The 55,765-nt window shown below is 67.0% G+C and carries 53 protein-coding genes and 1 tRNA gene (1 of these 54 only partly in view); 19 read left to right on the forward strand and 35 right to left on the reverse strand.

Going from position 1 to position 55,765, the window contains the following annotated elements; genetic code table 11:
• Window positions 1–571, reverse strand: partial view of a LysR family transcriptional regulator gene (locus NVS83_RS20865; protein ID WP_258741080.1) — the 5' portion only. Its footprint begins 350 nt before the window's first position; the window shows 571 of its 921 coding nt (coding positions 1–571); it begins with the start codon at window positions 569–571; its stop codon lies off the left edge, out of view.
• Between the two features lie 102 nt (window positions 572–673).
• On the opposite strand from NVS83_RS20865, the gene NVS83_RS20870 reads away from it, so the two are divergent.
• Complete coding sequence (locus NVS83_RS20870; protein ID WP_258741081.1) at window positions 674–1,501, forward strand: SDR family oxidoreductase; 828 nt, start codon at window positions 674–676, stop codon at window positions 1,499–1,501.
• Between the two features lie 72 nt (window positions 1,502–1,573).
• The gene (locus NVS83_RS20875) at window positions 1,574–1,840 is read left to right on the forward strand and encodes a hypothetical protein (RefSeq protein ID WP_258733960.1); all 267 of its coding nucleotides are present in this window, start codon (window positions 1,574–1,576) and stop codon (window positions 1,838–1,840) included.
• 91 nt (window positions 1,841–1,931) lie between these two features.
• Here NVS83_RS20875 and NVS83_RS20880 read toward each other — a convergent pair whose 3' ends face one another.
• From NVS83_RS20880 to NVS83_RS20890, 3 genes are all read right to left on the reverse strand, one after another.
• A complete protein-coding gene (locus NVS83_RS20880; protein ID WP_258741082.1) occupies window positions 1,932–2,714 on the reverse strand; it encodes a Bax inhibitor-1/YccA family protein in 783 nt (260 codons plus the stop codon).
• Window positions 2,715–2,878: 164 nt separating this feature from the next.
• Complete coding sequence (locus tag NVS83_RS20885) at window positions 2,879–5,479, reverse strand: ABC transporter permease (RefSeq protein ID WP_258741083.1); 2,601 nt, start codon at window positions 5,477–5,479, stop codon at window positions 2,879–2,881.
• Window positions 5,476–6,207, reverse strand: a complete 732-nt coding sequence (locus tag NVS83_RS20890; RefSeq protein WP_258741084.1) for an ABC transporter ATP-binding protein — start codon at window positions 6,205–6,207, stop codon at window positions 5,476–5,478. The genes NVS83_RS20885 and NVS83_RS20890 overlap by 4 nt, the downstream gene beginning before the upstream one ends.
• 55 nt (window positions 6,208–6,262) lie before the next feature.
• Here NVS83_RS20890 and NVS83_RS20895 point away from each other — a divergent pair, with 55 nt between their 5' ends.
• Both NVS83_RS20895 and NVS83_RS20900 read left to right on the forward strand, forming a co-directional pair.
• Window positions 6,263–6,958 carry an arylesterase gene (locus NVS83_RS20895; RefSeq protein WP_258741085.1) on the forward strand — a complete coding sequence of 232 codons (696 nt, stop codon included), beginning with the start codon at window positions 6,263–6,265 and terminating at the stop codon, window positions 6,956–6,958.
• Between the two features lie 104 nt (window positions 6,959–7,062).
• Window positions 7,063–8,109: an aldo/keto reductase gene (locus NVS83_RS20900; RefSeq protein ID WP_258741086.1), complete on the forward strand. Its 1,047-nt coding sequence runs from the start codon at window positions 7,063–7,065 to the stop codon at window positions 8,107–8,109.
• A gap of 36 nt (window positions 8,110–8,145) precedes the next feature.
• On the opposite strand, the gene NVS83_RS20905 is transcribed toward NVS83_RS20900, so the two are convergent.
• Genes NVS83_RS20905 through dapF form a run of 4 tightly spaced genes read right to left on the reverse strand, consistent with a single transcriptional unit; the run spans window position 8,146 to window position 11,891 of the window.
• The gene (locus tag NVS83_RS20905; protein ID WP_258741087.1) at window positions 8,146–8,745 is read right to left on the reverse strand and encodes a septation protein A; all 600 of its coding nucleotides are present in this window, start codon (window positions 8,743–8,745) and stop codon (window positions 8,146–8,148) included.
• A gap of 34 nt (window positions 8,746–8,779) precedes the next feature.
• A complete protein-coding gene (gene ftsY / locus NVS83_RS20910) occupies window positions 8,780–9,721 on the reverse strand; it encodes a signal recognition particle-docking protein FtsY (protein ID WP_258741088.1) in 942 nt (313 codons plus the stop codon).
• A 6-nt stretch (window positions 9,722–9,727) separates the two neighbouring features.
• Window positions 9,728–11,002, reverse strand: coding sequence for a tRNA (N(6)-L-threonylcarbamoyladenosine(37)-C(2))-methylthiotransferase MtaB (gene mtaB / locus NVS83_RS20915; RefSeq protein WP_258741089.1), 1,275 nt, complete (start codon window positions 11,000–11,002; stop codon window positions 9,728–9,730).
• A gap of 4 nt (window positions 11,003–11,006) precedes the next feature.
• Window positions 11,007–11,891 (reverse strand): diaminopimelate epimerase, encoded by an 885-nt coding sequence (gene dapF / locus NVS83_RS20920; RefSeq protein WP_258741090.1) that lies wholly within the window; start codon window positions 11,889–11,891, stop codon window positions 11,007–11,009.
• Window positions 11,892–12,297: 406 nt separating this feature from the next.
• Here dapF and NVS83_RS20925 point away from each other — a divergent pair, with 406 nt between their 5' ends.
• From NVS83_RS20925 to NVS83_RS20940, 4 genes are all read left to right on the forward strand, one after another.
• The gene (locus NVS83_RS20925; protein ID WP_258741091.1) at window positions 12,298–13,098 is read left to right on the forward strand and encodes a hypothetical protein; all 801 of its coding nucleotides are present in this window, start codon (window positions 12,298–12,300) and stop codon (window positions 13,096–13,098) included.
• A gap of 114 nt (window positions 13,099–13,212) precedes the next feature.
• Window positions 13,213–14,532 carry an O-antigen polymerase gene (locus NVS83_RS20930; RefSeq protein ID WP_258741092.1) on the forward strand — a complete coding sequence of 440 codons (1,320 nt, stop codon included), beginning with the start codon at window positions 13,213–13,215 and terminating at the stop codon, window positions 14,530–14,532.
• 15 nt (window positions 14,533–14,547) lie between these two features.
• Window positions 14,548–15,762: a hypothetical protein gene (locus NVS83_RS20935; protein WP_258741093.1), complete on the forward strand. Its 1,215-nt coding sequence runs from the start codon at window positions 14,548–14,550 to the stop codon at window positions 15,760–15,762.
• A 125-nt stretch (window positions 15,763–15,887) separates the two neighbouring features.
• A complete protein-coding gene (locus NVS83_RS20940; protein ID WP_258741094.1) occupies window positions 15,888–17,318 on the forward strand; it encodes a glycoside hydrolase family protein in 1,431 nt (476 codons plus the stop codon).
• A gap of 18 nt (window positions 17,319–17,336) precedes the next feature.
• Here NVS83_RS20940 and NVS83_RS20945 read toward each other — a convergent pair whose 3' ends face one another.
• The 4 genes from NVS83_RS20945 to NVS83_RS20960 form a co-directional block, all read right to left on the reverse strand.
• Entirely contained in the window at window positions 17,337–18,371 is a 1,035-nt protein-coding gene (locus NVS83_RS20945) for a glycosyltransferase family 4 protein (RefSeq protein WP_258741095.1), read from the reverse strand.
• Window positions 18,372–18,438: 67 nt separating this feature from the next.
• Window positions 18,439–19,035 (reverse strand): acyltransferase, encoded by a 597-nt coding sequence (locus NVS83_RS20950; protein WP_258741096.1) that lies wholly within the window; start codon window positions 19,033–19,035, stop codon window positions 18,439–18,441.
• Complete coding sequence (locus NVS83_RS20955) at window positions 19,022–20,026, reverse strand: glycosyltransferase (protein WP_258741098.1); 1,005 nt, start codon at window positions 20,024–20,026, stop codon at window positions 19,022–19,024. The genes NVS83_RS20950 and NVS83_RS20955 overlap by 14 nt, the downstream gene beginning before the upstream one ends.
• Window positions 20,027–20,203: 177 nt before the next feature.
• The gene (locus NVS83_RS20960) at window positions 20,204–21,157 is read right to left on the reverse strand and encodes a UDP-glucuronic acid decarboxylase family protein (RefSeq protein ID WP_258741099.1); all 954 of its coding nucleotides are present in this window, start codon (window positions 21,155–21,157) and stop codon (window positions 20,204–20,206) included.
• A 395-nt stretch (window positions 21,158–21,552) separates the two neighbouring features.
• Between NVS83_RS20960 and NVS83_RS20965 the strand changes: the two genes are divergently transcribed.
• On the forward strand, window positions 21,553–22,287 hold the full coding sequence (locus NVS83_RS20965) for an FkbM family methyltransferase (protein WP_258741100.1): 735 nt from the start codon (window positions 21,553–21,555) through the stop codon (window positions 22,285–22,287).
• Window positions 22,288–22,305: 18 nt separating this feature from the next.
• On the opposite strand, the gene NVS83_RS20970 is transcribed toward NVS83_RS20965, so the two are convergent.
• From NVS83_RS20970 to NVS83_RS21015, 10 genes are all read right to left on the reverse strand, one after another.
• Window positions 22,306–23,580, reverse strand: a complete 1,275-nt coding sequence (locus tag NVS83_RS20970) for a WcaI family glycosyltransferase (RefSeq protein ID WP_258741101.1) — start codon at window positions 23,578–23,580, stop codon at window positions 22,306–22,308.
• Window positions 23,580–24,545 carry a GDP-L-fucose synthase gene (gene fcl / locus NVS83_RS20975; protein ID WP_258741102.1) on the reverse strand — a complete coding sequence of 322 codons (966 nt, stop codon included), beginning with the start codon at window positions 24,543–24,545 and terminating at the stop codon, window positions 23,580–23,582. The genes NVS83_RS20970 and fcl overlap by 1 nt, the downstream gene beginning before the upstream one ends.
• Window position 24,546: 1 nt before the next feature.
• Entirely contained in the window at window positions 24,547–25,617 is a 1,071-nt protein-coding gene (gene gmd, locus NVS83_RS20980; protein ID WP_258741103.1) for a GDP-mannose 4,6-dehydratase, read from the reverse strand.
• 459 nt (window positions 25,618–26,076) lie between these two features.
• Window positions 26,077–28,065, reverse strand: coding sequence for an autotransporter family protein (locus tag NVS83_RS20985; RefSeq protein ID WP_258741104.1), 1,989 nt, complete (start codon window positions 28,063–28,065; stop codon window positions 26,077–26,079).
• Between the two features lie 433 nt (window positions 28,066–28,498).
• Window positions 28,499–28,708 (reverse strand): cold-shock protein, encoded by a 210-nt coding sequence (locus tag NVS83_RS20990; protein ID WP_258741106.1) that lies wholly within the window; start codon window positions 28,706–28,708, stop codon window positions 28,499–28,501.
• A gap of 287 nt (window positions 28,709–28,995) precedes the next feature.
• Window positions 28,996–29,640, reverse strand: coding sequence for an outer membrane protein (locus tag NVS83_RS20995; RefSeq protein WP_258741108.1), 645 nt, complete (start codon window positions 29,638–29,640; stop codon window positions 28,996–28,998).
• A gap of 431 nt (window positions 29,641–30,071) precedes the next feature.
• The gene (locus tag NVS83_RS21000; protein WP_258741109.1) at window positions 30,072–30,842 is read right to left on the reverse strand and encodes an ABC transporter permease; all 771 of its coding nucleotides are present in this window, start codon (window positions 30,840–30,842) and stop codon (window positions 30,072–30,074) included.
• 5 nt (window positions 30,843–30,847) lie between these two features.
• On the reverse strand, window positions 30,848–31,555 hold the full coding sequence (locus NVS83_RS21005; protein WP_258741110.1) for an ABC transporter permease: 708 nt from the start codon (window positions 31,553–31,555) through the stop codon (window positions 30,848–30,850).
• 103 nt (window positions 31,556–31,658) lie between these two features.
• On the reverse strand, window positions 31,659–32,474 hold the full coding sequence (locus NVS83_RS21010; RefSeq protein ID WP_258741111.1) for a transporter substrate-binding domain-containing protein: 816 nt from the start codon (window positions 32,472–32,474) through the stop codon (window positions 31,659–31,661).
• A gap of 69 nt (window positions 32,475–32,543) precedes the next feature.
• A complete protein-coding gene (locus tag NVS83_RS21015; protein ID WP_258741112.1) occupies window positions 32,544–32,840 on the reverse strand; it encodes a hypothetical protein in 297 nt (98 codons plus the stop codon).
• 578 nt (window positions 32,841–33,418) lie between these two features.
• Here NVS83_RS21015 and NVS83_RS21020 point away from each other — a divergent pair.
• Window positions 33,419–34,057 (forward strand): hypothetical protein, encoded by a 639-nt coding sequence (locus tag NVS83_RS21020; RefSeq protein ID WP_258741113.1) that lies wholly within the window; start codon window positions 33,419–33,421, stop codon window positions 34,055–34,057.
• A 195-nt stretch (window positions 34,058–34,252) separates the two neighbouring features.
• On the opposite strand, the gene NVS83_RS21025 is transcribed toward NVS83_RS21020, so the two are convergent.
• Window positions 34,253–35,497 (reverse strand): oxidoreductase, encoded by a 1,245-nt coding sequence (locus NVS83_RS21025; protein WP_258741114.1) that lies wholly within the window; start codon window positions 35,495–35,497, stop codon window positions 34,253–34,255.
• A gap of 297 nt (window positions 35,498–35,794) precedes the next feature.
• Between NVS83_RS21025 and NVS83_RS21030 the strand changes: the two genes are divergently transcribed.
• The 4 genes from NVS83_RS21030 to NVS83_RS21045 are packed head-to-tail and all read left to right on the forward strand — an operon-like array spanning window position 35,795 to window position 39,642.
• Window positions 35,795–36,820 carry an ABC transporter substrate-binding protein gene (locus NVS83_RS21030; RefSeq protein ID WP_258741115.1) on the forward strand — a complete coding sequence of 342 codons (1,026 nt, stop codon included), beginning with the start codon at window positions 35,795–35,797 and terminating at the stop codon, window positions 36,818–36,820.
• Entirely contained in the window at window positions 36,784–37,710 is a 927-nt protein-coding gene (locus tag NVS83_RS21035) for an ABC transporter permease (protein WP_258741116.1), read from the forward strand. The genes NVS83_RS21030 and NVS83_RS21035 overlap by 37 nt, the downstream gene beginning before the upstream one ends.
• The gene (locus NVS83_RS21040) at window positions 37,707–38,525 is read left to right on the forward strand and encodes an ABC transporter permease (protein WP_258741117.1); all 819 of its coding nucleotides are present in this window, start codon (window positions 37,707–37,709) and stop codon (window positions 38,523–38,525) included. Before NVS83_RS21035 ends, NVS83_RS21040 begins: the two co-directional genes overlap by 4 nt.
• A complete protein-coding gene (locus NVS83_RS21045) occupies window positions 38,515–39,642 on the forward strand; it encodes an ABC transporter ATP-binding protein (RefSeq protein ID WP_258741118.1) in 1,128 nt (375 codons plus the stop codon). The genes NVS83_RS21040 and NVS83_RS21045 overlap by 11 nt, the downstream gene beginning before the upstream one ends.
• A gap of 2 nt (window positions 39,643–39,644) precedes the next feature.
• On the opposite strand, the gene NVS83_RS21050 is transcribed toward NVS83_RS21045, so the two are convergent.
• The gene (locus NVS83_RS21050) at window positions 39,645–40,916 is read right to left on the reverse strand and encodes an NADH:flavin oxidoreductase/NADH oxidase (protein ID WP_258741119.1); all 1,272 of its coding nucleotides are present in this window, start codon (window positions 40,914–40,916) and stop codon (window positions 39,645–39,647) included.
• A gap of 664 nt (window positions 40,917–41,580) precedes the next feature.
• Here NVS83_RS21050 and NVS83_RS21055 point away from each other — a divergent pair.
• Window positions 41,581–43,110, forward strand: a complete 1,530-nt coding sequence (locus NVS83_RS21055) for a B12-binding domain-containing radical SAM protein (RefSeq protein WP_309486232.1) — start codon at window positions 41,581–41,583, stop codon at window positions 43,108–43,110.
• Window positions 43,111–43,421: 311 nt separating this feature from the next.
• Here NVS83_RS21055 and NVS83_RS21060 read toward each other — a convergent pair.
• A tRNA-Ala gene (locus NVS83_RS21060) sits at window positions 43,422–43,497 on the reverse strand.
• A gap of 171 nt (window positions 43,498–43,668) precedes the next feature.
• On the opposite strand from NVS83_RS21060, the gene NVS83_RS21065 reads away from it, so the two are divergent.
• Window positions 43,669–43,947, forward strand: a complete 279-nt coding sequence (locus NVS83_RS21065) for a YggT family protein (RefSeq protein ID WP_258733945.1) — start codon at window positions 43,669–43,671, stop codon at window positions 43,945–43,947.
• The gene (locus tag NVS83_RS21070) at window positions 43,944–44,306 is read left to right on the forward strand and encodes a DUF167 family protein (RefSeq protein ID WP_258741187.1); all 363 of its coding nucleotides are present in this window, start codon (window positions 43,944–43,946) and stop codon (window positions 44,304–44,306) included. The genes NVS83_RS21065 and NVS83_RS21070 overlap by 4 nt, the downstream gene beginning before the upstream one ends.
• 26 nt (window positions 44,307–44,332) lie before the next feature.
• On the opposite strand, the gene NVS83_RS21075 is transcribed toward NVS83_RS21070, so the two are convergent.
• From NVS83_RS21075 to NVS83_RS21085, 3 genes are all read right to left on the reverse strand, one after another.
• Window positions 44,333–44,842 carry a GNAT family N-acetyltransferase gene (locus NVS83_RS21075; RefSeq protein WP_258733944.1) on the reverse strand — a complete coding sequence of 170 codons (510 nt, stop codon included), beginning with the start codon at window positions 44,840–44,842 and terminating at the stop codon, window positions 44,333–44,335.
• 148 nt (window positions 44,843–44,990) lie between these two features.
• The gene (gene typA / locus NVS83_RS21080; RefSeq protein WP_258733943.1) at window positions 44,991–46,820 is read right to left on the reverse strand and encodes a translational GTPase TypA; all 1,830 of its coding nucleotides are present in this window, start codon (window positions 46,818–46,820) and stop codon (window positions 44,991–44,993) included.
• Between the two features lie 162 nt (window positions 46,821–46,982).
• Window positions 46,983–47,216: a hypothetical protein gene (locus tag NVS83_RS21085; protein ID WP_258733942.1), complete on the reverse strand. Its 234-nt coding sequence runs from the start codon at window positions 47,214–47,216 to the stop codon at window positions 46,983–46,985.
• Window positions 47,217–47,412: 196 nt separating this feature from the next.
• Here NVS83_RS21085 and NVS83_RS21090 point away from each other — a divergent pair, with 196 nt between their 5' ends.
• Complete coding sequence (locus tag NVS83_RS21090; protein ID WP_258741121.1) at window positions 47,413–47,667, forward strand: hypothetical protein; 255 nt, start codon at window positions 47,413–47,415, stop codon at window positions 47,665–47,667.
• A gap of 3 nt (window positions 47,668–47,670) precedes the next feature.
• Here the strand turns inward: NVS83_RS21090 and NVS83_RS21095 are convergent, their stop codons facing one another.
• On the reverse strand, window positions 47,671–48,813 hold the full coding sequence (locus NVS83_RS21095; protein WP_258741123.1) for a site-2 protease family protein: 1,143 nt from the start codon (window positions 48,811–48,813) through the stop codon (window positions 47,671–47,673).
• A 140-nt stretch (window positions 48,814–48,953) separates the two neighbouring features.
• Between NVS83_RS21095 and NVS83_RS21100 the strand changes: the two genes are divergently transcribed.
• Complete coding sequence (locus tag NVS83_RS21100; protein WP_258741124.1) at window positions 48,954–49,454, forward strand: pyridoxamine 5'-phosphate oxidase family protein; 501 nt, start codon at window positions 48,954–48,956, stop codon at window positions 49,452–49,454.
• A 96-nt stretch (window positions 49,455–49,550) separates the two neighbouring features.
• Here NVS83_RS21100 and NVS83_RS21105 read toward each other — a convergent pair whose 3' ends face one another.
• From NVS83_RS21105 to NVS83_RS21130, 6 genes are all read right to left on the reverse strand, one after another.
• Window positions 49,551–50,780, reverse strand: a complete 1,230-nt coding sequence (locus NVS83_RS21105; RefSeq protein WP_258741125.1) for an argininosuccinate synthase — start codon at window positions 50,778–50,780, stop codon at window positions 49,551–49,553.
• 130 nt (window positions 50,781–50,910) lie between these two features.
• The gene (locus NVS83_RS21110) at window positions 50,911–51,537 is read right to left on the reverse strand and encodes a hypothetical protein (RefSeq protein ID WP_258741126.1); all 627 of its coding nucleotides are present in this window, start codon (window positions 51,535–51,537) and stop codon (window positions 50,911–50,913) included.
• 5 nt (window positions 51,538–51,542) lie between these two features.
• Entirely contained in the window at window positions 51,543–51,932 is a 390-nt protein-coding gene (locus tag NVS83_RS21115; protein ID WP_258741128.1) for a VOC family protein, read from the reverse strand.
• 46 nt (window positions 51,933–51,978) lie between these two features.
• Complete coding sequence (gene rlmN / locus NVS83_RS21120) at window positions 51,979–53,220, reverse strand: dual-specificity RNA methyltransferase RlmN (protein WP_258741129.1); 1,242 nt, start codon at window positions 53,218–53,220, stop codon at window positions 51,979–51,981.
• 65 nt (window positions 53,221–53,285) lie between these two features.
• Window positions 53,286–54,029 carry a GyrI-like domain-containing protein gene (locus NVS83_RS21125; protein ID WP_258741130.1) on the reverse strand — a complete coding sequence of 248 codons (744 nt, stop codon included), beginning with the start codon at window positions 54,027–54,029 and terminating at the stop codon, window positions 53,286–53,288.
• A gap of 153 nt (window positions 54,030–54,182) precedes the next feature.
• Window positions 54,183–55,505, reverse strand: coding sequence for a UDP-glucose dehydrogenase family protein (locus NVS83_RS21130; protein WP_258741131.1), 1,323 nt, complete (start codon window positions 55,503–55,505; stop codon window positions 54,183–54,185).
• Between the last annotated feature and the right edge of the window lie 260 nt (window positions 55,506–55,765).

Raw genomic sequence — 55,765 nt, forward strand, 5'->3', positions numbered from 1 at the left:
CGTGGCCGGAGAGATCGGTCGGGACGCGCGGCGTGCCGTGGGCGGCGAGATAGGCCGGCGTCGCCACGGCGGCCATGCTCTGCACCGGGCCGACCGGCACGGCGATCATGTCCTGCGGCACCGAGTCGATCAGCCGGATGCCGGCGTCGAAGCCGTCCGCCACGATGTCGACGAGGCGCTCCTCGCTGAGGAGGTCGAGCCGCATCTGCGGGTAGCGCCCGAGAAAGGCCAACATGACCGGCGTGAAGATCTGCTGCGCCGCGCCTTCCGAGACGTTGATGCGTAGGGTGCCCGAGGGGCTCTCATGCGAGGAGCGCGCATCCTCGAACGCCTGCCCGATCTCGCCCAGCGCCGGGCCGAGGCGGGTGAGGAAGCGTATTCCCGCTTCCGAGAGCGCGACGCTGCGCGTGGTGCGGTGGAACAGGCGCACGCCCATCCGCGCCTCGAGCGCGCTTACCGCATGGCTCAGCGCCGAGGGCGAGGTGTCGAGCTCGATGGCGGCGGCGCGAAAGCTGCGATGCGCCGCCACGGCGGCGACGGCCTTCAACTCGAACAGGCCGGTCTTGCGCATTGTTCAGGTTCCCGCATCAAAGAATGCCGGAATATGCCGCTTATTCCCACAACGGCAAAACCCATCTCTCCCTCTCTTCACACACCTCACGAGGCGAGACAGATGACGAAGACCGTTCTGATCACCGGCTGCTCCACCGGCTTCGGCCGCGCGGCGAGCCTTCATCTCGCACAGCAGGGCTGGAACGTGGTGGCCACCATGCGCCGTCCCGAGGTGGGCGCCGACCTCGCCGCCGATAACGTGCTGGTCACCCGGCTCGACGTGCAGGACCCCGACAGCATCGCGGCGGCGCTCGATGCCGGCATCGCGCGCTTCGGGCGTATCGACGTGGTCGTCAACAATGCCGGCTACGGCCTGTTCGGCCTGTTCGAGGCCACGCCGCGCGAAAAGGTGATCGAGCAGTTCGAGGTGAACCTGTTCGGCGTGATGGACGTCATCAGGGCGGTACTGCCGCATATGCGCGCCAATGGCGGGGGCGTGATCGTGAACGTCTCCTCCGGCGCGGGGGTGTTCACCCTGCCGATGATCTCGCTCTACTGCGCCAGCAAGTTCGCGCTGGAGGGCTTCTCGGAATCGCTCTCCTTCGAGCTCGCCTCGCAGAACATCAGGGTGAAGCTCGTCGAGCCGGGCGGGGTGCTGAGCACCGATTTCGGCCGTCGCAGCACGCAGGAGGCGGCGGGCGCCGCATCGATTCCCGACTATGACCGCTTCGTCGGGCGCACCGCGGCACTGTTCGCGGGCCTGCGCGGCGAGCGGCTCGCGAGCGAGGCCGACGTCGTGGAGGTGATCTACCGGGCCGCGAGCGACGACAGCGACCGGCTCCGCTATGTCGCTACCGAGGATATCCGTCCGCTGGTCGCCGCCCGGCGCGAGGGCTCGGAGGAGGCCTATATGGCGCTGCTGCGAGAGCGCTTTTCCGGCGCGGCCTAGGCAGCGAGGTGGCGGCGGCGGCTGGCACGCGGCATGCTTCCCGCTGGGGCAGCATGCCGTGCGGGAGTTCTCATGTCCGTCTTCATGGTCACCTTCGACCTCAGGAATCCAGCCAATGTCGACGCCATGGTCGATGCCATCAAGCTCACATCGTGGACGCAGCTCGGGCCCACCACCTATGCGGTGAGCACCGCCGAGACCGACGAGGAGCTGTTCTTCCGCCTGCGCGCCTTCACGCAGGACCGGGACGGCCTCTATGTGGCGCTGCTGCGCAAGCCCTATCGCGGCATGGGCTTTCGCGAGGTGAACCACTGGCTGGAGGAGAATCTGCGCTGGTAGGGCGGCTGGTCCGTGCCCGAGCAGAAACCTGACCCACATGAAAAAGCCCCGGCTCGCGCCGGGGCTTCGTCCGTCGGGATGTGCCGCCCGCTCAGTTGTTGCGGTTGCCGAACAGCTGCAGCAGCATCAGGAACAGGTTGATGAAGTCGAGATAGAGCGTCAGCGCGCCCATGATCGCCTTGCGGCCGGCGACCACGTCGTCGTCGCCCGCGAAGTACATCTCCTTGATGCGCTGCGTGTCGTAGGCGGTGAGGCCCGAGAAGATCAGCACGCCCGCCACCGAGATGACGAACTGCAGCATCGAGGAGGCGAGGAAGATGTTCACCACCATCGCGATGATGATGCCGAACAGGCCCATCATCAGGAACGAGCCCATCGCAGACAGGCTGCGCGTCGTGGTGTAGCCGTAGAGGCTCAGCGCACCGAAGGCGGCGGCGGTGATGAAGAACACCCGCACCACGCTCTCATGCGTGTAGACCAGCAGGATCGACGACAGCGAGATGCCGACCAGCGCCGCGTAGAGCCAGAACACTACCTGCGCCGCGCCGACGCTCATCCGGTCGACCCGGAAGCTGAGGAAGAACACCGCCGCCAGAGGGGCGAGGATCACCACCCAGCGCAGCGGGCTGAGGAACAGCGCGGCGCCGAACTGCGTGAGATAGACGTTCGGGGCGAGCGCGACCGTGGTCGGCACGTCCGAGACGGCGAGCATGTAGATGCCGAGCGCCGCGGCGCCGGTGATGGCGAGGCCGAGCGTCATGTAGTTGTAGACGCGCAGCATATAGGCGCGCAGGCCCTGGTCGATCTCGGCCTGCGTCCGCGTCGCCGTCGCTCCGAAGCGCGGCACGGAGACGTTGCGGTTGAAGTCGGACATGGACGATCCTCTCCCAATAACCTCTGTGCGGGCAGCCCCCGGCACGATGCCGGATGGCCTCCGTTGGAAACCCGACAGGAATATGAGGTCCCCATCGCCCCGCCGCAAGTGAAGTTTGCGACAGGATTGACCTAGGGTCAGGCGCCGGAGGCGCCGCTACCCCGCTACAGATTGCGCAGGATGCGGGCCGGTTTCTGCCCGAGCGCGCGCCAGGTGCCGATGAGCCCGAAGCCGACGGTGAGCACCAGCGCGACCCCCGCCGCGCCCAGCGCCGCCCCGCTCGACCACGAGAAGGCGAGGTTCATCACCTGCGTCACCACCACATAGGCCGCGACCGTGCCGGCGCCGACCGCCACCACGGCGGTGACGAGGCCGAGCGCGGCATATTCCAGCGCATAGGCGCCCACCAGCCGCGCCCTCGTGGCGCCGAGGGTCTTGAGGATCACCGCGTCATAGACCCGGTGGTGCTGGCCGGCGGCGAGCGCGCCCGCGAGCACCAGCACGCTGGCGACGAGGGTGACGAGGCTGGCGCCGCGGATCGCCATTAGCAGGTTGCCGACGATCTCGCCGATCTGGGTCAGCGCCTCCTTCACCCGCACGGCGGTGACGGCGGGAAAGTCGGTGGCGACGGCGCGGGCGACGGCGCGCTCGGTGGCGTCCGAGCCCCCGTCCGGCAGGCTCAGCGTGGCGAGCAGCGTGTGCGGCGCGCCCGCGAAGGTGCTGGGCGAGAACACCATCACGAAATTGATCGAGAGCCGCTCCCATTCCACCTCGCGCAGATTGGCGATCTTCGCGGTGATGGTGCGCCCGAGCACGTTGACCGTGACGGTGTCGCCGATCTTGAGCCCGAACGCGTCGGCGATCTCCTTCTCGAACGAGACCAGCGGCGGGCCGGTATAGTCGGGCGCCCACCACTGCCCTTCGGTGACGGTCGAGCCCTCCGGCACCTTGCGGGCATAGGTGACGCCGCGGTCGGAGGAAAGCACCCAGGCGAATTCCGGCGGCGGGGTGATGTCCTCCACCGGCCGTCCGCCGAGCGAGATCAGTCGCCCCCGCAGCATGGGCACGATCTCGACGTCGCTGGAGGGCGCCTTGTCCTGCACATAGCGGGTGAATTCGCTCTCCTGCGTGCTCGGAATGTCGAGGAAGAAGAAGCTCGGCGCCTGCGCCGGCAGGCTGGCGGTGAGTTCGCGCGTCAGGCTGCGGTCGATCAGCGCCAGCGTCACCAGCAGCGTCAGCCCGAGGCCGAGCGAGAGCACGATGGTCGGCGTCAGCGCCGCCGGGCGGTGGATGTTGGCGAGCGCCAGCCGCGCGCTGGTGTTGCGCGGCCGGGGTAGGCGGCGCGCCAGCGCCATGATGGCGAGCCCGACCAGGCGCAGCGTCACCAGTACGCTCGCCGCCGCGACGAGGTAGTAGATCGCGATCCGCCGGTCCTCGGAGGCGAGCACCGCCAGCACCGCCAGCGCGCCGACGGCCAGCGCCGTCATCACCACATAGGCGCGGCGCGGGCGGCGGGGGCCGGCCTCCACGTCGTCGCGGAACAGCGCCGAGACCGGCACGTCGTGCGAGAGGCCGAGCGGCCACAGCGCGAAGGCGAGCGCGATCAGCGCGCCGTAGAGGGTCGCGAGCACCAGCGCCATCGGCTGCACGCCCGGCTCGATCGGCACCGGGAGCAGATAGCCGAAGGCGGCGTTCAACGCGAAGGGCAGCGCCGCGCCGACCACGAGGCCGAGAGCTATGCCGATCGCCGCGATCAGCCCGACCTCGACCAGATAGACCGAGAACACCGTGCCGCCCGGCGCGCCGAGGCTCTTCAGCGTGGCGATGACCGACCGCTTGGTGTCGAGGTGGCTCTTCACCGCATTGGCGACGCCGACGCCCCCGACCAGCAGCGCGGTGAGCCCGACCAGGGTGAGATATTCGGTGAAGCGCTTCACGTTCGTTTCGAGGCGCGGCGTTGCGGCCTCGCGGGTGCGAACCTCGAAGCCGGACTGCGGCGCACCCTTCTGCACGCTGTCGAGGAAATCGGTGAGCGTCGCGGGGCGGTCGAGCTTCACCCGGTAGTGCCAGTGCACCAGGCTGCCCGGTTGCAGCAGCGCCGAGGCGTGGAGCGCGTCGAGCGAGATCATCAGCCGCGGGCCGAAGCCGATGCCGGTCGCCAGCACGTCCGGCTCGCGGGTGATCAACCCCTTCAGCACCAGCGTCGCCGAGCCGAGCTGGAAACGGTCGCCGGTCTTCAAGTTCAGCCGCTCCGCCAGCAGCGGGTCCGCCACCGCGCCGAAGGCGTCGCCCTCGCGGGCGAGCGCGCCCTGCAGCGGCTGGGGCGGCTCGAGTTCGACCGCGCCGACCATCGGGTAGTGGCCGTCCACCGCCTTGGCCTCGACCAGGGTCGAGGTCAGGGCGTCGCCCGCGCCGGCGCGGGCCATGGCGCGCAGCGTCGCCACGCTGGAGACGGTGCCGCCGGCGCGCAGCAGCCCCATTTCGTCCGCGCTCGCCTCGCGCTGCACCAGCGTGAAGGCGGCGTCGCCCCCGAGCAGCGAGGTGCCCTCGCGCGCCAGCCCGTCGGTGAGCGAGCGTGAGAAGGAGCCGACGCCGGCGATAGCCGCGACACCCAGCGCGAGGCAGGCGAGGAACACGCCGAAGCCGCGCAGGCCCCCGCGCAGCTCGCGCAGGGCGAAGCGCAGCGCCAGCGAGGAACGTGCCGTCGGGCCGAGGGCCGGCGGCCGGCCGGTGCCCGCCGTGGAGCGCAGGCTGGTGAGGCTCATGCCGGCGCCCCCGCCAACGCGCCCGCCTCGGGCACGATCTCGCCCGAACGCAGGCGGACCGTGCGGTCGCAGCGATTGGCGAGCGCCGGGTCGTGGGTGACGATCACCAGCGTCGCCCCGCGCCGCGCCTGCGCCGCGAACAGCAGGTCCATGATCTGCCGGCCGGTCGCCTCGTCGAGATTGCCGGTCGGCTCGTCGGCGACGAGGATGCGCGGCTCCGGCGCCAGCGCGCGCGCCACCGCGACCCGCTGCTGCTCGCCGCCGGAAAGCTGGGCGGGATAGTGGTCGAGCCGGTGGCCGAGGCCGACCGCGGTCAGCTCCGCCGCCGCGCGCTCGAAGGCATCGGCGCGGCCGGCGAGCTCCAGCGGCACGGCGACGTTCTCCATCGCCGTCATGGTCGGGATGAGGTGGAACGCCTGGAACACGATGCCGACATGGCGGCCGCGGAAGCGCGCCAGCGCGTCCTCGTCGAGCCGCGTCAGCTCCTCGCCGGCCACGGTGACGCTGCCGCTGTCGGCCTGCTCCAGCCCCGCGAGCACCATCAGCAGGCTCGACTTGCCCGATCCCGACGGTCCGATGAGGCCAACCGCCTCACCCTGACCTATATTGAGCGACACACCCTTGAGAATGTGGACCCGGGCCGCACCGGAGCCGAGCGACAGCTCGACCTGATCGAGGCGGATGGCGGGACCGGAACTGTCGGGATTGGACTGGGAGCTGGACGGCATGGTGGCCTTTGCGTTCGTCGGTGCGTTACTCGGCCTGCGGCGACCTTGCGTCAGCATGGCGGGCGAAAGGTCACCATATGGTGCACCGCATCGCGGACGAAAGGCCCGCAGGGCCGTGGCGGCCGCGTTTGCGGCCCTCGCTCTCGCCGGATTGATCGCGCCGGCCGCCGCGCGCGCCGAGCCGATCCATCTGGTCGCGTTCGGAGACAGCCTCACCGCCGGCTACGGCCTGCAGGCGAGCCAGGCCTTTCCGGTGGTGCTCGAGGCGGCGCTGAAGGCCAAGGGCTACGACGTGACGATCGAGAATGCCGGCGTGTCCGGCGACACGTCGAGCGCGGGCCTCGCGCGCATCGACTGGTCGGTGCCGGACGGTACGGACGGCGTCATCCTCGAGCTCGGCGCCAATGACGCGCTGCGCGGCATCGACCCGGCCATCACCGAGAAGGCGCTCGACGACATGCTGGCGCGGTTGAAGCAGCGGCACATTCCGGTCCTGCTGGCCGGGATGCTGGCGCCGCCCAATCTCGGGCCGGACTACGCCGCGCGCTTCAACCCGATCTATCCGAAGCTGGCGCAGAAATACGGCGTGCCACTCTACCCGTTCTTCCTCGATGGCGTGGCGGGCGGCACCAAGCTCAACCAGGCCGACGGCATGCATCCCACGCCCGAGGGCGTGAAGCTGATCGTGCAGCGCATGCTGCCCGTGGTCGAGGCCTTCGTGAAGGACATCGCCACGCGCAAAGCCGGCTGAGGGCCGTCCGGCCGAGGGCGGCCGGCCGGCCGGCGGCTTGCGGTGACAGGGTAGGCCGGGCTAGGTTCGCGCCCCGACCACGACCTGTTTTCCGGACATTCGACATGCAGTATCGCCCGCTGGGCCGCACCGGCCTCGAGGTCAGTGCCATCTGTCTCGGCACCATGACCTTCGGCCAGCAGAACACCGAAGCCGAGGGCCATGCCCAGCTCGACTACGCCCTCGACCGCGGCATCAACTTCCTCGACACGGCCGAGCTCTATTCCATTCCGCCCAAGGCCGAGACCCAGGGCTCGACCGAGCGCATCATCGGCACTTGGCTCAAGGCGCGCGGCAATCGCGACAAGGTGATCCTCGCCACCAAGGTGTGCGGGCTCTCCGAGATGACCTGGTTCCGCGACGGCGGCGCGCCCGCCCGCCCGGACCGCGCGCAGATCCGCGAGGCAGTCGACAAGAGCCTGACGCGGCTGCAGACCGACTATATCGACCTCTACCAGCTCCACTGGCCCGGCCGCCCGGTGCCGCAATTCGGCGCCAACCCGACCCGCTGGACCACGCCGGCGGGCGACGAGGTGCCGATCACCGAAACGCTCGACGCCTTCGCCGAGCTGGTGAAGGAGGGCAAGGTGCGCCATGTCGGCCTCTCCAACGAGAGCGCCTGGGGCACGATGTGCTTCATCTGCGAGGCCGAGCGCACCGGCGCCCCGCGCGTCGCCTCGGTGCAGAACGCCTACAACCTGCTCAACCGCACCTATGAGACCGCGCTCGCCGAGGTGGGCCTGCGCGAGGATGTGGGCCTGCTCGCCTATTCCCCGCTGGGGCAGGGCTACCTGACCGGCAAGTACCAGAAGGGCGCGCGCCCGGCCGGCTCGCGCACCGCGCTGTTCAACCGCGGCCAGCGCTACGAGCATGCCGGCACCGAACAGGCGATCGACGACTATCTCGCCATCGCCCGCGAGCAGGGGCTCGACCCCTCGCAGATGGCCATCGCCTTCTGCCTCGCCAAGGAGTTCGTCGCCTCGGTCATCATCGGCGCGACCACCATGGAGCAGCTCGAGACCGACATCGGCGCCATCGACGTCGCCTTCACGCCGGAGCTGTCGGCGAAGATCGACGCGGTGCACCAGCTTCGCGGCAATCCGGCGCCGTAGTGCGTCTCATGGGACGGGCGGGGCGACGGCTCCGCCCTATTCCTTCGGGTCGGCTCCGGCGGCCGGCTCGGCGCTGTGCCGGGTCATCAGCGGCACCTGCGCCATGGCGAAGACGAGGGTGAGCGGCAGGTAGCCGAAGGTCTTGAACGCCACCCAGGTATCGGTCGACACCGAGCGCCAGACGATCTCGTTCACCACCGCCATGACGATGAAGAACACGCCCCAGCGTATGGTCAGCTCGCGCCAGCCGCGATCGGTGAGCACGAACACGTCGCCGAGTATGTAGGGCAGCAGCGGCTTCTTCAGCGCCAGCCCGCCCAGCAGCGCGAGGCCGAACAGCGCGTTGACGATGGTCGGCTTCATCTTGATGAAATGGTCGTCCTGCAGCCACAGCGTCAGCGTGCCGAACACCAGCACCACCGCGGCCGAGACCAGCGGCATCACCGCGATCTTGCGCGCCAGCAGCCACATCATCGCCAGGGCGGCAAAGGTCGCGATCATGAAGGCGGCGGTGGCGACATAAATGCCCGCCCGCGCATTGGCGATGAAGAACACGACGAGCGGCCCCATCTCCAGCGCGAACTTCATCGCCGGGTGCATGGTGCGCAGCTTGGTTTCGCCGGGCGTGTCGCTCATTCGGTCAACCTTTTCCGGAAGGCTTTCGGGGGGCTCAGTCGTCGAGCCCGACGATGGCGCGGGCGAAGTCGCGGGCCTCGAACGGCTCGAGATCGTCGATGCCCTCGCCGACGCCGATGAGATGAACCGGGATGCCGTATTTGGCGGCGAGCGCCACCAGTATGCCGCCGCGCGCCGTGCCGTCCAGCTTGGTCATGACGAGGCCGGTGACGCCGGCGACGCGCGCGAACGCCTCGACCTGCGACAGCGCGTTCTGGCCGACCGTGGCGTCGAGCGTCAGCACCACTGCGTGCGGGGCGGAAGGCTCCTGCTTCTTCACCACGCGGACGATCTTTTCCAGCTCGGCCATTAGCTCGGCGCGGTTCTGCAGCCGGCCGGCGGTGTCGATGATGAGCACGTCCGCATTCTCGGCGCGCGCCTTCTGCAGCGCGTCGAAGGCGACGCCGGCGGCATCCGCGCCCTGCTCGCGCGCGACCACCACGGCGCCGGTGCGCCCGGCCCAGACCTTGAGCTGCTCGATCGCGGCGGCGCGGAAGGTGTCGCCGGCGGCGAGCACGACGCTCTTGCCCTGCGCGCGCAGGGTGGAGGCGAGCTTGCCGATGGTCGTGGTCTTGCCCGAGCCGTTGACGCCGACCATCAGCAGCACGAAGGGGCGCTCGGGGGCCTCGAACATGATCGGATGGGCGACCGGCTTCAGGATCTCCTCGATCTCGGCGGCGACCAGCGCGCGCACCTCGTCCGGCTCGATGGTCTTGTCGTAGCGGCCCCGGCCGACCGCCTCGGCGATGCGCTGGGCGGTCTCCACGCCGAGATCGGCGCGGATGAGGACGTCTTCCAGGTCCTCCAGCGTGCCGGCGTCGAGCTTGCGCTTGGTGAACAGGTCGGTGATGCCGGTCGACAGGTTCGACGCGGTGCGCGTCAGGCCCTGCGTCAGGCGCTTCCAGAAACCGGGGCGGGGGGAGGGGGTGTCGTTCATCGTGCCTCAGGCCGCGATCAGCCGCGCGCCGTCATGGCCGGCGATGCGAAGGGAAAGGAGCGTGCCCGGCGCCACCGGGCGCGGCAGGCGGACCGGGGTGAAACCGGGCGTGCGGCCGACGCCTCCGCGCTCGGCGAGTACCTCGCGCGTGGTGCCGACCTCGGCCGCGAGATGGCGCAGCAGCGCGCCCGCCCCCTTCTCGCGCAGACGCCGGGCGCGCTCGCGCACGGTTTCGGCGGCCACTTGCGGCATGCGGGCGGCCGGCGTGCCGGGGCGCGGCGAGAACGGGAAGACGTGCAGATGCGTCAGCCCGCAGGCGTCGACGAGGTCGAGCGAACGGCGGAAATGCGCTTCGGTCTCGGTCGGGAAGCCGGCGATGATGTCGGCGCCGAACACCACGTCCGGCCGCAGCCGGCGGATGCGGGCGCAGAAGGCGATGGCCTCGGCGCGCGAATGGCGGCGCTTCATGCGCTTGAGGATGAGGTCGTCGCCCGCCTGCAGCGACAGGTGCAGATGCGGCATCAGCCTCTCCTCGCCGGCGATGGCGGCCATCAGCTCGTCATCGACCTCGACCGCGTCGAGCGAGGACAGCCGCAGCCGCCGCATGCCGGGGCAGTGGGTGAGCAGCGCGCGCACCAGCGTGCCGAGCCGCGGGGCGCCGGGCAGGTCGGCGCCGTATGAGGTGAGGTCGACGCCGGTGAGCACGATCTCGCCATAGCCGTCCTCCACCAGCCGGTTCACCCGCTCCACCACCGCGCCCATCGGCACCGAGCGCGAATTGCCGCGCCCGAAGGGGATGACGCAGAAGGTGCAGCGGTGGTCGCAGCCGGTCTGGACCTCGACGAAGGCGCGCGTGCGCCCCCCGATCGCCTCGCCCACCCCGTCGATGAGATGGGGCGCGCTCTCGCGCACGCTCATGATGTCGCCGACCGCGATCTGCTCGTCCGCGATACTGCCGAAATCGAGCGCCTGCCGGGTCTCGGCCCAGCGCGCAGGATCCAGCTTCTCGGCGGTGCCGAGCACGCGGTCGACCTCTTCCATGCCGGCGAAGGCGGACGGGTCGATCTGTGCCGCGCAGCCGGTGACGACGATGCGGCGGGAAGGGTCCTCGCGCTTCAATCGGCGGATCGACTGGCGGGCCTGCTTCACCGCCTCGGCCGTCACCGCGCAGGTGTTGACCACCACGGCTCGCTCCAGCCCGGCGCGGGTCGCCAGCGCCTGCGCGCTGGCGGAATCGAGCGCGTTGAGCCGGCAGCCGAATGTCACCACCTCGACCGTCATCGCGTCAGTTCACTTCGACGTGGGGCGTGTCGTCGGTGAGCATGGCGGCGGTCAGCCGGCCGTCGAATTCGTACTCGGCCGGGCCCGTCATGAGGATGTGGTCGTCCGCCTCACGCCAGTCGATGAAGAGGTCGCCGCCGGGCAGCGTTACCCGCACGCGCCGGCCGGTCCGCCCGAGACGGGCGGCGGAGACGGCGGCGGCGCAGGCGGCCGAGCCGCAGGCGCGGGTGAGGCCGGCGCCCCGCTCCCAGACCTTCAGCACGATGTGCTCGGGCGAGACGATCTTCGCCAGCGAGATGTTGGCGCGCTCGGGGAAGACCGGGTGGTGCTCGAGCTCCGGCCCGTACTGGGCGAGGTCGATCCCGTCGAGGTCGTCCACCCAGAAGATGGCGTGCGGATTGCCGACATTGACCACGGCGGGCGCGCGCAGCAACGGGGCCTCGGAAGGCCCGGCCTGCAGTTCCAGCTCGCGCGTGTCAGCGACCGGGCCGGCGAGCGGGATGTCGGCCCAGCCGAAATGCGGCACGCCCATGTCGGCGGTCACGCCGTCCGGCTTGACCGTGCAGTCGAGCAGGCCGGCGACGCTCTCGAACACGAAGTGATGGCGGCCCGTGCGACCGGCCTCGTAGAGCGCGATGCAGCGCGTGCCGTTGCCGCAGGCCCCCGCCTCCGAACCGTCCGCATTGACGATGCGCACGAAGGCGCTCGTGCCCTCGTGGAGCGGCGGGTAGAGCGCCATGATCTGGTCGAAGGGCAACACGTCGGCGCGGGCGAGCGCGCGCGCCTCCGCTGCCGGCACCGCGAGCGGCGCGTCGCGCAGGTCGAGGACGACGATCTCGTTGCCGAGACCGTTCATCTTGACGAAGGGTCGATTTTCCAGCGCTGCCATGGCTCGCGATCGTGGCGGATGATCGTCGTCCTTATATGGCGACAGCCCCGCCGATGGCCAGCGCCGATGCGCAGAGCCCGCAGCCATCGCATACCGCCGGGCACCCGCATGTTGCCGAAAAAGCCTAGCTCCTCCCTTGTCGCCCGGGCGGCGGTATGAATGGGAGTAACCACCTAGAGGCGCACGGCAAATCAAGCTATACGAACCCTTAGCCCGGTACGGTCGCGCACCCGCCGGCGAGTCGCAAATCGCTCGAGATTGTCGCCCCGGTTGGAGAGTTCGGAACTCAATGACGACGGTCTTCTATGATGACGATCCCTGGCAGGAAGTTCAGGGAAAGAAGTGGTCGCGGAAGACCCCCCGTCATTACCTTTACTGCATCAGGCAGGCGGCGCAGGCCTGCGGAATGACCGCGGAGCCGTTCCGAGCAACCCTGAGTGGCGACGGCATCTATTTCACCTGGCGGCCCTCGCTGAAGAAGATCCTTTCCGCCCCGCGCTTCAAGCTGGTGTTCCTGACGTTTGGCGTGCCGACACAGACCAATGGCTGGCGGCGGCACGTGGCGTGGCTGCGCTTCCTGTTCGTCTGCCTCCTCGCGTCGGAGGTGCACGCCATGGACGAGCGCACCTATCGCTACCTGCGCTCGCACCGGTTCATCCGGCGCAAGCTGCACCGCGCCATGCCGCTGGTGGACGTCGCCTTCTTCGAGACCGAGCGCGCGCCCTCCTCGTTCCTGCTGGTGGTCGGCGACGCGGACCGGGACGAGGCGGTGGTCGACAGGCTGGCGGAGAGTTTCGACATCGTCCGCGTCTCGACCTCCAAAAAGTCGGACGGGGCGCGCGAGGCGGCCAATCCGCGGGTCCGGTTCCTGGTCGGCATCGACTATGAGGAGCTCAAGGCGCTCTATGCCGGCGCGGCGGCGCTCATCATGCCGATCTCGACCAACCGCCATGCCGCCGGCACCACCACGGTGACCGAGGCGGTGAGCGCCGGCTGCCCGGTGATCTCGAACTCGATCTCGCAATGGTACGATTTCCGCCGCGACCCGCGCTTTTCATATGACGGCAACATCACCGTCCCCGGGGTCCGGGCGCGGCTCGCGGCGCTCGAGGCGGGCGAGGCGCAGGCGGGTGGCGCCAGCACGGACTGGATGGACCTGCCGGACGGGATCGCCTACCTCGCCGACACGTTCCGTCGTCTCGCATGAGGCCGGCTCCGGCGCGCCCGCGACGGTCCCGGGGCCTCGCACCCATCGCCCGAGGCGCCGCCACGCCGTCCGCCCGGTCGACGCCGGCCCGCCGAACCCGAGCCGGGGGGATGCATGGCGATCTGGGCTGACATATTGCGGGTCGTTCATCTCGCCTTCCTGGTCTACGCGACGATCTTCGCGTTCCGGGACCTGTTCATGCGTTCCGTGCCGCTGCATGCGCGGTACGCCTATGGCTGGATGATCGTCTGCGTCACCTACATCTACCTGTCGGACTTCGCGATCTCCGGCACCGAGGCGCTCTACAACAGCTGGTACGTGATGCATTACAACGTGTTCGCGGGCGAACACGTGCTCCTCGTCGTCACCATCCTCGTCACCCTGCTGTTCGTGCGACTGCTGTCGACCTTCTTCAGGCAGCCGCAATCGTCCGACCAGCCCGCCGAGCTGATGGCCGGCACGACGCTGGAGACGGTGGCGGTCCTGCTGGTGGTGGCCTACACGCTGACGCTGCTGGTCTTCTATTCGTTTAACATCGGCGCCATCATCGAGAACTCGCTGATGGCGCGCGACGACCGCTTCGCCGATCTGCGCATGATGGCCGAGGGCGAGCAGAACCCGCTCTTCGCGCTGCTCACCGCCACCCAGCCGGCCGCCATCGCCATCATGGGCGGGGCGCTGGCCGAGCGCCGGCGGATCGCGCCGCTGCGCATCCTGCTGTTCCTGGTCGGCGTCTACCTGCTGTTCTCGCAGGGCAGCCGGACGGCCTTCACCATCGCCCTGCTGCCGGGGCTGATCATCTATGCGCGCCGGTTCCGCCCGTTCTCGCGCGTCATGCTGTTCGCTCTGTTCATGGCCCTCGGCCTGGCGGTGAACGGCTTCATCGTCCAGTTCCGCGCCGGCGGCCTCGCCAACTACACCTCGGACGAGCTGACCTTCTACTACCACCAGGACAACAATTTCGCCCTGGTGCTGCATTCGCTCAAGCTCGCCTCCACCAGCCCCGAGCGGACCGATGCGGGCGCGACCTTCGCGATCTCGCTGCTGAACTGGGTGCCGCGCACGATCTGGCCCGGCAAACCCTCGCTCGCGGACCTTGATTTCGGGCACTACCGCGAGCCGTGGTGGACGATCGGCTATATCGGCGAAATGGTCTCGATGTTCGGTCCGACCTGGGGGATCGTGGGCTCGATCGTCTATTTCCTGGTGATGTACGTCTTCCTGTCCATGCTCCTGTCGAGCGACGGAGGACGCAAGAACCTCGCCTTCAAGCTGATGTCTCTCCTGTACATCTACATGTGCCTGCGCTCGATGCTGAACATCACGCAGTATGTGTACGGGTTCCTGCCCTTCGTGCTGGCGTCGCTGTGGACAAGATCGCGCTCGCTCATAAAGCATCGTCCCCCGGCAAGCCGCGCCTACCGACAGCGTTAGAAGCAGAGACGTTAGATGTTCACCAAACGATTCATACTCGCCTCTGCCTACAACCTGTTTCTAAACCTCATCAACCTTCTGCTCTCGATCAGCACCTTCATCCTGCTGGCGCGCATCCTCGCCCCGACCGAGCGCGCGCATCTGGCGGCGATCATCGCGTCGGTGGGGCTGTCGGCGAGCTTCTCGTCGGTCGGCATGCCGCTGATGTTCTCGCAGATCCGTCAGAATACGGTGAACCCGCGCGACTTCGTCCGCGCGGCGGTGCTTATGGTGCTGGCGGGGATCGTGGCGACGTTCCTCTACTACGTCTTCCACGACGATGTGGGCATCGTCGGCCTCGTCTTCCTGACGGCGGTATCGTCCGTGGTGGTGGACACCGTCAACAAGTTCGAGAACTTCCGCGCCAGCTATTTCAACTCGATGATCATGAATTATTTCTACACGGGAATAATCATCGCGTTGCTGCTGTACATCTACCTTGCCGGCATCGGCGGCACGGTGGTCGTCTACGGGATCTATACATCGGCTGGCCTCTTGGTCCTCGCGCTGGCGACCATGCAGTTCCTGCATCGCCGCGTGCGCCGCGGCGCTCCCGCGGTCCACCTGAAGCTGTTTTCGGTCGGCCAGCTCCTGATGTGGCTGCTGTCCTTCGCCTCGGTGTTCTCGCGCTACGTCTACATCCTGTTCTTCCTGTCCCGGGTCGAAACCGCGGTGATCGGCGTGTTCCTGACGATCTGCGGCCTGTTTTCGCCGGTCTCGGTCTTCACCGTCGCCATCGGCCGCGCCTTCTATGGCGGCGCGGCGGGCCACGTCACGCGCGGCTTCGTGCTGAAGCTCGCCGCGATGATCGTCGGCGGGACGGGGGTGGCGCTGTTCATCGTCTACCAGCTCCGCTTCCTGATCCTCGACCTGAGCTGCCTGATCCTGCCCGCCTCCTATTGCGGACCGGCGCAATATGTCTCGCTCGCCTTCGTCTATGTCATCGGCACCACGACCTCGCAGATCGCCGTCGACATCGCCTCGCGCTACTCGCGCCACGGGCAGTTCATCATGGCGTCCGGCGTGCTGGCGGCGCTCGCGGCCGGCATCTGCCTGTGGGTGGGCTCGCTGCAGCAGGCGGTGCTGGTCACCTACGGCTTCAGCTTCTTCCAGCTCGTCGCGGTCGCCTTCTCGCTGCGCGAGCCCGAACCAGAGCCGGAACTCGCCGGGCATGCCGAGCCGGTGGCCTGAGCACGCAGAAGGAAGGGCCGCCGACGCAGTCAGGCCATAAAGCCTGCCCATCCTGACCGTTGGCGATGCTCGGCGGCGGGGTGTGGATGATAAGTCGGCGGAATCTGTTACGCGGCGCGGGTGCGGTGGCGGGCACGGGCCTTTTCGGCTGGTGGCGCGCGCGGGCCGACGAGCGGCAGGTGTTCCGCCCGGCCGATTTCGGCGCGAAGGGCGACGGGCTCGCCGACGACACCGAGGCGCTGCGCGCGGCGCAGGCCAGGGCCTCCGAGGTCGGCGGCGTGGTCGAATATGACGGCGTCTACCGCGTCACCAGCCGGATCACGCTGAACTCGCACGTGACCCACAGGGGCGTTTCCGCCGAGGCGACGATCCGCAACGATTCCCCGTTCGATCCCAAGCGGCCGGTTGACCGCGAGTGCTTCTCGCTGGGCGAGTACACCACCGAGATGCTGAGCCGGTTTCCGGCGGCGCCGCTCAAAGCCGCCGCCCGTGGCGAGCAGACGCTTGCGCTCGGCAACGCCGCGCTGCCCTGGCGCCCGCAGCCGGGCGATTTCGCGATCGTCGCTACCCGCGAGCGGCTGACGACGCTGCACGGCACGCGCCTTCCGGTGCGCCAGCAGCTGGTGAAGATCATCGCCGTCGACATGGCGGCCGGGCGGCTCGACATCCAGCACCCGCTGACGGCGGACTTCCCCGAGGCCGACCTCCTCCAGCTCCACGCCTTCAACGGCTTCTCCCGCCAGCCGGCGCACTGCGTGGAGGATGTGCGCATCCAGCGGCTGCGCTTCGAGGGCGGGGGCATCTCCTTCGGCGCCGCCTATGACTGCGCGTTCGAGAACCTGACATTCGCCGACGTGCGGGACCTCGTGTTCGGCAACTGCCTCGCCCATTCGCGGCTCGAAGGGATCTCCGGGACGTTCTGGAATCGGGGCTGCGAGATCAAGCTCGGCACCCATGACAGCACGGTGTCCGACCTCGACATGACCTATGTGCCGAGCGACCAGCCGGCCTATAACGGGTGGATCTCGCTCGGCGAGATGGCGCGCAACGTCACCATGTCCAATGTCCGGCTGGACGCGAGCCGCTACACCAAGGATGGCGGCGTGATCCTGGTCGGGCTGCAATACTGCTTCGGCATCCGCATCGACGGGCTGGACGTGAAGGCGCCCGGGCTGCGCGACGCGGTGGGCATCCTGCTCATGTCCGGCAAGAGCGAGGCGAGCGCGCCGGTCGATTGCGACATCCGCAACGCCGACGTCGCCTGCGCGCATTTCGCCCGCTGCCTGCAATGGGGCAGCGGCGGGCGCGACGGGCCGATGAACTGCACTCTCGGCCAGGTCCGCTTCCACGGCGCCGCCGACGACGACGCGGCAGTGTTCGAGGCCGGGCGAGGCAACGTCATACGCGACGTCAATTTCGGCAGCGGCCGGGTCGTCTCGGGACCGGACTTCACCGGCAACGAGCTCGACAACATCGTCTGCGCCGGCGTCGACGACAGTGCTTCGCTGAGCGCGCACAACACGGTCCGCTCCATCGTCACCCTGTCGCGGCAATAGACGCCGCGCGCCTGCCGGTCAGACCAGCGCGCGCGTCGCCGAAACCGCCCATCCCAGCGGCGTGCGCTGGCGCGCGATGGCGGCGCTGAGCTCGCCCATGCGCCGGCGCTCCTCCGGTGTGCTCGCAGCGATCCGGCACAGCGCCTCGTAGAGCGCGTCCTCGCTTTCGGCGGGAATGCGAATGCCGTTCATGCCGTCGCGCAGGAAGTAGTCGGCCGCGCCGCAGCGATCGGTGACGACGAGCGGCAGGCCGGACGCCGCCGCCTCCTGCACCACCAACCCCCAGGGCTCGTAGCGGCTGGCCAGTACGAAGGCGCCCGACCGGTGCATGATGGCGGGAAGTTCGCCCGGCTGGATGAAGCCCAGCGGCTCGCAGCGCGGAAGCTGCGCGACGACCTCCGTCAGCGGCCCGGTGCCGCAGACCACCAGCCGCCAGTCGCCGTATTCGGGACGTTCGGCGAAGCGGCGCCAGGCCTTCTCGAGGATGTCGAGGCCCTTTTCCGGCACCAGGCGGCCGACGAAGAGGAAGCTCCTGTCCGGCTCGCTCTCGCGATGGTCGACGCCGAAGCGGTCGATGTCGCAGGCATAGTGGCCCTCGATGATGCGGGTCACCGGAAAGCCGAGCCGGCTCGCGAAGTCCGCCTGCCGGCATCCGGGCACGTAGGCCCAGTCGAACAGGCGCTTCAGGTGCAGGCGGAACGCGGCGACGCCGAGCCATTGCCGGCCCGTGCCCAGCCACTGATTGTCCATGCACAGCACCCGCACCGCGCGCCCGCGCAGCGCCGCCGCCGCCTTGCGGTAGACCGGGATGTGCCAGCTGCAGATCAGGGCGAGGTCGTAGCTTCCTTCGCCCAGCAGGCGGTCGATCGCCGCGCCGTCCGACTGGGCCCAGACCCGGCAGGGGAACTGGAAGAACTGGTCGGTCTGGTAGGGCGCCTGCGACGAGCCGCTCGGAATGACGACGTCGAGCTCGCAGCCGGTCATCGCCTGCAGCTCTCGCACGCTGGCGTCCATGTAGCCCGACCATTTCGACCACAGAACCAGAACTCTCATCAGTCTCTCCGCCCCAAACGCGCCGGCCCGCACCGGCATGAGCCGCCCGCTTCGCCCGTCCCGCGCCTTACCGTGCCGCGCCTTGCCGTGCCGCGCCTTCCGGCGCCAGCGTGCGGATGACACGTGCCGGGACGCCGACGGCGACGGAATTGGGCGGAACCGAGCGCGTGACCACGGCATTGGCCCCGATCACCGAATTCGCGCCGATGGTGATGCCCTCGAGGATGCAGGCGCCGCGCCCGATCCAGACATTCTCGCCGATGACGATCGGCGCCGACTTGAAGCCGGAATCGCGCATCGGCACGCCGACCTCGATCCGGTGGGTGAAATCGCGGATGGTGACGTATTCGGCGATCATCGTGCCGTCGCCGATGCGGATCTCTTCCATGCAGCCGATGATGAGGCCGCGATTGGCGCTGACCCGGTCGCCGACTTCGAGGCGCGCCCCGCGCAGCAGGGTGATCTTGAGATCGTCCATGACGAGATTGGCACCGACGCGGATGATGCCGTTCCAGCCATTGGTCATCATCACCGGGCCGCCGATGGTGAAGCCGGGGCCGATGCGGAAATCGCAGCGGAACAGCGCGATCTTGAACTTGAACCAGAGCCCGCGCAGGCGCCCACGAAGCTGGGTATGTCCGGCGAACAGGTCAGGGAGCCGCATCGAGGACGCTCCGGATCGCCACGTCGGCATTGGCACGGGCCGCATCGCGCGCATGGGCATAGGTTGCGAGCCGCTCGGCCCGGCCCTGCCGCACCGTAGCGCGGAAGGTCTGCGAGTCGAGCATCGCCGCGACCTTGTCGACGAAGTCGTCGATCGGGTTGGTGACGCCGCCGAGCCCGGCGACGTCGCCGGCGAGGCAGGCGATATCGGTGGTGATGACGAAGGCGCCATAGGTCGCCGCCTCGAACACGACGTTGGGCTGGGCCTCGTCCGGGTAGGTCGTTGGGAACACGAAGATGTCGAGGCCCTGCAGGAAGTCCCGCTTCGCGTCACCTTCGAGGCCGCCGACCCAGTCAACCCAGGGCTGCTTCAACTCGCCGATGCTGGCGAAATACTCCGGATCGCGCGCATAGCCGGCGAGCACGAACTCGTAGGCGCCCGTGTCCTTCAGCCGGCCGGCCAGCTTCTCGAACACGTCCGCGCCCTTGCCCGGCAGGATGTTCGAGATGAAGCCGACCCGCAGCGGGCCCTCGCCCGACGAGCCGCCCGGCTCGGGTTGGGGGGCGTGGAAGATGATGTTGCTGAACTCGAAGTGCTTCACCGCTCCGGCGGCGTCGACGATGCTGCGCGTCATGGCGGGGCACAGCGTCATATAGGTGAGGTTGCGGCCGCCGAACGCCGCCGATTTCGCGAACAGCTTGGGGTCGCTGCGCAGCAGCCGGAAGCTGCGCACGCTGAGGATGATGCGATAGCCGAGCAGGCGCAGCACCGCAAGCAGGCCGAGGGTGAAGTAGAACCCCTTGTTCCCGTCCGCCACCAGGTAGCAGACGCGCCCCGCCCCGCGCGGCAGCAGGGCGGCCGTGACGATGAACGACCACAGGCGGCGCAGCCGGCTAAATATGTAGAAGCGCCGTCGGCGTTCGGCGAAGGAGAAGGACAGGTCGAAGCGCCGGATCTCGAAGAAGCCGAGATCGTCGATGTACCGAAGCATCGCCTCCGCCGTCGTCCGGGTTCCGGCCGCATCGCCCCCGAGGGGCCCGGCGAACAAGAGATGCCTGCGCTTCGACACGTCCACTATGTCCTCGACGATCGTTGCATGGATATCCGGGCGGGAGCGCCAGCCGGCGCGATCGCCGCCGATGGACCGGCGGGGAGCCGGCCGGGACGATCAGTGCAGCGGCTCTTCCTTCAGCAGCTTTTCGAAATAGTCGATCGTCTTCACCAGCCCCTCGCGCAGCGGCACGGTCGGCTTCCAGCCGAGCAGGGCCTCGGCCTGCGAGATGTCCGGCTGGCGCTGCATCGGATCGTCCGAGGGCAGGGGACGGAAGGCGAGCTTCGACTTGGAGCCGGTGAGCTCGATGATCTGCTCGGCCAGCGCGCGGATCGTGAACTCGCCGGGATTGCCGATGTTGATCGGGCCGGTGATCGCGTCCGGCGTGTCCATCATCCGGATCATGCCCTCGACGAGGTCGTCGCGGTAGCAGAAGGAGCGGGTCTGCAACCCCTCGCCGAAGATGGTGATGTCCTGGCCCTGCAGCGCCTGGATGATGAAGTTCGATACCACGCGCCCGTCCTGCGGGTGCATGCGCGGGCCGTAGGTGTTGAAGATGCGCACCACCTTAATGTTGAGCTTGTGCTGGCGGTGGTAGTCGAAGAACAGCGTCTCGGCGCAGCGCTTGCCCTCGTCGTAGCAGGAGCGGATGCCGATCGGGTTGACGTTGCCCCAGTAGCTCTCGACCTGCGGGTGGATCGCCGGGTCGCCATAGACCTCGGAGGTCGATGCCTGGAGGATCTTCGCGCGGACGCGCTTGGCGAGGCCGAGCATGTTGATGGCGCCGTGCACGCTGGTCTTGGTGGTCTGCACCGGGTCGTGCTGGTAGTGGATCGGCGAGGCGGGGCAGGCGAGGTTGTAGATCTGGTCGACCTCGACATAGAGCGGGAAGCACACGTCGTGGCGCATCAGCTCGAAATGGCGATGGTCCATCAGGTGCTCGACATTGCGCCGCGTGCCGGTGAAGAAATTGTCGACGCACAGCACGTAGTCGCCGCGGTCCAGCAGCCGCTCGATCAGGTGTGAGCCCAGGAAGCCGGCCCCGCCGGTTACCAGGATTTGCTGCGCCATCTATGCCCCCAGAAGACCCTACGCGATCATTCGAAATTCGATTCGAGTTCGATCTTATTATAAGTGGAGCCGGTGAGTAGTGCGGCACCGGCGCCCCGTGGCGTTTCCCCCGGGCTGGTCCCGGGAAGCCACAGCGGCGGGGCGAAAAAGGCGCCTTGCGGGCTCTTGCGGCAGGCGCGTGCGAAGCTGGTATGTGCGTGCGGATTGGCGGATCCGCCGCCGGCAAACAGGGTGCTGGTCCGGCCGTCTCGGCCGGGAGCGATTTCCGGCGCGCGCCATCGCGGCCGCGCCGGGTGCGGCGCAAAATCGGACTGGAAACTGTGGCCGCCAGCGGTCACAAATCAATGTCGGGATTCTCCGTGAAACGGGGACCCCGGGTCAGGAAAGTGGGGCGGATGATCGATCTTGAACTGGCGACCTTGCGGGCGCGCAAACTCGCTTTCGGCCTCTCACATCCGCGCATGCGCAAGGCGCTTCGGCAGGGCGTAGCGGCGGCGATCGATCACCGCGAGGCGCTCGGCCCGCTGAAGCCGCAGACCGTGCTCGACGTCGGCGCCAATCGCGGCCAGTTCGCGCTCATCGCCCGCCATCTGTGGCCGCAGGCCTCCATCATCAGCTTCGAGCCGCTGCCCGGGCCGGCCGCATACTGGCATCGGGCGATGGAGGGGGACGCGCGCGCGCGCCTGGTGCAGGCCGCGATCGGCGCCGAGCGCCAGACCATGAAGATCAACGTCACGAGCGCGGACGATTCCTCCTCGCTGCTGCCGCTCGGCGAGACCCACCAGAAGATCTACGGCTCCTCCGTCACCGACCAGATCGAGGTGAAGGTGGCCCCGCTCGGCGACTTCGTGGCGCCGGAGGAGTTCAGGGCCCCCACGCTGCTCAAGATCGACACGCAGGGCTTCGAGCTCGAGGTGCTGAAGGGCATGGCCGGGCTGGAGAAGAACATCTCCCATGTCTATGCCGAGCTCTCCTTCGTCGAGCTCTATGCCGGCCAGCCGCTGGCGTCCGAGGTGCTGAGCTATCTCGACGGCGTCGGCTTCGAACTCGCCGGCGTCTACAACATCGCCGCCGACAAGGACGGCAAGCAGATCCAGGCCGACATGCTGCTGAAGAACCGGAACGCGTGACCCAAACGGCCGGCGCGGTCAGCGCCCGCCGGACATCGCCCGCTCGAGTGCGTCGAGCGCGTCGCCCTTCGACAGGCGCCGGGCGAGCGCGCAGCCCTGCGGGCGCTCCTCCGGCGCCATGTCCCGCGCCGCGAGGATGGCGGCGCAGAGCTGCCCGACGTCGCCCGCCGGCACCAGCAGGCTGTGGCCGCGGGCGAATTCCGCCAGCTCGGTCCCGTCATCGGCGGTGATCAGCACTGGCTTGCCCGAGGCCAGCATGCCGCCGAGCTTCGAGGGCAGCACGAGGTCGGCGATGCCATGGTCCTGCGGCAGAACGTGCAGATCCGGCATGTTGAGGAATTCGTTGAACCGCGCATAGGGCTGGAACGGGAGGAAGCGCACATTGCGAAGGCTCGCCGCCTGACGCTGCAACTCGGCCTTGAGCGGGCCCTCGCCGGCGATGACGAAGTGGATGCGCGGCTTGTCCTTCAGCCGTTCGGCGGCCTCGATCAGCAGGTTCAGCCCCTGCTTGGCGCCGACATTGCCGGAATAGAGCACGATGAAATCGTCCGGCGCGAAGCCGAGCTCCGCCCGGTACGGGCTGACGCTCTCCATCGGCCGGATGTGGGACAGGTCGACCCAGTTGCGCACGATGGCGAGGCGCTCCTCGGGCACGCCCTTCTGCCTCAGCCGGTCGGCCATGCGCCCGGAGATCGTCACCACGCTGTCGAAATGCTTCAGCGTGAAGCGCTCGAAGCCATAGCCGAGCGACTTGAGCCAGCCCCTGGAGCCGAGATGGCCGACGGCGAAGGCGGCGTCGACCTCGAGGTCCTGGACATGGAGCACGGTGCGCGCGCCGACCAGCCAGGCGGCGAACTGGGCCACCGGCGCGGCAAACAGGGTGGGCTCGACGCACAGCACCGTGTCCGGTCGCCGGCGAAGGATCTGCCAGACCACCACCGGCGCCGAGGTGAGCGCGAAGGAGAGCGGGGCGAGGAGCCGCCAGATGCCGCCCATTCGCTTGCGCAGCAGCAGCGGCGTGCGCAGCACCCGGACCCCGTTCAGGAGCGCGGAAGAGTAGCCGTTGCGGAAACCGCCCTGGACCTGCCAGCCGGGATAGTGCGGCGGGGTGGTGACCACGGTCACCTCCTTGCCTTCCGCGGCCATGTGCTCGCCGATCTCGCCGGTGTATTTTCCCACGCCCGCCAGCTCGGGGGCGTAGTTCATGCCGTAGACGACGACGCGCCGCAGCGCCCCCGCCGCCGTTCCGGCGACGGCTTCCTCCCGTCCCGAGACGACGTCGCCGGCAGTCATCAGGCCGCGCTCTCCTGGCGGTTCTCGCGGAAGCTGCCATCGAGGAAGGAGCGGTAGGCGTCGGCGATGCCCTCGCGCAGCCCGATGCGCGGCGCCCAGCCGAGGCTGCGCAGCTTGTCCGCGCTCATCAGCTTGCGCGGCGTGCCGTCCGGCTTGGAGAGGTCGTGGACGATCGCGCCCTGGAAGCCGACGACGTCACAGACGAGCTGGGTGAGCTCGAGAATGGTCACGTCCTCGCCGCTGCCGACATTCACGTGCTCGGCGTCGGAATAGGCCTTCATCAGGTGCACGCAGGCATCGGCGCAGTCGTCGACATGCAGGAACTCGCGGCGCGGCGTGCCGGTGCCCCAGACCACGATCTCCTTGTCGCCCCGGAGCTTCGCCTCGTGCGCCTTGCGGATCAGCGCCGGCATGACGTGGCTGGAGTTGAGGTCGAAATTGTCGCCCGGCCCGTAGAGATTGGTCGGCATGGCGGAGATGTAGTCGTCGCCATGCTGGCGGCGATAGGCCTGGGCGAGCTTGATGCCGGCGATCTTGGCGATCGCGTACCACTCGTTGGTGGGCTCGAGCGGGCCGGTCAGCAGCGAGGATTCGACGATCGGCTGGTCGGCGAACTTGGGATAGATGCAGGAGGAGCCGAGGAAGAGCAGCTTCTCCACCCCGACGCGATGCGCCGCCTCGACGAGGTTCGCCTCGATCATGAGGTTGTCGTAGAGAAAATCGGCCGGATAGGTGTCGTTGGCGAGGATGCCGCCGACCTTCGCCGCCGCGAGGAACAGCGCCTGCGGGCGTGTCGCCTCCATCCAGGCGCGCACGCCCGCCTGGTCCTTCAGGTCCATGTCCTGGCGGGTGGCGGTGACCACCTCGCAGCCTTCGCTCGCCAGCCGGCGCACGATGGCCGAGCCGACCATGCCCCGATGGCCGGCGACGAAGACTTTCTTCCCGGCGAGCGAATATCCGGCCACTTCACGCCTCCTTCATGACGGTCGCGGTCTGCATCACCTTCAGGTCCTCGTTGACCATCTCGCGGCACAGGTCGCGCACGGAAGTATCGTGCTTCCAGCCGAGCTTCTGGTGCGCCTTGGTCGGGTCGCCGATCAGCAGGTCGACCTCGGTCGGGCGGAAATAGCGCGGGTCGACTTCCACCATGCAGCGGCCGGAGAGGGCATCGTAGCCCTTCTCGTCGATCCCTTCGCCCCGCCATTCGAGGCGGATGCCGACATCCTCGAACGCCCAGGTCACGAACTGGCGCACTTCCGTGGTTTCGCCGGTGGCGAGCACGTAGTCGTCCGCCTCGTCCTGCTGCAGGATCATCCACATGCCGCGCACATATTCGCGCGCGTGGCCCCAGTCGCGCTTGGCGTCGAGATTGCCGAGGAACAACTTGTCCTGTTTGCCGAGCCGGATCGCCGCCGCGGCGCGGGTGATCTTGCGGGTGACGAAGGTCTCGCCGCGCAGCGGGCTCTCATGGTTGAACAGGATGCCGTTCGAGGCGTGCATGCCGTAGGCCTCGCGGTAGTTCACCACGATCCAGTAGGCGTAGAGCTTGGCCGCCGCATAGGGGCTGCGCGGGTAGAACGGCGTCTTCTCCGACTGCGGCACTTCCTGCACCAGTCCGTAGAGCTCGGAGGTGGAGGCCTGGTAGAAGCGGGCCTTCTTCTCCATCCCCAGGATGCGGATCGCCTCAAGCAGCCGCAGCGTGCCGATCGCGTCGGCATTGGCGGTGTATTCGGGCGTCTCGAACGACACCTGGACGTGGCTCTGGGCGGCGAGGTTGTAGATCTCGTCGGGCTGGCACTGCTGGACGATGCGGATCAGGTTGGTCGAATCCGTCATGTCCCCGTAGTGCAGGACGAAACGCGGGTCGCGCTCGTGCGGGTCCTGGTAGATGTGCTCGATGCGTCCCGTGTTGAACGATGACGAGCGCCTCTTGATACCGTGGACGACATAGCCCTTGGCCAAGAGAAGTTCGGCGAGATAGGCACCATCCTGGCCCGTCACGCCGGTAACGAGAGCGACCTTACGCTTTTCAGTCATTTCCGATCCAAATATTCGAGCACGCAACGAAGCCGTGGAGCCGCCGAACCCACGCAAGAACCCTTCATCGGCTTACCGCAGGAGCCGATGCGCGGGAATGACGACGCCTCACAATTCAAGAAATAGCGGCGGTGTCATATCGCCGGATCAATCCGCAAATCCATAGCCGCCCGTGCCCTTCCGCACCCCATTCTTCCGACATTCAGCGATATTGCGATGAAAGTGTAAATACCTCCCGCTGCACCGCACCAGGCCGTCCCGGCACGATAGCATGACGGGCGAGCACATCCGGCCCCGACATGCGCCGCGGACCCTTGCGGCGCCTCGTTTTTCGCTTAGCGACGCAGCGATGCCGGGGGGCGCCGATCCGGTTGTTACCTAAATGCCTTAGACGATAGCGCCGGCGTTCGGTCCGGCACGCCGCGGCGCCGGGCTGTCCGCGATTCGCACGGACGACGCCTAGATGCGCATCCAGAGCTTCACCGAGCCGATCTGGTTGAAATAGCCGGTGTCGCTCGCCTGCGCGTCGTAGAACACGCCGACGGTGACGTCCGACGTCGCCGTCGAGGTGAGGCCGACGCCGGCGCCGAACAGCCAGGGCGAGACCTCCGCACCGGGAACGACGAACGTGCCGCCCCCGCCGGCGAAGGCCGCGGTCGCCTCGCTCGTCGTGTCGAGCGTGTTGTAGCCGGCCGAGCCGTGCGCGGTGAGATCGAGCGCGTCGGAGAGTTCGATGCGCAGGGCGAGTTCCGCCGTGATGAACAGCTCGCTGTAGTCCTGCGACTGGACGGAGAGATCGAGAGGCCCGGCGCCGCTCTCCTGGTAGTCGTCCGAATCGACCTTGAGATAGTCGAGCCGCAGCGTCGGCATGAGGGTGACGCCGTCGCCGACCGCGAAGGTCTTCCGCAGGCCCGCGCTCAGCGCCAGCACCCGGCTGTCATAGTCGGCCTCGGCCGAACTGCCCATGAAGGAGATGCTGCGCGAGGTGGAGGTGTCGACGAGGCCGCCCTTGGCCGAGAACAGGACATCGAGCCCCGGCATGATCGCGTGCGACCCGTAGAGGCCCAGCACGTAGGATTTGAGGTTCGCAGAGCTCGCGGCGATGCTCGCATTGGCGGGATCGGTATTGGACGTGACGGAATTGCTGGAGAAGGCGAACAGGCCGCCGAGCCGCGTATCCTCGCCCAGCACTGTGTCGGCGCCCATCGCGAAGCCGCCGCCGCTGATGTCGTAGCCGGGATTGCCGCTCAGCCCGGCCTGGCTGCCGGCTCCGCCGAGGGGCTGCACCCAGATCGTGCGATCCGCGTACGCGTCCGTGCCGGCCAGCCGGTTGGAGACGACCTGTCCGAGCATGCGCTGGACGTTCGCCGTCGCCTGCGTCGCCGCGCCGGTGAGCACGGGCAGGGTCTCGCTCAGGGCGGCGGAGAGCGAATAGCCCGACAGGTCGTTGAGCACGCTCGTCACCGGCGCCATGGCGCCGGTCAGGCCGGCCTCGGTGCCGGCGACGGCATAGAGCGTGCGCGCGGCATCGACGGCGGACCAGTTCGCGGTGGCGGTGGCCGCGTTCTGATAGGGGCTGACGACATGGATATACGTCATGTCGCCGGTGAAGAGGGCGGTCTCGTCATAGGCGCCGAGCAGCATCTGCGCCGTCGACGCATCTCCCTCGATGCCACCATACAGGCTCATCAGGCTGCTGTCGGTGAGGGTGTTGAACAGCACCCGGCCCTGCGGCGTGATCGAGCCCAGCAGCGTGAAGGTGGTGCCGTCCGGGCGGACGCCCTGGCCCCAGAAATAGCCGCTCTTGTAGCCGGTGATGATGAAGGTGCCCGCCTCGCTGGTGCCGAAGGCGGCCGGGCTGACGATGCGCCACGGCGTGCCCTCGGTCCACGCCCATTGCGGCGACAGGTTGCTCGGCACCACCTGCGCGGCCGGCGGCGTGAAGGTAGCGGGATCGTAGGGCACCATGTAGGCCCAGTGGCTCACCAGCAGGTCGGTGCCGGTGATCATCTGCATCTCCATGGTGGTCGTCCCGCCCTCCACCTGCATCCTGCCGATGCCGATGGTGGTGGTGCCGCCATCCGTGGGGGTGAACACCATGGTGATCTCGCCGTCCGGCGTGACGAGGCCCTGGATGGTCGTGTTGGTGAGGCTTTCCGTGGGCCCGATGGTCAGCGTCGCCGAGCTCGTGCCGGTGAAGACGCCGTTCGTCGAGGTGCCGAGCGACCACAGGGTCTGGTCGCCGACGGGGATGGGGTTGGCGAAGCTGGTGCTGGGCGAGGCGAAGGCCAGCATCTGCGGGACGGTCACGTACCAGTAGGTGTCGCTGATCACCGGATCCCACACCGATTGCGCATGCGCGTCCCGCCCGGCGAACGGCAGCGCGAGGATCGCCAGACCGCACAGACCGACGACGCGCCGGCCCCGCTTCGGATTACCCGCTTTCATATGCCCCCCAGCATGTCTGCCGACACCGGATCAACCCGACCCGGCGCAACGGCGCCCCGGGCCATCAGAAATGACCGCGGTTCCGGAGGTCACGCGCGCAGCGAACTGCGCTGGCCGACATCCGGCGTCACCCTTGGTAACGCATCCAACGGTGCGCCGATACTCTCATTCGTGGGGAGGGCGCCGGATCAGGGGATCGACGGCGCTGGTGCGGAGGAGGCCGCTTCGGCCGGATGGCGCGCAGCGTGGCGTCGGCGCTCAACGATCGACGCCGGGGGTCGCATCACGGGCGGGTCGGGAATGCGGGCCGACGATGCCGGCCGCGCCGTCCGGCCGCGCTCGGAAATGAAAAAAGGCCGGGTCACCCCGGCCTCTCCCAATGCCTCGACGGTCCCTGCCAGTACATCCGTGGTCAGGGACCGGAGACAATGCCTCAAGCGGCCTTGAGGTTGGCCGCCGACTGCTTTCCGCTGCGACGGTCGGCTTCGATTTCATAGGAAATCTTCTGCCCGTCCGTCAGGCCCGGAAGGCCCGCGCGCTCCACCGCCGAGATGTGGACGAACACATCCGGTCCGCCCTGGTCGGGCTGAATGAAGCCGTAGCCCTTCTGGCCGTTGAACCACTTTACAGTACCTGTCGCCATGACGATGTCCTTTCAGTCGACATAGGAATTCGATTGCCCGCACCGCGCGAGCGTCACGTTGGCATCGATTTGAGAGGAAATTCGCCCGGCGCAGCTCTGCGCAAAACTGAGTTCAACATGCAAGATCGATGATTAATGCTAGCCGAAACGCGCGCTTCCCACAAGACCCGTTCCATTTCGGCGCGAAACAAGCGCTACGGAGGTCGTGCGGGCGGCGCGTCCTTCACGTCATGCCGATCTCGGACGAGGCGGCGGCCCGATCATCCGGGTCGCCGCCGGCATCGCGATCAGAACCGGTAGTTCAGGCCGGCGCGAACGGTGTTGAAGTCCACGTCCACCTTGCGGCCGACATAGGTCTCCTCGCCGAGGTCGGTATAGAGATACTCGACCCGCGCGCTGATATTCTGCGAGAACGCATATTCGAGGCCGCCGCCGACCGTGTAGCCGACATGCGTGTTGCTCTCGTCGACGGGCGTCGAATAGTTGAAGCTCACCTTGTTCGAGCCATAGGCGAGACCGCCGGTCACATAGGGCAGCCAGGTGTCGAAGGCATAGCCGAGCCGGGCGCGCAACGTGCCGAAATAGCGAAGCTTGCTGCTGACCGAACTGCCGCTGGCGAAGGTCGCGCTGTCGCTCAGGTCGGAATATTGCAGGTCCGCCTCGGCACCCAGCACGATCTGGTTGGCGAGCTGGTAATTGTAGCCGATCTGGCCGCCGACGAGGCCGCCATCCTGGTTGTCGAGCTTCAGCCCGCTGTTGAAATCGGAGGAGCCCCAGCCATAGCCGGCGTTCACGCCCAGATAGAAGCCCGTCCAGGTGAAGACGGGGACCGGCTCGACCGCCATGACCGGCGCCTTGACCGGCAGGTCGGCTGCGAAGGCGGAGGAGCCCAGCAGCAGCACTGCGACTGACGTCAGTATCCCGTTACGCATGTGACTTCCCTCGCGTGTATTTACTGATCGATGAATATCCTGCCACACAACTGGTGTACCAGTGCTTAATGGTCACACTTCGTAGAGAAATGTTCGCTACCGAATTTGAAGCAAATTTCTCTATGCCGCCGAGTGTTACCGCTCTGGCTCTTTATGGAAATCAGGTCAGGATCGGTGCATAGCGAGTATTACGTAGCGGTATCCCTATTATTGTACCTGATTTTTTGCCGAATTGTCGGCGTCGGCCACTAGATAAGGTAATATAATGGCGTTATCGGCCGGCCCTTGCGCAGGGGGCGGCCGAACGATTTCCGCTCGGAGCTGGGCTGGGTTGCCGCGCAAAAAGGAGGGCGGCGCAGCGTCGTCGCTTCGTTCAGCTTCTCGTGAAAACTTGCTGGGGCTATCGGCCCATCTAACGCTGTGGGCGCGCGTCACGCACGCGAGCGCTGCCAGCCTCGAAGCCGAAGCCCCGCCGTTTTCGTCCGGCCCGGCTTCGCATGCCGGTCGGCACGGGTCGCGAGGTGGGCGTTGAACCGGCGGTCCGCCATCGCGAAGGCCGCACGTACGGCGTTGATCATCACCCAATAGATCGCCGCTGCGCTCAGTAGCGGCGTGAACGGGTCGTAGGTGACGTAGAAAACTTCGTTCGCGGCAGCCATCAGATCAGTCACGGTGATGGCGCTGACCGCGGCCGAGCTCTTGATGATGATGACGACCTCGTTCTGGTAGGCCGTCAGCGCGAGCCGTACGGCCATCGGCAGACGGATCGCGAGGAACAGCCGCACCGGAGAAAAGCCGAGCGCCTTGCCGGCCTCCACGATGCCGGGCGGGACCGCCGCCAGGCCGCCCTTCAGGATCTCGGCGACATAGGCCGAATGCACCAGGGCGAAGCCGATCACGGCGCAGGGAAAGGCATGGCTGAGCACCGGCCAGAGGAAGCTCGCGCGCACGGCCGGAATGAAGCCGAGGCCGCTATAGATGAGGTACAGCAGGATGAGGCTCGGAGTTCCGCGAAAGAAGGCGACATAGGCGAAGGCGGGAGCGGCGAAGAGCCGGCGCGCCGATAGGCGCCCGAGCGCGACCGGCACGGCAAACAGGAAGCCGAGCGCGAGAATCGGCACTACCAGGGCGATGGTGGTCAGCGCGCCGCGCAGCAGCGCCGGCAGGCTTTCGAGGGCGAGTTGCGGATCGAACCAGCTCACCGCGCTCAGTTCCTTGACATCGACATGCCGCGCGCGACGTTGCGGTCCAGCCAGCCGGAGGCCCAGAGCGTCAGGGCGTTCATGGCGACGAAAAACAGCGCGGCGGCGATGTAGAACAGGAACGGCTCCTTGGTGACGCCTGCCGCCACCTTGGCCTGCGCGATGATGTCCTTGAGGCCGACCAGCGAGATGAGGGCGGTGTCTTTCAGCACCACGATCCAGAGATTCACAATGCCGGGCATCGCCAGCCGTGCGGCCTGCGGCGCTATGATGAACAGCCAGATGAGCAGCTTCGGCAGTTGCAGGGCTTGCGCCGCCTCGAACTGGCCGGGAGGTACGTTCTTGATGGCCGCGCGCACGATCTCGGCCAGACAGGCGCTGTAGACGATGGCGAGGCCGGCGGCGCCGGCGACGAAAGGCGTGACCTCGAGCCTTCCCCCGAGGCCCAGTGGCGAAAGCACGGCCGAAAGGATTTGCGCGCCGCCGAAATAGATGAGGAAGATGACTAGCAGTGCGGGAACGCTCATGAAGGCGGAGGCGTAGCCGCGCCACAGGAGCCAGCGCACACCGCGCTCGTCCAGCGTCCCGAGCGCCAGCACCATGCCGCCGGCGAAGGCCGCGACATAGCCGACCACGGCGATCGAAATCGTCAGCAGCGCGCCGCGGAAAAGCTCGTCGCCATAACCCTGGTCGCCGAAGCTCAGAAGCAACATGCGGGTCGTCCTCCTGCCGGCCCGACGCCGGCCTGTCGAAATCGGCAGGGCACGTACCGGCGTGATCCCGCCGGCCGTACCCTGCCGCGCCTTCGTCCGATGGTCAGGACTTCTTGTCCACGCAGGCCTTCTCGCCCGGAATGATCGCGACGGGCACGAACTTCTCGCGGATCTTCGTGAAGGTGCAGTCGTCGATCATGCTCTTGAGCGCGGTGTTCATGCGATCCAGCAGCGCGGCGCTGTCCTTGCGCACGATCCAGCTGGAGCCGCGCTGGTCGACCGGGATGCTCGGGTCGCCGGTCCACACCTCGCCGCCGGCGAACTTGAAGTCCTTGCCTTCCGGCTTGGACAGCAGCTCGATGGACCAGTTGATGCGCGGCCCCAGCGTGGCGTCGATGCGGCCGGCGAGCAGGTCGAGGCGGATCTGGTCGGGGTTGTCGTAGGGGACGATCTCGATCGCGTCGCCGAACTTGTCGGTGAGGTACTTCACCTGCACGGTGCCGCGCATCTGACCGAACTTCAGGCCCTTGACGTTCTCCGGGGTGACGTCGTCGGGCCGGTCGGCCTTCATGATGTAGCTGTCCGGGTTGTAGACGATCGGAATGCCGAACAGCGCGTGCGCCTTGCGCTCAGCGCTCGGCTTGATCTGGGTGGTGATGCCGTCGAGCTTGTTCTGAAGCATCGCCGGGATCAGTGCCTTGAAGTCCATCGCGACGATCTCGCAATCGGCGTTCATGCGCTTGCACATTTCGCGGGCGAGCTCGGGCTCGACGCCGGTGAGCTTGCCCGAGGCGTCGGTGATGCTGAAGGGCGGATAGGAGCCCTCGTTTCCGAACACCAGCTTCTCCGCCGCCAGCGCGGCGGTGGGGATCAGCAGACTGCACAGCAGGGCAGCGCCCAGGGATTTTACGGGGAGCATAATGACCTCTGGTTTTGGTTTTGATAGTGCGGGCGGTTGAGCGACCCGGACGGCGACCGTCGGCCGATGTCAGGCGCTGGAGGCAATTGAAGGCGTCGCGGGAGCCATGGGACGGGTCGACGGGAGGACGGCAAGCCGGCGATTTCCCCTGCCGCAGTGCAGGCGTCGCAGCAGGAACCGGACGACGCGGACGGCCGGCGCTCCGATTTCCTGCTTCCGTGCCGCAACGGCGCCGCGCATGCGAATATTGCCGCGGCGGTAAAACGCCGCCTCTGCGCCGGGCGCGAAATGTTCGCGGACGAATCGATAGAACATCTCCAGCGGGAGGCGGCCGATTCCGGCCCACCAGCCCGTGAAATTCTTCATTGCCGACCTCGGTCAGGTTCTCGCGTGCGACGGTTGAGTCGCTCACGAATTGATCTTGATCAAGGTTGAGGCAGATATATTTATCTGGAAAATATAATTTCCTTCTCAACGAGATAGAAAGATCGAATGCCAGGGCATAACGTGAGGGGTAGAGTAGTTATGACGTAAGGATAATTAAAGAAATTCCCTAGCGGATCAAATTTTTCTCGAACGAGCCCGCTGGAAATTGATGGATTGGATGCCACGTCGCCGGGAATGCAATCAGACAAATCCAAAAACATAACCTAACGTAATATATTGTATTTTTGAAAAATGAATTAGATCCGCATTCCGGATAATTTCTTGCGGTGGATTCTGGATTCAGCGATCCGGTACTTTGATCTGCCGCAGATGGTCCGAGGTCGATCTCAGCAGTTGTGATAGGGTTGTCGAGACGTCGTTCGGCGTCGGGCGATGTAACACCCGGGCGACACGTGGCGTGTGGTTCTGATGTGATCGAGGCGTTTTCCACTCGATGCTGCGCGCCGCGACCGTCTGTACGGTTAAATGCAGAGGGGGGCGGTCCCATGAAAGCGCATGTGGCGATCGTCATCGGTTTGGCCTTCGCAACGGGGGGCACCCTGGCAGAGGGCCGGGTCGAGGTCGTCAAATTCGCGGCGGGCACGACCTCGACCAGCATCAAGGGCTCGATCCGCGGCGATGACATGGTGAGCTATTCCATAGGGACGGGCGCCGGACAGGTGATGCAGCTTCTGTTCGTCCCCTCCAACCGCTCCTGTTACGTCAACGTTTATGCGCCGGAAAACGCGCAGACGGCTGTCCATGTCGGGTCGTTGAGCGGCAACGAGTTCGGGATCAACCCTACGGCCCCGGGCTCCTACACGGCTCGCGTTTATCTGATGCGCAACGCGGCGCGGCGAAATGAAACCTGCCGCTTTACCCTTTCGATCGAGATCACCGGCAAGCCTGGCGGCATCAGCGCAGGCGGCAGCGACCAGCTGATGATCGACATCTGCAAGGGTTCTGCCGCCGGGATGTATGGCGTTCAGCCCCGCGACGTCGCGATTGCCAGAGGGGTCGTGGCGGCTTCCGGCGGCGGCTTCACGCTCGACGGGACCGTGGACAAGGGGGCCGAAGGCCTCAAGAAACTGCGCTGCATCTTTGGGCCTGATCGCCGGTTCAGCCATGTCCAGGCGATGACGAGCGACGGGGAATAGCAGGCGCCGCCCCGGAGGGCTCGGTCTTCATCCGAACACGGCAATCCTCACGCAAGCAGCGAAAACAGGAGTCGTGTCACCGGGGCCGTAGCGCCCGCCATCGCGCCGAGGCATCCATGGTTCACAGGCCACCGGCGCCATGCACTCCTTTCGAGAGCGGTAGGCGGCGGCGAAAGCTGGATACGTCTCCAGGCTTCATTCCCACGTGTACGGGACGCTTTCATCCACTTCATAAGGGATCATCAGCTGCTCTTGCCGCGAGGCTTCCTCGAGGTGCCGATCGCGGCGCTTGGTGCGAAAGGCGTGATGCACCGGCAGGAGGTCGAGATAATCCTCCATGCCCAGCTCGCGAGCCGCCCGTACCGGCCAGTTTGGCTCGACCATGAATTCGGTCGCGATGGCGATGAGATCCGCGGCCCCGTCCTGAAGGATACGTTCGGCCTGGGGCCCGGAGCTGATGCCGCCGACCGCCATCGTCCTGCAGCCCAATTCGCCGCGCACGCGCTTGGCATAGCCCGCCTGGAAGCCGGGAACGCGCGGCACCGCCGGCAGGCCGGAGGGCCCCCCGATGCCGCCGGACGAGCAGTCGATGACGTCGACGCCGCGCCCAATTAGTTCCCGGCCGAGGGTGAGCGTGTCGCGCATGCCCCATGTGCCTCCCTTGCCCTCGACGGCAGAGACGCGGAAGAAGAGCGGCTTGTCGTCCGGCCAGACGGCGCGCACCGCCTCAACCACTTCCAGCGCAAAGCGCATGCGCCCCAAGAGGGAGCCGCCATAGTCGTCCGTGCGGCGATTGCTGCCTTCCGACAGGAACTGATGCACGAGGTAGCCGTGGCCGCCGTGTATCTCCAGGATGTCGTAGCCGGCCTTGTGCGCCCGTACGGCGGCGGCGGCGTAGGCCTCGATGATGTGGCCGATTTCGTTCCTGTCGAGCTCAAGTGGTGTGACGCCGTCGGCACGCGATGCTCCGGGGCTCACCTCGACCGGCCGCCATCCTGCGTGGCCCCGCCGCGCATCCTCCTCGTTGAGCGGACCGAAGCCCTCGAGCGGCCCCCGGGTGGATGCCACGCGCCCGGTATGACCGATCTGAACGGCCGGCACGGCGCCTAGGGCCTTAAGGAAATCGTTGATGCGGCGATATTCGGGAATCAGGCGGTCTTCATAGAGCCCTGCGCAGCGGTGCGTCGTGCGGCCCCTCGCTTCGACGACGGAATCCTCGCTGAAGATGATGCCGGCACCGCCCATGGCGAAACGGCCGAGGTGCACGAGATGCCAGTCCGTCGGCCCACCATCGATCGACAGGTACTGGCACATGGGAGAGACCACGATGCGATTGCGGGCCGTGATGCCGCGCAGCGTGATCGGCCGGAACAGAAGCGGGCAATCTTTCTTGGCCTCGTCCTGCGTTTTTTCGGCCCGTTCGGGCAGATCCAGTCTCATCCTTATCGCCATTCCCGTTAGAATTTCCGGAAAAATATTGTCCTAAAACAACCAGTTCATGTATTGATATGTATCGTTGATTTTTAAATGTTCAAAATTTATGCAGTTGAAATCCGAATATGTTCAATAAATCGACATATAAGGACGTATATATATTTAAGCACTCTGCGAGTGTCATTGAGCGATAGGTGGTGCATATTATAAAATAAAATTTATTTATTTAATCAATTAACAATTATTAATTTTGCAAATTGACTAACGACGTTAGCGTTCTCTGCCAAACAGGGGAGAACTGCCGTGAAGCATTTCGTTGCCACAGTCCTCGCATGCTCGCTCACCCTCGCCGCCCTGCCTGCGTCCGCGCAGGAAAAGCTGAAAGTCAGCATCTGGGGTGGTAGCTGGCGCGACGCGATCGCCGATACCGTCGGAAAGAAGTTCACGGCCCAGACCGGCGCCGAGGTCGAGTTCGTCACCGGCGGCACGAATGACCGCCTGACCAAGGCCAAGCTCGCGGGTGACGCTCCCGAGACCGATGTGGTCTTCACCACCAGCCATGTTTCTCGCCTCTACGCGGCGAGCGGCCTGCTGGAAACGCTGGATCTCGCGAAGATCCCGAACGCTGCGAACCTGTTCCCGATCGCCAGGAAGTATCCCGACGTTCTCGGTGTGTGGTCGTATGCCTACACCATCGTCTATCGCCCCGATCTGGCCCCCGCGGGCATGACCTTCGATTCGTGGGAGGATCTCTGGGATCCGCGCATGAAGGGAATGCTCGGCCTTCATGGTACCGACCCGAGCCACATCATCGCCGCCGCCGCGAAGCTTTCCGGCACTGATGTCGCGAACTGGGAGAAGGCGCAGCCCAAGCTCCTCGCGCTGAAGCCCAACATCAAGGCCTATTACTCCTCCGATGCCACGAGCCAGGAGAAGCTTGCGAGCGGCGAAACGCCGGTTCAGGTGATCCTCACCAGCAATGCCTACGCGATTGCCAAGAACACGGACCTGAAGATCTCGATTCCGAAGGAAGGCGCGATCGCGGGTATCGACGTCATCGGCATCAACAAGGGCACGAAGCACGCGGACCTTGCCTACAAGTTCCTGAATATCGTGCTGTCGCCGGAGGTTCAGGCCGAGCTCGCCAACAGCAAGAAGATCGGCCCCATGAATGCCAAGGCCAAGGTCTCGCCCGACGTCGCCGCGCTGCCGGGCGTCTTCACCACGATCGAACAGTGGAAGGACCAGACGATCGTGATCGACGACAAGGTGCGCGCCGAGAAGCTGGGCCAGTGGCGCGAGTGGTTCGCCGAAAACATGATGAACTGACGATCGCCTTCGCGAGCCGTCCGGCCATGCCCAGCACGTCGCGCCCCAGCTTTACGAACTGGCTGATCATCCCGGCCGGGGTCGTGGCGGTGACGCTCGCGAGCGCCATGTTCGTCCTCTTTCAGTCTGCGTTCCGGGAAGCCATTCCCGGTTCGCTCGAGGTCGGTGGGTTCACGCTGGCGAATTTCGGGCGGCTTCTACGCCCGATCTATCTGCAGGCCTTCCTAGATACGCTGTGGTTCGCGGCCATCTGCTCGGTCGCAAACCTCCTGCTGGGCTATCCGCTGGCCTATGTGCTCGTGCGTACGCGCTCGCCGTCCCTCAAGTCGGCCATTCTCGTCATCACGCTGATGCCCCTGTTCACCGGGGACATCGTGCGGACCTATGGCTGGCTCGCGGTGCTCGGCAAATACGGGTTTCTCAATTCCAGCCTCATGGGGCTCGGCCTCATCTCGGAGCCGCTCGAGCTGCTCTATACCGCGACCGGCGTCGTCATCGCGCTGGTGCAGTATTCGATGCCGATCATGGTCATCATTCTCTCGGCCTCGATCAGCCACGTCGATCCCAGTCTCGAACGGGCGGCGCGCGGGCTTGGCGCTTCGCCGGTACGTGCCTTTCTGCTCGTCACGCTGCCGCTGTCGCTTCCGGGCATCGTCTCGGGCGTCCTGACGATCTTCGCGTGGACGCTGAGCGCCTTCTCCACGCCGCAGATAATCGGCGGCGGCAAGGTCAATACGATCGCGACCCTGATCTACAATGTCGGCTTCTCGAACTTCAATTTCCCGTTCGCAGCGGCGCTCAGCCTGACATCGCTGGTGATGATCTTCCTTCTGCTCGGGATCATCGGCACGCTCGCGCGCCGGGCCCTCACCGTGCCGGTCGCGACATGAGCTGGCGCGCCAAGGCCCGCATCGGGCGCATCCTCGGCGGCGTCACCATCGCCCTGATCCTCATCTACATGATGCTGCCATCAGTGATCGTCGCGGCCGCGGCATTCAGCGATGGCGAGACGCTGGCATTTCCCCCGCAGGGCTTTTCGCTGCGCTGGTTCGTCCGGGCGTTCACCTATCCCGATTTCCAGACCGGGCTGATCAACAGCCTCATCATTGCGGCGGTGACCTCGGTGGTCGCCACGGTCGCGGGAGCCGGTTATGCTTTCGTCGTCGACCGCTATCGTTTCGTCGGGCGCCAGCTTCTGCGCGGAATGCTCACCGCTCCGCTGGTGATCCCGCATTTCATCGTCGGCCTGGCGCTGCTGATGCTGGCCTCCCTTGTCGGCCTCAACCGCAGCTACACGATCGTGGTTCTCACCCACGTCATCGTCGTCACGCCCTTCGTCGCGCGCAGCGTTCATGCCTCCCTGCAGGCGCTCGACGTCTCGGTCGAGCGGGCGGCTGCCGGCCTGGGAGCCAGCCCGCTGACCGTCTTCCTGCGCATCGACGTGCCGCTGCTCGCGCCGGGCCTGCTCGGCGGCTTCCTGTTCGCGGTGATCCTGTCGTTCACCGAGTTCTCGGCCTCGCTGTTCGTGACGGGCCAGCAGACCCAGACGCTGCCCGTGGCGATGTTCACCTATATCCGCGACTTCGCGGATCCGACCATGGCCGCGCTTTCCACCGTGTTCATCGTGGTGGTGGCCTGTCTCCTGACGATCGCCACCCGATGGTTCGGGCTTGCCGCGATCCTGAGTGACCAGAATGAGCACTGACACAACAAGCGAGGCGACCGCCGGCGAGATCGCCGTCGAGCTTCGAGGCGTGCGCAAGTCCTATGGCGGCACGGCCGCGGTTCGCGATGTGAGCCTCACCATCAGGCGGGGCGAGATCGTCACGCTCCTCGGCCCCAGCGGCTGCGGCAAGACGAGCCTTCTGAACATCATTGCCGGCTTCGTCGAGCCCGATGCCGGGGTCGTCATCATCAACGGCCGATCCGTCGCCAACGAGCCTCCCCATCGCCGGTCGCTCGGTATGGTCTTTCAGAACTACGCCCTGTTTCCGCACATGAGCGTGAGGGAAAACGTTGCTTTCGGCCTACGGATGCGTCGGGCTGCGAGGGCGCAGATCGCTGCGAAGGTGGCCGACGCGCTCGATCTCGTTCAGCTCTCCGGCATGGAGGGGCGCAAGCCGCATGAGCTTTCGGGAGGGCAAAGGCAGCGCGTGGCGCTGGCCCGCGCCCTGGTGATCGATCCCGACGTGCTCCTGCTCGACGAGCCGCTGTCCGCGCTCGACAAGAACCTGCGGACGCAGATGCAGATGGAGATCAAGGAGATCCAGCGCCGCATCAACGTGACGACGATCTGCGTCACGCATGATCAGGGCGAGGCCCTCAGCATGTCGGACCGCATCGCGGTGATGGCGCATGGTGAGATCCAGCAGATCGCCCGGCCCACCGATCTCTACAGGAACCCCGCGAGCGATACCGTCGCCGCGTTCGTCGGCGACAGCAACCGTCTCAGGGCAACTGTGCGCGGTGTCACGCACGGCGTGCCGGATATCCACTTCGGCACGGGTGGAGCCATCATCGCGTTGGGTGATCGTGCCGATAGGGCCCTGGAAGCGGGCGACCCTGTCGATGTCTTCCTTCGCCCGGAAAGCATCCGGATCCATGCGGTGGGGGCGATGCCGGACGAGACGTGCCCGGGAGTGGTGCGGACGGTGGTGTTCCAGGGCTCGCATTCCGACCTCATCATCGACACCGAGGCTTTCGGTCCGCTGCTGGTGAGAACGTCGGACATCGCCCATTCGGCGTGGCAGGCGGGAAAATCCGTGAACCTGTCCGTCGACTGGACGGGTGCACGGCCTTTCCGTGCGGCGCCACGCGCTTAGCGTCAGCGGCCCAGAGGGCGCTTGCCGTTGCCGAGCGGTTGAAGGAATTCTGCCGGCCACTCATAGGGAACGGACTGCGTCGCCGAGAGAGGAACGACCGTCTCCGATCCCGGCGGATAAAGATCATTGTACTCGTTGCGCCGGCGCAGCCTGAAGGAATAGGCGGGCGGAAAGACCGACAGATAGTCCGGCACGCCGAGCTCGCGGGCCGCATGGGCCGGCCAGTCGGCGTTGTACATGAGTTCGCGTGCCATCGCGACGAGGTCGGCGGCTCCGCTGCGCAGGATGTCTTCGGCCTGGCTGGGCGTCGTGATGAGGCCGACGGCCATCGTATGGATGCCGGCTTCGCGCCGCACGATGTCGGCATAGGCTACCTGGTGGCCGGGGACGCGGGGCGAGGGCGCCATGTCCGAGGTGCCGCCCATGCCGCCGCTCGTGCAGTCGAGGACATCCACGCCTCTCTCTGCAAGGCCTTTGGCCAGAATGACGGTGTCCTCGATCCCCCACGCGCCGCCCCTGCCGTCCACCGATGCGCATCGAAAGAACAGCGGCTTGTCCGCCGGCCATTCCTTGCGCACGGCTTCCACGACCTCGAACGCGTAGCGCATGCGCCCCTCGCGGCTGCCGCCATAGGCATCCGTCCTGCGGTTGGCCAGGGGGGAGAGGAACTGATGGATGAGGTAGCCGTGCGCAGCGTGGATTTCACAAATGTCGAAGCCCGCCTCGAGCGACCGTCGCGCGGCTTGGGACCAGGCCTCCAGGGTCGAACGGATGCCCGTCTCGTCGAGCGCAATCGGCGGAGGGAAGTTCGGACCGGCCGCGACGGGGCTGGAGGAGATCGTCTGCCATGGCGGTTCGCCATGCGTGGCATCTGCTGCCGTAAGGGGAGGCCAGCCGGCCATGGCGCCGCCAACGGAGCCCTTGCGTCCCGCGTGGCCGAGCTGGATGGCCGGAACGGCGCCGAGCGAGTGCAGGAAGTCCGTGATCCTGCGGTAAGCGGCAACATGCTCGTCCGTATAGATGCCTGCGCAATGATGCGATTTGCGGCCATCCGGCTCGATCGCTGTCTCCTCGCAGAAAATGATGCCGGCGCCGCCGATCGCGAACCGTCCGAGATGGACGAGATGCCAGTCGACCGGTCCGCCGTCGACGGACATGTACTGGCACATCGGCGACACGACGATGCGGTTCTTCGAGCGAACGGAGCGGATCTGACAGCCGGAAAAGAGCAGGGGGGCCTGCTCTGCCGCGCCGGCAGTGGTGACATCAGACATGGTAAGGCCCAAACTGCATTGTTGATCAGTGTAAATAGATGCACAAAACGATCAAATAGTTAAATAAATAAAATTAATAATTTAAATTAATACAATATTTAACGAAGAGAGGTCTTGTGTTGATCGTTTCAATATCGAGCAATCAATACTTTCCAATTTCTTACGATCATCGCCGGATCTTGTAGGTCATAACGGACACGACGTCAGGCTTGTTCTCATGAAGTCGGGCGCTCGAACTAGGGTCCTCCGGATGCAGTTCAGCATCACCTCGTCCAATCGCGGATCATGAAATTCACGGTCGACGCAGACGCGGCGCCGACCTTCCACATTGGCGATCGCGCCCGCAATCGGCCAGCGGAGATGCAAGCAAATCCGTTGATCTGTATAATGGTAGCGATAGAACAACTGCAGGTAGAAATGAATAGAGTTGCGAATGGCGCGAATTGGGCGATTATAGTCAAAAAATAGTAGCATTTTCTTACCTTATCTACTTGTCGTAACTTTTCCAAAATCTGCCTATAGTCGTCGGACGTGTACGACAGATCGCCCGATTTCAGGTCCCTTGCCCGGAGGACACAGGATGCGGCAGCAGACGAAGGTCTTGCTCGTGTACCCACGGTTTGCGGGTCCCTCGTTCTGGAACTTCCGGGAAACATGCTCGCTGGTGGGAGCGCGCTATCCCGCTCCTCCGCTCGGATTGATCACTGTCGCGGCGATGCTGCCGGACCATTGGACCCTGCGGCTGGTCGACTGCAACGTCGAGGAGCTGTCGGACCGCGACCTCGGCTGGGCCGATCTCGTGCTGATGAGCGGCATGCTGCCCCAGCAGGAGAATGCGCTCCGGCTGATCGACCGCGTACACGCCGCGGGGAAGCTCGTGGCCGTCGGCGGCCCGGATGCGACCTCCAGCCCGGAGCTTTACGCCGCTGCCGACTTCCGCGTGCTCGGGGAGGCGGAGGACGTCATCGATGACTTCATCGCCGCCTGGACGTCCGGCGAGACCAAGGGCGACTTCACCGCGCCGAAGTTCCAGGCAGACGTGACGCGCTCGCCGGTGCCCCGCTTCGATCTCCTCACATTCAGCAACTACCTTTTCGTCGGCGTCCAGTTCTCACGGGGTTGCCCGTTCACCTGCGAGTTCTGCGACATCATCGAGCTCTACGGGCGGGTCCCGCGCACCAAGACGACGGAGCAGATGCTCGCGGAGCTCGATGCGCTCTACGCGCTCGGCTATCGCGGCCATGTCGATTTCGTCGACGACAACCTGATCGGCAACAAGAAGGCCGTGAAGGCGTTCCTGCCGGCGCTGATCGAGTGGCAGAAGGCGCACAGCCACCCGTTCGAGTTCTCGACCGAGGCGTCGATCAACCTCGCCGACGACCAGGCCTTGCTGGCGCTGCTGTCGCAGGCGGGGTTCTTCACCGTCTTTGTCGGCATCGAGAGCCCGGACGAGGACGTGCTGCGGTCGGCGCAGAAGAAGCAGAACACCCGGCGCGACATCGTCGTCAGCCTCGAGAAGATCTACGCCGCCGGCATTGTCGTGATCGCGGGTTTCATCCTCGGCTTCGACGACGAAAAACCGGGCGCGGGCGCGAGAATGGCCGAGCTGATCGAGGATGCCGCAATACCTGTCAGCATGGTTGGCCTGCTCTACGCCTTGCCCAACACGCAGCTCACCACCCGGCTGGGCCGCGAGGGCCGGCTGTTCGCCAGCGACCATGTCGAAGAGGGCGTGTCGGGCGACCAGTGTATCGCCGGGCTAAACTTCGACACGAAGCGCCCGCGCATCGACATCCTGCGCGACTATCATCAGGTCGTGTCGTCCATCTACACGCCCCGCTCGTTCTTCGACCGGGTCCGGCGCGTGGGCGAGAAGCTCAGGCCGCCGCCGTCGGTGGACAAGAGCTTCAACTTCGGCCGCTCCATGGCGGATGCCCGCCTCTTCACGCGCTTCATGGTGAAGTCCGCGTTCAGGCATCCCCAGCTCGCCCTGCAGATGACGCGACTGATCGGCCAGGGGATGAGGACAAATCCCGGCGCCGTCCCGGCCATGGTCAAGATGGCGATTTTCTACGCCCATCTCGGCCCCTTCGCCCGCTATGTGAGCGAGGAGATCGCCTCCCAGATCGAGGCGATCGAGGATGGGTCCTGGGCGGCCCCGGAGCGCACGCCCGCCATCGTCATGACGGCCTGACGCGGAAGCAAGCGCGGCGCCCGCCTCGTTCTCGACGAGCGCGGTCGCCTGCGAGAGGCGCCGCCACGCGGCCTTGCGAAAATGCCCTCCCGTCCTGTCGGGTTCGTCGACATCGCACGGCCTGTGCGGTGCGCATCCCGCCGCAGGAGAGCATGCCGACGCGCGTCCGGCGGATATTGTCGGGTTCGGTGGTCTGCGCCTCGCGCACGGCTTCATCGCGCCGGATTTCGCCGGCGTCGTCGCGAAGCGGTGTATCGCGCTGGGATGAGATCAGTGAGAGACGAAATTCACGTAGAATTTCAATGCCGATTTGGTGGAGCCGAGGGGATTTGAACCCCTGACCTCTGCAGTGCGATTGCAGCGCTCTCCCAACTGAGCTACGGCCCCACGCTTCAGGCCGCGCCTTGTACGGTTCCCGCCCGCCCGCTGTCAAGGCGCCTCGGCGCTCCGTTGCCCGGCCTTGTGAATCGGGGTTGCCGCAATGCGGCGGCGCCTTTAAGCATCAATGACAAGCATACCCTCCGGTGCCTGCCCAAGGTCCCTCTTCCGAGGCTCGCGATGTACTCGCTTCTCTGGCTGTTCGACACGCTGATCACGCTCTATGTCTGGATTCTCATCGCCTCGGCCATCCTGTCGTGGCTGGTGGCGTTCAATGTCGTCAATCCGCACAATCAGGTCGTGCGCAGCATCGGCGAGTTCCTCTGGCGCGTCACCGAGCCGGTGCTGGCGCCGATCCGGCGGATCCTGCCCAATCTCGGCGGCATCGACATCTCGCCGGTGATCCTCATCATCGGCCTCTACTTCATCCGCAACCTCGTGTTCGAGATCCTGCTCTGAGCCGAAATCCCGCGCCGGGCCAAGTTGGATCGCAGGGCGACGAGCACGCGCGGGCCTGGTGCGCGGCGCCGGACGGGCTGCTCGTAACCGTGCGCGCCACGCCGCGCGGCGGACGCGACGCGCTCGACGGCGTCGTCACGCTGGCCGACGGGCGCGAGGCGCTGAAGCTGCGGGTCTCGGTGGCGGCGGAAGACGGCAAGGCCAATGCGGCGCTGGCCAAGCTGCTGGCAAAGGCCGCCGGCATTCCCCCGTCGCGGGTGGAGCTCGTCTCGGGCGCGACGGCGCGGCTGAAGACCTTCAGGCTGGCGGGAGACGCGGCCGAGCTTTCCGCCCGGCTGGAACAGGCGGTGGCGGGCTAGCGGCTGGGGGTGCAGAGAGGGCGGCTTCAGCCGTTCCAGCCGAAGGCCAGCTTTTCGAGCGTGCGCTCGCCGAAGGTCTCGGTGGAGCGGGCGACGCCCATGCCGCCGAGCGCGCGGTAGAACCCCAGCGCCGGCTCGTTCGCCGCCAGTGCCCACACGGCGAGTCCCTCGAAGCCGGCGCTCGCCAGCTCCTTGCGCGCATCGTTGAACAGGCGGCGGCCGAAGCCGAGGCCCTGATATTCGGGACGCAGATAGAGCTCGTAGATCTCGCCCTCATAGGGCAGGCCGCGGGCGCGGTTGCGCCCGACATTGGCGTAGCCGGCCACCGCGTCGCCGAGGGTGAGCACCAGCACGCGCGAGCCGCGCTTCAGCGCCGTCTCCCACCACAGGGGGCCGCGCCGCTGGATCATCTTTTCCAGCTCGGCGCCGGGAATGAGGCCACGATAGGCAACCCGCCAGGCCGAGTCGTGGATCTCGGCAATCTGGGCGGCATCGGTCGGGCGAGCCCGGCGAGTCTCGACAAGAAGCGTGCTCATTGCCCCCTGATGGGAGCAAATGCGCTCCCCGGGATCAAGGGCTTTCCTCCGCGAACGCGCGATCGATCCACCAGGGCGTTGCACCGCCGCCACTCCGGCATGCGGCGACGGGCCGCGGGGTGGCGCGACGCCAGTGCCCCGCGGGGCCTCAGACCCCTTCGGCTTCCTTGCGGCGCTCCTCGCGCTTGCGGTCGTTCGGGTCGAGCAGGCGCTTGCGCAGGCGAATCGACTTCGGCGTGACCTCGACCAGCTCGTCGTCCTGGATCCAGGCCAGCGCGCGCTCCAGCGTCATGCGGATCGGCGGGGTGAGGCGGACCGCCTCGTCCTTCGAGGTGGTGCGCACGTTGGAGAGCTTCTTGCCCTTCAGCACGTTCACCTCGAGGTCGTTGTCGCGGGTGTGGATGCCCACCAGCATGCCCTGATAGACCTTCCAGCCCGGCTCGATCATCATCGGGCCGCGATCCTCGAGGTTCCACAGCGCGTAGGCCACCGCCTCGCCCGCCTCGTTGGCGATCAGCACGCCGTTGTTGCGGCCGGCGATCTCGCCCTTGTAGGGGGCGTATTCGTGGAACAGGCGGTTCATGATCGCGGTGCCGCGCGTGTCGGTCAGCAGCTCCGACTGGTAGCCGATGAGGCCGCGGGTCGGGGCGTAGAAGACGAGGCGCACGCGGTTGCCGCCGGAGGGGCGCATCTCCACCATCTCGGCGCGGCGCTCGCTCATCTTCTGCACGACCACGCCGGAGAATTCCTCGTCGACGTCGATCAGCACTTCCTCGATCGGCTCCAGCGCCTCGCCGGTGTCCGCGTCCTTGGTGAAGACGACGCGCGGGCGCGACACGGCGATCTCGAAGCCCTCGCGGCGCATGGTCTCGATCAGCACCGCGAGCTGGAGCTCGCCGCGGCCGGAGACGTAGAAGCTGTCCTTCTCGGACGATTCCTCGATCTTCAGCGCGACGTTGCCCTCCGCTTCGCGCAGTAGGCGGTCGCGGATGACGCGGCTCGTCACCTTGTCGCCCTCGGTACCCGCGAGCGGGGAATCGTTGACGATGAAGGTCATGGTCACGGTCGGCGGGTCGATCGGCTGCGCCTTGAGCGGCGTGTCCACCGAAAGGTCGCAGAAGGTCTCGGCGACCGTGCCCTTCTGCAGGCCGGCAATGGCAACGATGTCGCCGGCGACGCCTTCCTCGATCGGCTGGCGCTCGATGCCGCGGAAGGCGAGGATCTTGGAGACGCGGCCCTGCTCGACCAGCGTGCCGTCCTGCGCCAGCACCTTGACGGTCTGGTTGGGCTTCACCGAGCCGGAGGAGATACGCCCGGTCAGCATGCGGCCGAGGAACGGGTTCGATTCCAGCAGCGTGCCGATCATCTTGAACGCGCCTTCCTCGACTGTCGGCTCGGGCACATGCTCAAGCACGAGGTCGAACAGCGGCGCCATGCCCTGGTCCTGCGGACCCTCGGCCGAGTGGGCCATCCAGCCGTTGCGGCCGGAGCCGTAAAGGATCGGGAAGTCGAGCTGGTCGTCGGTGGCGTCGAGCGCCGCGAACAGGTCGAACACCTCGTTGATGACTTCCTGGGAGCGGGCGTCCTGGCGGTCCACCTTGTTGATCGCCACGATCGGGCGCAGGCCGACCTTCAGCGCCTTGCCGACCACGAACTTGGTCTGCGGCATCGGCCCCTCGGCGGCGTCGACCAGCACGATGGCGCCGTCCACCATGTTGAGGATGCGCTCCACCTCGCCGCCGAAATCGGCGTGGCCGGGCGTGTCGACGATGTTGATGCGCACATCCTTCCACACGACCGAGGTCGCCTTGGCGAGGATGGTGATGCCGCGCTCCTTTTCCAGGTCGTTGGAGTCCATCACGCGCTCGGCGACCCGCTGGTTCTCGCGGTAGGAGCCGGACTGCTTCAGCAGTTCGTCGACCAGGGTGGTCTTGCCGTGGTCGACGTGGGCGATGATGGCGATGTTGCGCAGCTTCATGAATCAAACACCAAAAAGCGGACCCGAAGGCTTCCGGGCCCGCAATGAATTTTGCGGCGCACTATACTCAGAACGCCCGTCAAGGCAATGACGGCGCTCCGCAGCACCCTCAAGCGCCCAAATTGGCGCCTGCCGCAGCGTGCGCGGGGCCTGCCGCGGCGCTCACTGCTCGTCGCGCAGCTCCCACAGGCGCCGGATCTGCGGCATCTTCAAAACCTCGCCGTCGGCGGTCCGCAGCCACGCGACCTCGCGGTGGGCCGGGGCCTGCGTCATGGCGAAGGCGACGGCATCGTCGAGCGAGCCGAACTCGTAGCTGTCCGGCCAGGTATCGGGGGCGTCGACGGTGTGGGATGGGGGCCAGTATTGCAGGCGCACGGCGGCGTGTTCCGTGGTCATGCGCATTTCCTCCTCGCAAACGGGTTCGCACCGATCCGGCACGCGCCCGCGCAGGGGCGCGGCGGATGAAGACAACGCGCCGGTCGGCGGAAGGTTCCCGCCCGGGACGAAATAGATGTGCGCGGATTCGCCCTATCTTGAAGAGAGGGCCGCAACGACCCAGTCTTCTTGGGACAACGAAGCCGAGGGACGACACATGAGCGATACCGATGGCCGCGAGCCGATCAACCCCGCCGACTATCCCGAGAAGGAGGTCGACGAGGCGATCGAGGAAAGCATGCCGGCGAGCGACCCGCCTTCCTTCAGCGGTATCACCGGCAACGAGCCTCCGCCGCCGCGCGAGGAGGCCGAGCGGTCCGAGGAGGACGTGGACGAGGCGCTGGACGAGAGCTTCCCGGCGAGCGATCCGCCCTCCTTCACGCCGGTCACCGGCGTCAGGGAGGACGACTGAGCGCTAGCTGCCGATCCCCGGCCCGGTCGGGCCGGGCGTCGAGCGGCGCGCCCAGGGGCCGAAGCGCGCATCGGGGCGCGCGGCGCGCAGCATCATCATCTCGCCGACATTCTCCGGCGAGAGCAGCCCGACCAGCCTGCCGGCGGCGTCGAGCACGCCTACCACCGGCGCCCTCTTCTCGGTGAGCAGGCGCAGCGCCGCGTCGAGCGGGGAGCGCACCGGCACGGTCGGCACCTCGCCCTGCATCGCCTCGATCACTGAGGCGGCGGGCCCGCTCTTCTGTAGCGCGTGGATCATGGCGTCGCGCGTGAGCACGCCGCGCAGGTGCCCCGCGCCGTCGACGACGGGAAATTCCTTCTGGGTGGTGCGGATCAGCGCCTCGGCCGCGTCGCCCACACTCGCCTGCGGGCCCAGCGTCTCGAACTGGGTGATCATCGCATCCTGCACCAGCAGCCCCTGCGCCGCCTGCTTCATCTGCACCGATCCGGCCTCGCCGGAGGCGGCGAGGAAGACAAAGATCGCGATCACGATCAGCATCGGGTTGCCGAAGATGCCGAGGAAGCCGAGGCCGATGGCGAGCGCCTGGCCGATCGAGGCCGCGGTCTGGGTGGCCTGGGCATGGCCCATGGTCATGGCGAGCAGGGCGCGCAGCACCCGCCCGCCGTCCATCGGGAAGGCCGGGATCAGGTTGAACACCACCAGGAAGATGTTGGCCGCCGCGAGCTTGGCGACGAGGCTCACCTGCGGGTTCTCGATGTTCTCGATGTGCTCCATGCCGACATGGCCGCCGAGGAACAGCAGCAGCACGGCCGCGATGACGACGTTGACCAGCGGGCCGGCGATGGCGACCACGAGCTCCTCGGAGGGCTTCTCCGGGATCCGCTCCAGCCGGGCGATGCCGCCGAACGGCCACAGCGTCACCTCCGGCGTCTTCACCCCGTAGCGCCGCGCGGCGAGGATGTGACCGAACTCGTGCAGCAGCACGCACAGGAACAGCAGCGCTACGAAGGCGACGCCCTCCCAGGCCGCGCCGCTGCCGCCCTGCCGGTAATAGGCCGCCCAGATCCAGACCAGGAACAGCAGGAAGGTCACGTGGATGCGGACCGCCGTGCCATAGACATGTCCGACGGTAAGCGACCAGGGCATGGGGCATCTCCTCGAGGCAGGGTGGCGTTACCATAGCCCTGCCGCGCCTGCATGACAGCGGATTTGCACGGACCTCCCGGGCGGCTTTCGGGGAACCCCTGCCGCGTCCTCGTGTTGCCTCACCAAAGAGGAGGCTTCTCATGGACACGATGAGCACGGAAAAGGCCGTCGACCACGTCTGGGACATGATGGACGACATCCGCACCTGCATGCTGGTCTCGAAGCAGGGGCTCACCCTGCGCGCCCGGCCGATGCACGCGATCAACGCGCGGGAGGAGGGCTGCGTCTGGTTCCTGTCGGATCGGCGCGGCCACAAGGACGAGGAGCTCCAGCGCGACCCGCAGTCGGCGCTGGTCTTCGTCGACAAGTCCGGGCGCGACTTCCTGTCCGTCACCGGCGAGACCGAGGTCGTGCAGGACCGGCGCAAGATCGACGATCTGTGGAGCGAGGGCGCCGCGGCCTACTGGCCCGAGCAGGGCAAGAACGACCCGAACATCGAGGTGCTGCGCTTCGTGCCCGAGAATGCGGAATACTGGGACGGCCCGGCCAATGGCGCGCTGGTCGCGCTCAAGCTGGTGAGCGCGCGCATGGCCGGGCGCAAGCCGGACCTCGGCGAGAACCGCAAGGTGCCGCTGGACTGACGCGCCTTTGCGCGCTCCGGCCTGGAACGACGAAGGGCGGCCCTGTGCGGAGCCGCCCTTTATCGTTGTGTGATCCTTGCGCGCGGCGAGGAGGGATCAGCCGCCCGTCAGCTTGTTGCGGTTGGCGAGGGTGCGCAGGCGCAGCGCGTTGAGCTTGATGAAGCCCTGCGCGTCGCGATGGTCGTAAGCGACCGCGCCTTCCTCGAAGGTCACGAGGTCCTGATTGTAGAGCGAATAGGGGCTCTCGCGGCCGACCACGTCGACATTGCCCTTGTAGAGCTTCACCCGTACCTGGCCGGTCACCAGTTCCTGGCTCTTGTCGATCAGCGCCTGCAGCATCTCGCGCTCGGGCGAGAACCAGAAGCCGTTATAGATCAGCTCGGCGTAGCGCGGCATGATCTCGTCCTTGAGATGCGCCGCGCCGCGGTCGAGCGTGATGCTCTCGATGCCGCGATGGGCCGCCAGCAGGATGGTGCCGCCGGGGGTCTCGTAGACGCCGCGCGATTTCATGCCGACGAAGCGGTTCTCGACCAGGTCGAGCCGGCCGATGCCGTTCTCCCTGCCGAGCGCGTTGAGCTTCGTGAGCAGGGTTGCCGGCGACATCTTCTCGCCGTCGATGGCGACCGGGTCGCCCTTCTCGAAATCGATGGTGATGTAGGTCGCCTTGTCGGGCGCATCCTCGGGCGAGATGGTGCGCATATAGACCATCTCGGGCGCTTCCTGCGCCGGGTCCTCGAGCACCTTGCCCTCGGAGGAGGAGTGCAGCAGGTTCGCGTCGACCGAGAACGGCGCCTCGCCGCGCTTGTCCTTGGCGATCGGGATCTGGTGGCTCTCGGCGAACTCCAGCAGCCTGGTGCGGGAGGCGAGGTCCCATTCGCGCCACGGCGCGATGATCTTGATGTCCGGCTCGAGCGCGTAATAGCTCAGCTCGAAGCGCACCTGGTCGTTGCCCTTGCCGGTGGCGCCGTGGGAGACGGCGTCGGCGCCGACCTTGCGGGCGATCTCGATCTGCTTCTTGGCGATCAGCGGGCGGGCGATCGAGGTGCCGAGCAGGTACTGCCCCTCATAGACCGCGTTGGCGCGGAACATCGGGAACACGTAGTCGGAGACGAACTCCTCGCGCACGTCCTCGATGAAGATGTGCTCGGGCTTGATGCCGAGCATCTCGGCCTTCTTGCGCGCCGGCTCCAGCTCCTCGCCCTGGCCGAGGTCGGCGGTGAAGGTCACCACCTCGCAGCCATAGGTGGTCTGCAGCCATTTGAGGATCACCGAAGTGTCGAGACCGCCCGAATAGGCAAGTACCACCCGCTTGACGTCGCCAGTCATGTTCCGTTCCGCACGAGAGAGGAGGGGGCCGAGGCCGTTGCCGGCCGCAGGCGCCCGGGCCTGAAAGCGCGCGGACTATAGGCATGGCGCGGCGCGGTGCAAGCCCGCAACCGTCAGACGCGTCCGCCCGTCAGGGCGCGGGCGAGCGCGTGGGCACGGTGTCGGGCATCGGCAATGTCGCGCGCGGAAGCGTGGGCGTCGGTGCGGGCGTGGGGGCAGGCGCGGGCAGCGCATGAGCCGGCGGGGCGGGCGGCGCGGGAGGGTTCGGCCCGGCGGCCGGAGGCCCGGGCGGGGCGGCGGGGCGCGGCGTGCCGAGCGGTTTCCAGAAGCCGGCGGTCCATCCCGCCACCAGCCAGTAGGCGAGCCCGCCCGCGAGTCCGGCGCCGAGTATGTAGAGCGTGCCGTCGTCGAAGGGGACCGGCGTGTCCGGATAGGGCGAGAACAGCGCCGCCGCCACCAGCGCCGAGACCGCGCCATTGGCGGCGTGGAAGATCCAGGAGCGGATGGCGAACATCTCGGCGAACAGGATGCCGATGGCGGCTACCGCCCACATGGCGAGCATCACCGCCATCAGCGCGAAGCTCGCCGCCGCCAGTGCGTCGAACAGGGCCGGGGCCTGCACGGCCACCGCGCCCGAGAGCAGGTCGCCGATCCGCCAGTAGCCGACCATGATGACGACCATGGTCGCGATCATCCCGACGACGATGCCGAGCGGCACCAGGAGCACACGAAGCAGCAGGCGCAGAAGATTGTCCATCGCGCTCACACCTGCCTGTGGCAGACGGCCTCGACATTGTGCCCGTCGGGATCGAGCACGAAGGCGCCGTAATAGGTCGGGTGGTATTGCGGGCGCAGGCCCGGCGCGCCGTTGTCGCGCCCCCCGGCGGCAAGCGCGGCGGCGTAGAAGGCGTCGACCGCCTCGCGATCCTCGGCCGTGAAGGCGACATGGACCCGCCCGCCGGTGAGCGCGCCGCCGGTGCCGATCCAGAAGAACGGCTTGCCGCCGACACCGAAGCCGGCATGGGCGTCCCCGCCGGTCTGGTCGGGCGTCACCTCCATGACGATGCTGACGCCGAGCGGCGCCAGCGCCGCCCCATAGAAGGCGCGCGAGCGCTCGAAATCGGCGACGGGAAATCCGACATGGTCCAGCATCGCACACTCCCTCCGCCCGGCGATCTCGCCCGGCTCATCGCGTCCGCTATTCGGCCGCCGCCATGGCGCGCAGCGCCAGCCGCTCGCGGGCGGAGAGCTTTTCGGTCTCGCTCTTGAGCTGCCCGCAGGCGGCGAGGATGTCGCGCCCGCGCGGCGTGCGCACCGGGCTCGAATAGCCGGCGCGGAACACGATGTCCGAGAACGCCTCGATCGTCTCCCAGTCCGAGCACTCGTATTTCGTGCCCGGCCAAGGGTTGAACGGAATCAGGTTGATCTTGGCGGGAATGCCGGCGAGCAGGCGCACCAGCGCCTTGGCGTCGGCCGGGCTGTCGTTCACGCCCTTCAGCATCACGTATTCGAAAGTGATGCGCTTGGCGTTCGACGCCGCCGGATAGGTGCGGCAGGCCTCGAGCAGCGCCTTGAGCGGGTACTTCTTGTTGATCGGCACCAGTTCGTCGCGCAGCTCGTCGCGCACCGCGTGCAGCGAGATGGCGAGCATCGGGCCGACCTCGCGGCCGAGCTTCTCGATCTCCGGCACCACGCCCGAGGTGGAGACGGTGATGCGGCGCTTGCCGATGCCGAGGCCTTCGCCGTCGGCCAGGATCTCGATCGCCTTCGCCACCGAATCATAGGCGTAGAGGGGCTCGCCCATGCCCATGAACACGATGTTGGTGACCAACCGGTCGCCCTCGGTCGGCAGGCCGGGGCCGGTGGCGCGCTCGCGGCCCGGATAGTCCCCCAGCCGGTCCCGCGCGACCATCACCTGGGCGACGATCTCGGCCGCCGTGAGGTTGCGCACCAGGCGCTGCGTGCCGGTGTGGCAGAACGAGCAGTTGAGCGTGCAGCCGACCTGCGAGGAGACGCACAGCGTGCCGCGGTCGCTCTCGGGGATGTAGACCATCTCCACGTCGTGCGGCCTGTCGCCCGCGATGTCCGGCGGCAGGCGCAGCAGCCATTTACGGGTGCCGTCGTTCGACACCTGCTCGACCACGACCTCCGGCCGGTCGAGGGTGAAGGCGGCGCCGAGCTTCTCGCGCAGGCCCTTGCCGACATTGGTCATCTCGTCGAACGAGGTGACGCCGCGCAGATAGATCCAGTGCCAGAGCTGGGCGACGCGCATGCGCCGCTCGCGCTCGGCCACGCCGATCTCGCCCAGCGCCTCGGCAAGGCCGGCTCGGTCGAGCCCGGCGAGCGAGCGACGGGTGTCCTTCGCCGGCACATCGAGCTTGGGGGCAATGGCCGCGCCCGCCCCGGCGGCCTCGGCCGCTGTGGTATCGATCAGGTTCATCGCTTTGTCGAAGATGCGTGTTTGCGCGCCTCATAGCACAGGCCGGCGCGCGAGGCGAATGCGCGTTATTTCAGCGGCACCCAGATGTCGATGACGAGGTCGTCCTGCGAGGTGGTGCGCGGGTCGGAGCGGTATTCCTCGATATAGAGGTCCTGCGCCTCGAGATCCTTGGCGTCGAGCAGGTTGGCGATCTGCTCGTAGGTCGGGTCCATCGCGTCGTAGGGCCCGCGATGGGTGAAGCGCAGCGCCTTGCCGGCGGGCGAGGCGGAGAAGTCGAAGCCTTCCTTCGGCTTCTCGGTGGTGGCGCCGGTGAAGGGGACCTCGGCCTCGAAGCGGAAGCCGTTATCGTCGGTGCTGGTGTAGAGGATGAAGGCGGCGCCGCTCGGCTTCAGCTTCAGCCGGTCCATCTCGGCATAGATCTGCTTCAGCGTCGCGACGATGGTGTCGAAACCTTCGTCCCAGTCGCTGTAGCCCTGCTTCGCCAGCACCGGCACCGGCTGCATCATGGCGAGGTCGCCGAAGCTGTCCGGCCGCTTCAGGGGATCGCCGCCGAGCGGCACCGCCTGAGTCTCCACCGCCTTGGGGTCGACGACCGGCGGGGCGACCATGCTGCCGCCGGTCGGCGCGTCTGCGCCCTTGTCGGCCGTGCCCGTATCGGCCGCGCCTTCATCGGGCTGCACCATGGAGTCGGCATCGCCCGGCTGTGTGTCCGGCGCCTGCGCGTGAAGCGGCAGCGCGGGGGCCAGCAGGACCGGCAGCAGCGCGAGCCGGGCCAGCAACAGGCGGACGGGCGGAGGTATCATCGACATCGGGTCACCGCGGGCAGCGCAAAGGCTGGCGTCTGTTCTAGCACCGACGGCGGCGGCCCGCGACGGGCGTTCGGTCCCACCCCGGGCCGCTCGCGCGATCGTGGCCCGCCCGCCACGCGCCGGCCAAGGGAGGGACGGGGCGGGTCGAGTCCGTCAGGGCGTCGCGGGCGTCCCCCGGCCGACGCCGACATATTTGAAGCCGCGCCCGACCAGGTCCTGCGGCGGGTAGATGTTGCGCAGGTCGACGACGGTGGGGCTCTTCAGCAGCGTCTTCAGGCGGTCGAGATCGAGGGCGCGGAACGCGTCCCACTCGGTGATGATGACGAGGCAGTCCGCACCTTCGGCGCATTCATAGGCGCCCTCGGCATAGACCACCCCGCCGGGCAGCACCTTGCGGGCCTCGTGCATCCCGACGGGATCGTAGGCGCGCACCTTGACGCCGCGGTCCAGCAGCGACTGCACGATGTTGATTGCCGGGCTGTCGCGCATGTCGTCGGTGTTGGGCTTGAAGGTGAGGCCGAGCACCGCCACCGTGGCCTCGCGCGGCGGCACGTCGAGCGCGGCCAGCACCTTGCGCGCCATGGCGGACTTGCGGGTCTCGTTCACCGTGGTGACGGTCTCGATCAGGCGGATCGGCGTGCCCGCCTCCTGCGCCGTGCGCGTCAGCGCCAGCGTGTCCTTGGGAAAGCAGGAGCCGCCATAGCCCGGGCCGGCATGCAGGAACTTGGGGCCGATGCGCCCGTCGAGGCCGATGCCGCGCGCGACCTCCTGCACGTTGCCGCCGACCTTCTCGCACAGGTCGGCCATCTCGTTGATGAAGGTGATCTTCATGGCGAGGAAGGCGTTGCTGGCATATTTGATCAACTCCGCCGTGTTGCGCTCGGTGAACAGGATCGGCGCGGCGTTGAGCGAGAGCGGGCGGTAGAGCGCGGCCATCACCTCGCGGGCGCGCGGGTCGGTGGTGCCGATCACCACCCGGTCCGGGCGCTTGAAGTCCTCGATGGCGGCGCCTTCGCGCAGGAACTCCGGGTTCGAGACGACGGCGATGTCGGCGCCGGGCGCGGCCTCGTGGATGATGTGCTCGAGATCGCTGCCGGTGCCCACCGGCACGGTCGACTTGGTGACGACGACGGTGAAGCCCTCGGCCGCCCGCGCGATCTCGCGCGCCGCCGCCTGGACATAGGACAGGTCGGCATGCCCGTCGCCCCGGCGCGAGGGCGTTCCGACGGCGATGAACACGACGTCCGCCTCGCGCACGGCCTGCGTCAGGTCGGTATCGAAATGGAGGCGGGAGGCTTCCACGTTGCGCCGCACCAGATCGTCGAGGCCGGGCTCGAAGATGGGTATCTCGCCGCGTTTCAGGCGCTCGATCTTGTCGGCATCCTTGTCGATACACGTCACTTCATGACCGAAATCGGAGAAGCAGGTCCCCGAAACGAGGCCGACATAGCCGGTACCAATCATCGCAACGCGCATGCGAAACCCAACCCCATTATAGATTTGCCGCAATCGGCGGGTGAGACAGAGATACCTTTGCTTATCAAATCCGCGCAGGTGCAGCGAGGCTGCTCTCGCCCTCCGCATCCTTTTTCCCGCACTGCGACAATCCTGTGAATGCCGGGGCCGCTGCGTGATGCCGCGAGCAGGGAACGAAGGGCCGCGCGGGGGAGGTCGACGGCGAGGCGACGTGGGCCCGCAAGGAATATTACGTAAAGTAAAGTATAGGGGCCTCCGGC

Source organism: Ancylobacter mangrovi, assembly GCF_024752335.1.
Taxonomy (GTDB): Bacteria; Pseudomonadota; Alphaproteobacteria; order Rhizobiales; family Xanthobacteraceae; genus Ancylobacter; species Ancylobacter mangrovi.

What these genes read in the sequence shown, in the direction of transcription:
- gmd (WP_258741103.1), bottom strand. Translation starts at nt 25,617, where the DNA reads ATGACTGAAAAGCGTAAGGTCGCTCTCGTTACCGGCGTGACGGGCCAG.
- NVS83_RS20955 (WP_258741098.1), bottom strand. Translation starts at nt 20,026, where the DNA reads ATGCTTCGGTACATCGACGATCTCGGCTTCTTCGAGATCCGGCGCTTC.
- NVS83_RS21100 (WP_258741124.1), top strand. Translation starts at nt 48,954, where the DNA reads ATGGACACGATGAGCACGGAAAAGGCCGTCGACCACGTCTGGGACATG.
- NVS83_RS20895 (WP_258741085.1), top strand. Translation starts at nt 6,263, where the DNA reads ATGGCGGGCGAAAGGTCACCATATGGTGCACCGCATCGCGGACGAAAG.
- NVS83_RS20995 (WP_258741108.1), bottom strand. Translation starts at nt 29,640, where the DNA reads ATGCGTAACGGGATACTGACGTCAGTCGCAGTGCTGCTGCTGGGCTCC.
- NVS83_RS21045 (WP_258741118.1), top strand. Translation starts at nt 38,515, where the DNA reads ATGAGCACTGACACAACAAGCGAGGCGACCGCCGGCGAGATCGCCGTC.
- NVS83_RS20935 (WP_258741093.1), top strand. Translation starts at nt 14,548, where the DNA reads ATGTTCACCAAACGATTCATACTCGCCTCTGCCTACAACCTGTTTCTA.
- NVS83_RS20985 (WP_258741104.1), bottom strand. Translation starts at nt 28,065, where the DNA reads ATGAAAGCGGGTAATCCGAAGCGGGGCCGGCGCGTCGTCGGTCTGTGC.
- NVS83_RS21115 (WP_258741128.1), bottom strand. Translation starts at nt 51,932, where the DNA reads ATGCTGGACCATGTCGGATTTCCCGTCGCCGATTTCGAGCGCTCGCGC.
- NVS83_RS21085 (WP_258733942.1), bottom strand. Translation starts at nt 47,216, where the DNA reads ATGACCACGGAACACGCCGCCGTGCGCCTGCAATACTGGCCCCCATCC.
- NVS83_RS20965 (WP_258741100.1), top strand. Translation starts at nt 21,553, where the DNA reads ATGATCGATCTTGAACTGGCGACCTTGCGGGCGCGCAAACTCGCTTTC.
- NVS83_RS21005 (WP_258741110.1), bottom strand. Translation starts at nt 31,555, where the DNA reads ATGTTGCTTCTGAGCTTCGGCGACCAGGGTTATGGCGACGAGCTTTTC.
- NVS83_RS21015 (WP_258741112.1), bottom strand. Translation starts at nt 32,840, where the DNA reads ATGAAGAATTTCACGGGCTGGTGGGCCGGAATCGGCCGCCTCCCGCTG.
- NVS83_RS21010 (WP_258741111.1), bottom strand. Translation starts at nt 32,474, where the DNA reads ATGCTCCCCGTAAAATCCCTGGGCGCTGCCCTGCTGTGCAGTCTGCTG.
- NVS83_RS21095 (WP_258741123.1), bottom strand. Translation starts at nt 48,813, where the DNA reads ATGCCCTGGTCGCTTACCGTCGGACATGTCTATGGCACGGCGGTCCGC.
- NVS83_RS20960 (WP_258741099.1), bottom strand. Translation starts at nt 21,157, where the DNA reads ATGGCGCAGCAAATCCTGGTAACCGGCGGGGCCGGCTTCCTGGGCTCA.
- NVS83_RS21025 (WP_258741114.1), bottom strand. Translation starts at nt 35,497, where the DNA reads ATGAGACTGGATCTGCCCGAACGGGCCGAAAAAACGCAGGACGAGGCC.
- NVS83_RS20890 (WP_258741084.1), bottom strand. Translation starts at nt 6,207, where the DNA reads ATGCCGTCCAGCTCCCAGTCCAATCCCGACAGTTCCGGTCCCGCCATC.
- NVS83_RS21105 (WP_258741125.1), bottom strand. Translation starts at nt 50,780, where the DNA reads ATGACTGGCGACGTCAAGCGGGTGGTACTTGCCTATTCGGGCGGTCTC.
- NVS83_RS20925 (WP_258741091.1), top strand. Translation starts at nt 12,298, where the DNA reads ATGACCGCGGAGCCGTTCCGAGCAACCCTGAGTGGCGACGGCATCTAT.
- NVS83_RS20990 (WP_258741106.1), bottom strand. Translation starts at nt 28,708, where the DNA reads ATGGCGACAGGTACTGTAAAGTGGTTCAACGGCCAGAAGGGCTACGGC.
- dapF (WP_258741090.1), bottom strand. Translation starts at nt 11,891, where the DNA reads ATGGCAGCGCTGGAAAATCGACCCTTCGTCAAGATGAACGGTCTCGGC.
- NVS83_RS21040 (WP_258741117.1), top strand. Translation starts at nt 37,707, where the DNA reads ATGAGCTGGCGCGCCAAGGCCCGCATCGGGCGCATCCTCGGCGGCGTC.
- NVS83_RS20900 (WP_258741086.1), top strand. Translation starts at nt 7,063, where the DNA reads ATGCAGTATCGCCCGCTGGGCCGCACCGGCCTCGAGGTCAGTGCCATC.
- NVS83_RS21130 (WP_258741131.1), bottom strand. Translation starts at nt 55,505, where the DNA reads ATGCGCGTTGCGATGATTGGTACCGGCTATGTCGGCCTCGTTTCGGGG.
- NVS83_RS20905 (WP_258741087.1), bottom strand. Translation starts at nt 8,745, where the DNA reads ATGAGCGACACGCCCGGCGAAACCAAGCTGCGCACCATGCACCCGGCG.
- NVS83_RS20870 (WP_258741081.1), top strand. Translation starts at nt 674, where the DNA reads ATGACGAAGACCGTTCTGATCACCGGCTGCTCCACCGGCTTCGGCCGC.
- NVS83_RS20945 (WP_258741095.1), bottom strand. Translation starts at nt 18,371, where the DNA reads ATGAGAGTTCTGGTTCTGTGGTCGAAATGGTCGGGCTACATGGACGCC.
- NVS83_RS20930 (WP_258741092.1), top strand. Translation starts at nt 13,213, where the DNA reads ATGGCGATCTGGGCTGACATATTGCGGGTCGTTCATCTCGCCTTCCTG.
- rlmN (WP_258741129.1), bottom strand. Translation starts at nt 53,220, where the DNA reads ATGAACCTGATCGATACCACAGCGGCCGAGGCCGCCGGGGCGGGCGCG.
- NVS83_RS21075 (WP_258733944.1), bottom strand. Translation starts at nt 44,842, where the DNA reads ATGAGCACGCTTCTTGTCGAGACTCGCCGGGCTCGCCCGACCGATGCC.
- NVS83_RS20950 (WP_258741096.1), bottom strand. Translation starts at nt 19,035, where the DNA reads ATGCGGCTCCCTGACCTGTTCGCCGGACATACCCAGCTTCGTGGGCGC.
- NVS83_RS21125 (WP_258741130.1), bottom strand. Translation starts at nt 54,029, where the DNA reads ATGTCGATGATACCTCCGCCCGTCCGCCTGTTGCTGGCCCGGCTCGCG.
- NVS83_RS20880 (WP_258741082.1), bottom strand. Translation starts at nt 2,714, where the DNA reads ATGTCCGACTTCAACCGCAACGTCTCCGTGCCGCGCTTCGGAGCGACG.
- mtaB (WP_258741089.1), bottom strand. Translation starts at nt 11,002, where the DNA reads ATGACGGTCGAGGTGGTGACATTCGGCTGCCGGCTCAACGCGCTCGAT.
- NVS83_RS20875 (WP_258733960.1), top strand. Translation starts at nt 1,574, where the DNA reads ATGTCCGTCTTCATGGTCACCTTCGACCTCAGGAATCCAGCCAATGTC.
- NVS83_RS21110 (WP_258741126.1), bottom strand. Translation starts at nt 51,537, where the DNA reads ATGGACAATCTTCTGCGCCTGCTGCTTCGTGTGCTCCTGGTGCCGCTC.
- typA (WP_258733943.1), bottom strand. Translation starts at nt 46,820, where the DNA reads ATGAAGCTGCGCAACATCGCCATCATCGCCCACGTCGACCACGGCAAG.
- NVS83_RS21090 (WP_258741121.1), top strand. Translation starts at nt 47,413, where the DNA reads ATGAGCGATACCGATGGCCGCGAGCCGATCAACCCCGCCGACTATCCC.
- NVS83_RS20885 (WP_258741083.1), bottom strand. Translation starts at nt 5,479, where the DNA reads ATGAGCCTCACCAGCCTGCGCTCCACGGCGGGCACCGGCCGGCCGCCG.
- NVS83_RS21050 (WP_258741119.1), bottom strand. Translation starts at nt 40,916, where the DNA reads ATGTCTGATGTCACCACTGCCGGCGCGGCAGAGCAGGCCCCCCTGCTC.
- NVS83_RS21065 (WP_258733945.1), top strand. Translation starts at nt 43,669, where the DNA reads ATGTACTCGCTTCTCTGGCTGTTCGACACGCTGATCACGCTCTATGTC.
- ftsY (WP_258741088.1), bottom strand. Translation starts at nt 9,721, where the DNA reads ATGAACGACACCCCCTCCCCCCGCCCCGGTTTCTGGAAGCGCCTGACG.
- NVS83_RS20970 (WP_258741101.1), bottom strand. Translation starts at nt 23,580, where the DNA reads ATGACTGCCGGCGACGTCGTCTCGGGACGGGAGGAAGCCGTCGCCGGA.